Below are 57,671 nucleotides of genomic sequence, written 5' to 3'. Positions count from 1 at the left end.
AAGAAACCGTTTATAGCCTGATTTCCCAACGCAAACCCTGGCATTCACTTCCAGGGGCGCTGTACAACAGTGAGGGCGTCTATCGCCAGGACCTCGAGCAGATCTGGCATCGCGACTGGATTTTCGCCGGTCACACCTTTGAAATCGAAAAACCCGGCCAATACTTCACCCTTCAAGTAGGCGATTATCCGGTCGCCGTCGTACGCGGCAAGGATGGCCAGGTACGCGCTTTCCATAACGCTTGCCGCCACCGTGGCGCCAAGGTCTGCGAGGCCGATCACGGCAAAGTCGCCAAGATGGTTTGCCCCTACCACAAATGGACCTATGAACTGGATGGCAACCTGCTGTTTGCCGGCAACATGGGCCAGGATTTCGACAAGACCCAATACAACCTCAAAACCGTGCACTGCGAGATCGTCCACACCTACATCTACGTGTGTGTGGCGACCAAGGCACCGGACTTCGAACCCTTCCGCACCGCCGTCGCCCCCTTCATTGCCCCGCATAATCTGGATGACTGCAAAGTGGCCTTCGAGTCGAGCATCATCGAGCGTGGCAACTGGAAGCTGGTGTTCGAAAACAACCGCGAGTGCTACCACTGCGACGGTTCGCACCCGGAACTGCTGCAATCGTTCGTGGACAACCTTTCGGTCGGCGGCGTCAGCGGCGACGACGATCCGGAACTGTCCGCCTACTGGAACAAGTGCGAAAGGGCCGGCCTGCCAAGCCGCCTGGTGATGGACATCAATGGCCAATACCGCATGACCCGCATTCCGCTGTCCAAAGGCGCGGTGAGCTACACCATGGACGGAAAACCCGCGGTCACCAGCCGCCTGGACAAGACCGGCGAAGCCGATATCGGCGCCCTCCTCTACTTCAACTACCCATCGACCTGGAACCACTTCCTCGGCGACCACGCCCTGAGCTTCCGGGTCCTGCCGATCAGCGCCACGGAAACCATGGTCACCACCAAATGGCTGGTGCACAAAGATGCGGTAGAGGGTGTCGACTACGATATCGATCGGCTGACCAAAGTGTGGATCGCCACCAACGATCAGGACCGCACACTGGTCGAGGGCACGCAACGTGGCGTGACATCGCCGTCCTATGAACCAGGCCCTTACTCCGAAACGGCCGAGACCGGTGTATGCCAGTTCGACGACTGGTACTGCGCGACCATGCTCGATCGCCTGAAAGGGCCGATTCCGTTGAAGTCGGTCGGCTGATACCCCTCAGATCCTGAATGCTGGCTGGGCTTGGGAATGCCCACCTCCCCTCCTGTAGGAGCGAGCATGCTCGCGATGGACGACAACGTTAACGCGTATTGTCTGAATGAACGCGTTGTCTGGTCGTTTTTTTCGCGAGCATGCCGCAAGCGGGCACCGCAAGCAGGCACCGCAAGCGGGCGCCGCAAGCGGGCACCCGCTCCTACAGACAGCAGCCTCATCCATCGTCGCTTCTACCAACGTTGATTAACGCCTGCCGTTGAGCATTCAGCTATCGTTGCCTCAAATCCTCGCAGGAAATCGAACATGCTGTATTTCCAGGAAATGCTGGGCATCGCCATATTTTCAATTACCGGTGTACTGGCGATTAAAAAGCCCGGTGTCGATTTGTTTGGCGCGGTAGTACTCGGCATCATCACGGCGATTGGCGGTGGCACCATCAGGGACTTGCTACTTGATCGTCCAATATTCTGGATCGCCGACTTCAACTACATATGGGCCGCCTTGTTTGCGGCATTGCTGGCGTTCTTTCTGACTAAAAGGCTGCAACAGCGTTATCAACTGTTGCTGTATCTGGATGGTCTGGCGGCCGCGCTGTTCGGCCTGGCGGCTACCGAGAAGGTTCTGGCGCTGCACCTCGCAGCGCCATTGGCGGTGATGATGGGCGTACTGACCAGCATTGGTGGCGGTATCGCCCGGGATGTCCTGGCAGGGCGAGCCTCGTTGCTGATGTCGCGCGAGATCTACGCGACGCCCATTTTGCTGGGCTGCACGCTCTATGTGTTGTTGCGCGATCTGTTTCCGTCAGTCTGGATCGCCGGCAGCATTGCCTCGACTTTCACCTTTGGGCTGAGGTCTCTCGCGATTTACAAACAACTTCAAATGCCGGCGATTTTTTCTACCCAACAAGGGTGATGGCCATTGGGATCTTCCAGCCCGATCCAGGACAGGCAACCGTTATGGGTCTATATCACGGGCATTCGCACGAGTAGCACCCGGAAAAAAACAAGGCCGCAGATGCGGCCTTGTTCTCCAAACTCACTTTTTACGCAACAGCACCCTCGTTACACGACGTTCTTCGACCTCGACCACAGTCATGCTCCACTCCTGCCAATCGAGCCTGTCTCCAATGACCGGCAGACGATCCAACAAACTCATGACCATCCCTGCAAGCGTCTGATAGCAATCAGTCGCTCTCGCCTGAAAACCTGTGTGCTCGCGGATCTGACTGAGGTTCAACGCACCGCTGACCAGGAAACCTCCGTCCTCGGCAACGATGTTCGGGCCTTCAATCTCACTGGCATCCGGCAACTCCCCTGCGATGGATTCGAGAATGTCGGTCATGCTAAGAATACCGATGAAGTCACCAAACTCGTTAACCACGAAAGCGATGTGAGTCGACTCTTTACGCATCTGTTCCAGCGCGTTGAGAATCGTAAAGTTGTCCAGCAGATTGATTGCCTTGCGGGCCATGGTTTCCAGGTTGGGTTGGTTACCTGCCAACAGCTCTTTCAACAACTCCTTCTTGTGGACGAACCCCAATGGCTCATCAACTCGCCCCTCTCGGATCAACGGCAACCTGGAGTACGACGAGTGCATCAGCATAGTGCGGATTTCTTCTGGAGAGTCGGCCAAGTCAATGTGGTCGATTTCTGCACGAGGGGTCATGACACCGCGTATCGGGCGTTCCGCCAACTGCAGCACGCCACTGATCATGACGCGCTCACGCCGGTGGAAAACCTGACTGGCATCATCGCCTGACAGCATGTCAGCGATTTCCTCACCGACTTCATCTGCCCCCAACTTGTGGCCTCCCAGCAACCGCATGACTGCATGCGCGGTACGTTCACGCATCGGGCGATGACCCTGCAAGCTCTTCTTGCGACGCGAGCGAGCCACCTGGTTGAACAGTTCGATCAGGATGGAAAAACCAATCGCTGCGTAGAGATAGCCTTTCGGGATGTGGAACCCCAGGCCCTCGGCCGTCAGGCTGAGACCAATCATCATCAAGAAGCCCAGGCAGAGCATGATGACGGTTGGGTGCCCGTTGACGAAATTAGTCAGTGGTTTACTGGCGATCATCATCAGTCCGATCGAGAACATCACAGCAATCATCATGACCGACAGGTGTTCCACCATACCCACAGCCGTAATCACCGCGTCCAGCGAAAAGACCGCATCCAGAACTACAATCTGCGCCACGATAGGCCAGAACATCGCATAGGCCGCATTACCTGAACGCTCGGTCACATGCCCTTCGAGTCGCTCATGCAATTCCATGGTTGCCTTGAACAACAGGAACACACCACCGAACAGCAGGATCAAGTCTCGACCCGAGAACGTTTTGTCGAATACCTCGAACAAAGGCTCGGTCAGCGTCACCATCCAAGAGATGCTGGCAAGCAGGCCGAGGCGCATTAACAACGCAAGGGAGAGGCCAATGACACGGGCACGATCTCGCTGCTCGGGCGGCAGCTTGTCAGCAAGGATGGCAATGAACACAAGGTTATCGATGCCAAGCACTAGCTCCAGCACGATCAGGGTCAGCAGGCCAAGCCATGCCGTAGGATCAGCAATCCATTCCATAGGGATTATTCAATCTCTCGAAAAGTCAGGGTGCAAGGGCGAACTGGAGGAACACACGCCCCCCTGTTCGAAGGAGCGGCTTTGATGTTCAGGGTGAAAGGCACGCGCGAGCAAATTTCCCCTGAGCGTCTGCAAGGAGAGGATGCTTTTGAAGCGCTGGTATTTGTCTTGGGTAGGGTGGTCGCGAGCAAACCCGAAGACCGAAGTTCGAGGCTGCGCAGCGTTGAAGCAAGCGACCCACGCTCAATAGCGTAGAGCGAACTGCTACTGGGATGTGATTGAAAAGATCTACTGGGAGGCTCCAGGAGGGTACTCATACGGACCTGTAATAAATTGGGGATAAAATCCTACAATGATTCAGAACAGCCCATATGAGGCAAATTATTACAAGATCTGACTGAGAGACAGGGCGCCGTCCCCGCCTGGCTACCCTGGTGATGTACCCTATTTGACCAGCAAGACTCATGGAGACATGACCGGCAGAGAACGACCAGAATCGGTCATTCGCGTGACACATGCCCCGATACTGGCCATAGACACTTCGCAAATGGCCCCGTAACCTCTGACAAACCATAAGCACAAGCTCATTCCATGAAGCCAATACCCTTGCTGAAACAGCCTCGAATTCGTTAGCGACCGCAACTTTAAAACGTTGTTTATTGATTTCTCACTTGCTCGAGGCTGCATATGAATAACAAACACTGGTCAAAATTCCAGCTACTTCACGAAGTCGTCAATAATCCGAACATTTCCATCAAGGGAGAAAACAGTTACTACAGTGACTGCTGGAATGTCGGATTTGAAGAGTCGGTAGTTCGTTACCTCCAAGGGGATAAAGTCAGTCAGGAATGGGAGCCTCTATGGCAGGTAGACAAGCTTTTTGTCGGTGACTACGTGTGCATTGCTGCCGAGGTGGTAATTTTGATGGGAGGGAATCATACGCACAGAGCGGATTGGTTTTCTTTATACCCCTTCATGGACTTCATTGAAGAAGCCTATGTCGGAAAAGGAGATACCCATATAGGCGATGGCTCATGGTTAGGCATGAGATCAATGATAATGCCAGGAGTCAGAATTGGAGAGGGAGCGATAGTTGCAGCGAACAGCGTTGTCACTTGCGATGTCGAACCTTACAGCGTAGTGGCGGGCTCACCTGCAAAACATATTAAGTATCGCTTCGAAAAGACAGTCATGGAAGAGTTGCTGTCGTTAAGAATCTACGATTGGCCTAGAGAAAAATTTGATGCTCTAAAAAGATATTTATGTTCTTCAGATATGGCTGCATTGAAGCAAGCAGTTCGAACGTACGATGCTCTAGCTGGTGAGGTCTGACCCATCCATCGAACGGCCAATCGCGGGTACTTAGAACAGAAAAACTATTTTCCCTACTATCCGTAACGACCCAGGAACGGAAATACTGCGCTGTCGCGTGAGTTCTACTGCAAGATCCTGGAGGACAAAAGACCTCGTCCTCCAGGCTGGATTTACTTGGTTTCTGACACTAACGATCAAACGCCCGTATAAAACTTCATCCTAATAGCGCGTATCCTGGCCACCCTTGATATTTGCATTGCAACTGTCGGCAAAGGCCGGGTTCAGCGGCGAGGCAAACAGAATCGAAGCCAGCATAACAACCTTGAGTCTCATAAAAGCTCCGCTCGAAAGAACTTAACATCTCAATGTCTCTAACTTTTTGATCCAGTCTGGGAACAGGAACGCTCTGCTTACCCGAACGAGCCAACAAGAGTGGCAGAATGCCACTATTTGTACGGACTGAGCGCCTCACACTAAGTTTCCGCTTTGAAAACGTATTTTTTATCAGGTGCAACCGGATCGCTGGTTTGTCTACATCCATGTCGAGGACGCTGCCGGGGCATCAAGGATCAAGTCAGGGAGGTCGGTGCCCTTGATCTCACATTTTGTTACCGCATGCCCCAACCGGGTGTAAAAAACCCGCTTTGGTAACAGCTTCGCAAGCTTCCCCCCTCTACCCTCACCTGCCTGCCGAGCCCACCCCAGAGCGCTGTACGCGCTTTCTCAAGCGCCCAATACGCGAATTGGCCGGGTGATTGCATATGCTTGTCTGTACAAGTATCTGCGTGTGCATAAGACATTTTGCCAAGCAGTACGCGTGCTCTTGCGTCACAAGCGCTTTCGATGGTTCCAGGGATTAAAATAATGAAAAAAACATTTCTCACCCTTTCTGCATTGGCTTTGTGTGTGACTGCCGGTTCTGCGCTGGCCAAGGAGTACAAGGAGTTGCGCTTTGGCGTCGACCCCTCTTATGCGCCGTTCGAATCCAAGGCCGCCGATGGCAGCCTGGTGGGCTTCGACATCGATCTGGGGAACGCGATCTGCGCCGAACTGAAGGTCAAGTGCAAATGGGTCGAAAGCGACTTCGATGGCATGATTCCTGGCCTCAAAGCCAATAAATTCGACGGTGTGATCTCGTCGATGACCGTTACCGAAGCCCGTGAAAAAGTCATCGACTTCTCCAGCGAGCTGTTCTCCGGCCCAACCGCCTACGTGTCCAGGAAAGGTTCAGGCGTGACTGAAGATGTCGCCTCGCTCAAGGGCAAGACCGTCGGTTACGAACAAGGCACCATTCAGGAAGCCTATGCCAAAGCCGTTCTGGACAAGGCTGGGGTGAAAACCCAGGCCTACGCCAACCAGGACCAGGTCTATGCCGACTTGACTTCCGGTCGTCTCGACGCGGGGATCCAGGACATGCTGCAAGCCGAATTGGGCTTCCTGAAATCGCCACAGGGTGCCGACTACGACGTCAGCAAGCCGGTCGACAACTCTTTGCTGCCCGCCAAGACAGCCATCGGTATCAAGAAAGGTAACGCCGAGCTGAAAGCACTTTTGGATAAAGGTATCAAAGCGTTACACGATGATGGCACCTACGCCACCATTCAGAAGAAACACTTTGGCGATCTGAATCTGTACAGCGGCAAATAATGCCCGGCGCCCATTTGCGGATGGGCACTTTTCTGATTGACGTAGGGCTGCTCAATGCTAGAAAACCTGTTGATGATCCTGGGACTGTCAGGCTTCAGCCTGAAGGGCTTCGGCCCGCTGTTGCTGGAAGGCTCCTGGATGACGGTCAAATTATCCTTTCTGTGCTTGCTGCTGGCGGTGGCCCTGGGCCTGATCGGCGCCAGTGCCAAGCTATCCGGATCGGCGCTGTTGCGCATGCCGGCACAGGCCTACACCACGCTGATCCGCGGGGTGCCGGACCTGGTGCTGATGCTGCTGATCTTCTACAGCCTGCAAACCTGGCTGACCTCGTTCACCGAGTACATGGAATGGGATTACATCGAAATCAACCCGTTCAGCGCCGGGGTCATCACCCTGGGCTTCATCTACGGGGCGTATTTCACCGAAACCTTCCGTGGTGCCATCCTTGCCGTGCCGCGCGGACAGATGGAAGCGGCTACCGCCTACGGCCTGACTCGCGCTCAACGCTTTCGCCTGGTGGTGTTCCCGCAAATGATGCGTTTTGCCCTGCCGGGCATCGGTAACAACTGGATGGTGATCCTCAAGGCCACTGCGCTGGTGTCGATCATTGGCTTGGCCGATCTGGTCAAGGTGGCCCAGGACGCGGGCAAGAGCTCCTACCAGCTGTTCTTCTTCCTGATTCTGGCCGCCTTGATCTATCTGGTGATAACCACCGTTTCGAACTACGTCTTGCGCCGGATGGAAATCTTCTACGCCGCAGGCACCCGGGAGGCCGTGCGATGATCGAACTACTGCAGGAATACTGGAAACCTTTCCTGTTCCAGGACGGCAATCACATCACCGGGCTGGCCATGACCCTCTGGCTGCTCAGTGCCTCGATCTTCTTCGGTTTCGTGATGTCGATCCCGCTGTCGATTGCCCGGGTCTCAAGCAATGTCCTGGTGCGCTGGCCGGTACAGTTCTACACCTATCTGTTTCGGGGTACGCCGCTCTATATTCAGCTGCTGATCTGCTACACCGGCATTTACAGCCTGGCCGCCGTGCGCGCGCAACCGCTGCTCGACAGCTTCTTCCGCGATGCAATGAACTGCACCATCCTGGCCTTCGCCCTGAACACCTGCGCCTACACCACGGAGATCTTCGCCGGTGCCATTCGCAGCATGAACCACGGTGAAGTCGAAGCGGCCAAAGCCTATGGCCTGAGCGGCTGGAAGCTGTACACCTACGTGATCATGCCGTCAGCCCTGCGTCGTTCGCTGCCTTACTACAGCAACGAAGTGATTCTCATGCTGCACTCGACCACCGTGGCCTTCACCGCGACCATCCCGGACATTCTGAAAGTCGCGCGGGACGCCAACTCGGCGACCTTCCTGACCTTCCAGTCGTTCGGCATCGCCGCACTGATCTACCTGGCAGTCACTTTCTCTCTGGTCGGCCTGTTCCGCCTGGCTGAACGTCGCTGGTTGTCTTTCCTCGGCCCGGCTCACTAATTCAGGATGCTCGTTCATGTACAAACTGACAGTTGAAAACCTGCACAAAAGTTACGGTAACCATGAAGTCCTCAAGGGCGTTTCGCTGAACGCCAAGACCGGCGATGTGATCAGCCTGATTGGCGCCAGCGGCTCGGGCAAGAGCACCTTTCTGCGTTGCATCAACTTCCTGGAAACGCCCAACGACGGCGCCATGAGCCTGGACAACCAGCCGATTCGAATGGTCCATGACCGCCATGGCATGCGCGTGGCCGACGCCCATGAACTGCAGCGCCTGCGCACTCGCCTGGCGATGGTGTTCCAGCACTTCAACCTGTGGAGCCACATGACGGTGCTCGACAACATCACCATGGCCCCACGCCGGGTGCTGGGCGTCAGCAAGAAGGATGCAGAGGAACGTGCCCGGCGTTACCTGGACAAAGTGGGCCTGCCGTCGCGGGTGGCCGATCAATACCCCGCGTTCCTCTCCGGTGGCCAGCAACAGCGGGTCGCCATTGCCCGCGCCCTGAGCATGGAGCCGGAGATCATGCTGTTCGACGAACCGACCTCGGCCCTGGACCCGGAGCTGGTGGGCGAAGTGCTCAAGGTGATTCAGGGCCTGGCCGAAGAAGGCCGCACCATGATCATGGTGACCCACGAAATGAGCTTTGCGCGCAAAGTGTCGAACCAGGTGTTGTTCCTGCACCAGGGGCGGGTCGAAGAACAGGGCGCTCCCGAGGACGTATTGGGCAACCCCAAAAGCGAGCGTCTGCAGCAGTTCCTCAGCGGCAACCTGAAGTGACAAGAGCGCGGATCGACTCGCACGAGATGATCCGCGACTTACCTGCGACAACCTCCTTGTTTAACTCGCCGTTGCATTGATTTCGCCTGTTCCGGGTCATGCACCCTACAGGCCACTAGCGATGGTTGCGATAGCGTTCGGTCAAGGACTGCACGAGGGTGACGTAGGATTGCGTCTCGGCGTAGGGAGGCACGCCGTTGTACTCGGCCACGGACGCTTCACCGGCGTTGTAACCTGCCAACGCCAGCACCTGGTTGCCGTTGAAGCGCTTGAGCAGCCAGGCCAGGTAGCGCACGCCGCCACGAATGTTCTGTCGTGCGTCGAACGGATCGTCCACGGCAAAGCGCTCGGCGGTGGCGGGCATCAACTGCATCAGCCCCTGGGCGCCGGCTTCGGAAATGGCGTTGGGGCGAAACGCCGATTCGGCATGTATCACTGCGCGGACCAGTGCCCTGTCGACACCATAAAGGCCCGAAGCGGCTTCGATCTCCCGCTGATAGGACTGGGTGTCCAGGCGCAGTGAGGCGACCTTGAAATCCTTCGACACCATGCACAGATAGCAGCCCTTGATGTAATAGAGCTCAAGGACATCGACCCGCGCGGCGATCCCGACGGGGCGCCGGCTCACATATTGACGATGACCCTTGTAGATGAAGGTGAACACCCGAATCCGCACTGCGCCCGGGTCGTCCTCCCGCACAAGCCGCGGCACGGCCGCCTTGGCGCCGACACCAGCGCCCGCCATGCCATTCACGCGAGTGCAGCGGGCGTCGGTGACTGCTTGGCTGCTGTAGCTGATGGCTCCATCCCTGGCTTGGCACTTGAACATGGCGCTGGCGCACAGTGGAGTGGCCAGCAAGGCCAGTTCGATGCAGCCAAGAAGGCTCTTGCGAGCCCATCGCCATGCCCTGGAACTCATCACATCACTCCGCGCCGCAGGCGCCGATCAGGTTTGGAGCGCCTGGCCCGGGCGCTACCTTTGGAGGACCCATTGCAGGTGACCCGCCATTTGTTCTGGTAGTTATACCCTTTGTATCCGGCCCTGGAAGTTGTGTTGACGTACGGGCTGTCGACGCTTCCAGGTGACGCGCTGGCCGCTCACGTCGCCGTTCAAATCATCGCCGCCCGCCAAAGCATCCCGACCGCAAAGCAGGCCTCACGAAAGCCCTGCCCTCTGCGAAAATTCGGCGCCAGCGCTTACAATCATGCCTTTTAATCGCACATGAAGCAGGCAGTAAGGTATGGCGCTCGACCCTCCCACGATGTTGACCCTCTCGATCGCGCTCGCGGCGGCCGCTGCGCTGTATCTGGCCGTCGAGTGGCGCAGCATTCGGGAAACCTCACTGCTGTTCTGGAGCGCGGGCTTTGCCACGATCACTCTGGGCTCGACGCTTGCCTTGCTGCGCAGCAGCGGCCTGTTGCTGATCGGCATCTGGTTCGCCAATGGCCTGCTGGTATTGGCCCATTGGTTTTTCCTGCTGGGCGTGGCGCGCTTCACCCAGGCGCGCCTGTCACGGGCCTGGTACCTGATTTTCGTCGCCTGGCTTGCCCTGCTGTTATTGCCCGACGAGCCGTCATGGTCGAAGCTCATGTTCCTGGCCAACTCGCTGCTGGTGGCGGTGTTGTCGCTCAGGGCCAGCTTCCTGCTGAGGCCCCATGGCAAATCGTTGAGCGTGGGGACGGTGCAGCTGCGTTATGTGCTGTTGCTCCACGGGATGTTCTATCTCGCCAAATCGATAACGGCCGTCGTTCCGGGAACCCTGATCGACCTTGCAGCCTTTCGTGGCGAGATCATCCAGATCTCCCTGGTAGAGGGCGTGATGGCGATCATGCTGATTGCCCTGTCGATGACCGGCACCGAACGCTATCGCCGGGAAAAACGCATCGAACGCCTGGCCGCACGTGATCCCCTGACCGCCCTGTACAACCGTCGCGCCCTCGATGTGCGTGCACCGCGCCTGCTCGAGGAAGTCTCAAGCGCTCGACCGGGCGCACTGCTGCTGATCGATATCGACAACTTCAAACTGGTCAACGATCAGTACGGGCACACCGCAGGCGACCGGCTGCTCGTCGCGTTGAGCGAGATGATTCGCTCGCTCCTGCCTGACGGCGCGCTGGCAGCCCGGCTGGGCGGTGACGAGTTCGTGATTCTGCTCAGCCAGGCCTCGGGTGAACGCATCGAGGCGCTGGGCAGCGCCCTGCGCGAACGGTTTCACCAGCTGACCTCGCAAACCTTCGCCACCCCCGTCGCGGTGACCCTGAGCATCGGCGCCAACCTGTTCGACCAACCACCGGCCAGCCTGGCGGCTTTGATCGAGCAAAGCGACGCCGCGCTGTACGAGTCCAAGCGTGGCGGGCGCGACAGTATCCGCCTGGTCGATCGGACCCTGGCGAGCGACACATGAACACCTGGAAACGGCTGTGATTGGGTTCATTCGGGTACAGTAATCCGCCGATCAGTCGATAATCGATCTACCACTCAAGCCCCAATGGATCAGATTCTTTCCCTTCTCTCCGATACCCTTCCAAAAGCCCAAACCCTGGAACAACTTACCCGTCCCTTGCTGGCCCTGCTCAGCAAGGTCACCGGCATGGAGTCGACCTACCTGACGACCATTGATACCGATGAGGGCGTCCAGCGTGTCGAGTTCGCACGCAACAGCGGTGACATGGTGATTCCCGAAGGGTTGGTCGTGCCCTGGACAGATACGCTGTGCAAGCAGGCACTGGATGAGAATCGCCTGTACTCGGATAACGTTGCCGAACGTCAACGGTTGTAGTAAAGCCGAAGATCGATTTTGGGGTGAGTGCGGCCCTTCGCTACAGGCAGAAAACGACTGGAAGCTGCCCATCGATTTCGTCCTGGAGAACCTAAGTGCCAAACGCATGCAGATGCACTACAACAATACATAGAACCCTGAGGTCCTGACAGGAAGCGAGCGAATGTGGATGAAACACAAACTCTGCGTTGCCAGGCTGGCTCGATTCGCATCCGCTTCGCTCATCATGGTAGCCCACAGTGCAGTCGCAGAAGATCTCGAGCCCAGGTCCTATGCCAATACGCCGGTCGGTATCAATTTCCTGCTCATGGGCTACAGCGATCTCCATGGTAACGTGACCGCGAACCCCTCGGTCCCTCTCGAGAATGCCAAGCTCAACATCAAGACTGTGGTGTTTGCCTTTGCCAGGTCCCTGGACGTCTGGGGTCGCTCCGGGAAGTTCGATATCGTCGTGCCTGAAGCCAGATTGACGGGCTCGGCCCTGTTCGCCGGTGAACCCAAGGAGCGAAATGTTACCGGGTTGATAGATCCAAGATTCCGCTTCTCGGTCAACTTGTATGGCGCCCCGGCGATGTCCCTGGCTGAGTTCCCCAGCTATCAACAGGATGTGATTATCGGCGCCAGCCTGGCAATTACAGCGCCACTTGGCCAATACGACTCCAGCAAGCTGGTAAATCTCGGCAACAATCGCTGGTCATTCAAGCCCGAACTCGGGATTTCCAAGCGCCTGGGACCCGTGACCCTGGAATTATCCGGAGCGGGAACCTTTTACACCGACAATGACCAGTACCTTGCCGACCGTACATTTTCCCAGAACCCTATTTACCAGGCACAGGTGCATCTTATCTATGCCTTCAGTAACGGTGTCTGGGCCTCGCTGGATGGTACCTACTTCGCTGGCGGGAGTACCTCGGTCGATGGGATCGGTAACCACGACTTTCAGGAAAATACACGCTATGGGGGCACCCTCTCGCTGCCGTTGAACCGAAATAACTCGCTGAAGCTGTTTGCGAGTAATGGTGCACATACCCGTACCGGCAGTGAATACGATGCTATTGGCATAGTCTGGCAGTATCGCTTCGGCGGAGGGCTTTGAAATTCAGGACTTACGCTACATTCCATTTATGCGTTCGGGAGACATCGGTCTGATGCAAGTTTTCAGCTGCCATTTGTGAAAGACGGGTATCGGCCGATTCTGTTGAAAAAGTCGGCCAGGGTTTGCACATCAGAAAAGAACGCGTCCGAGATTGAAATCTTTACTTTCGGCACAGGCCTCCAACAGCGCCCTCTCTCTCAGTCGCACTCCGAGAGGCCATTTCTACGTAGCGATTGGTTTCTCCATCCTGATCGAACGGTTCAACCAGGTTGCTCGCTCGCGTCGCAAGAAGAGCTTGCAGGGATGGTCATGAGTTTGCTGGATCGTCTGCCGGTCATTGGAGACAAGCTCAATTGGCAGGAATGGAGCATGACCGTGGTCGAGGTCGAAGAACGTCATGTAACGAGGGTGTTGTTGCGTAAAAAGTGGGTTTGGAGAACAAGGCTGCATCTGCGGCCTTGTTTTTTTCAGGGAATGACTCGAGCTTGCGCCAAAGTCGACTGTGGTGACTCGCCCTTGATCTTTTCTTCGGTTCACCGAGCAAATTCGTGGATCACGAACTGCCCCGTGTGCGGATCAAACACACGCACAATGTGAACATGCCTGAAGACGAAGGGCTCATTGCTGAAACTGCGCCCTCTGATCACCTCGAAGTTGTTTACCCGGTGAAACTGTACGAAACCCTGTTTGTGCATGGGTACGAAATGCGGGTGACCCATAGGGATGAAATGCCGGTGACCCATGTGAACGAAATGCGGGTTACCCATGGATATGAAGCGCCGGTTGCCCATCTGACTGAAATGCCGGTTGCCCCCATGGAACGCCCCCCTGTGGGAGTTCTGGAAATGCCCGCATTGCTGTGGCTGCCTGCTGTCCAAAACGGCAGTGTGGAGATTTTGAATGGGGTCGCCACTGCTGACTGCTTCCAGGGAAAGGCTGTTTGCGAGAAGGACCGCGAACAGGAGCAGGAGCTGCTTGAAGATATACATAGCGCCACCTCCGAAGATCCCCCCTGAATAAATTATAGTGCGTCGGGGGCCCCGGTCAGGTCTTGGCGCTCAGCGGATGAACAGCCTGAATCATGACCGCAGCTACAAGCATTGCGCACAACAAGCCGACCTTGCTTCTGTATCCGGGTCGCGACCACAGTAGATGCGCCACCTGTTGGCTCTATAACCCAAAAAGAATGATCACGACATTCAATTGCAACTGTCAGACAGAAGTCTTGGCCCGCCATCGAGTTATCCATTGACGAGTCAATGGCCGTTTCCGAGCCTCCATCTTTTCCACGTGAGTACTAGATGAGCAAATGCACAGAGCAAGAAAAATACAAATACGTGACGACGAGTTTTGCTGCTTTCCCTAGACTCATAAAACTCTTCACACTCACCTCCCGAAGAACATTGAGCAGAGCAAAGCTTCACGCCGTCGACACTGCAATCCAGCAAACTGCCATTTATGAAAGACAACTCAATCTCTTTACCTTTTGCTTTCCTGAACAATTCAGGTGCCTGCGTTAGTCGAAAATCAAGCTGCTTGTATCGACCTGACTCCGAATCTCTAACTGTGATTACGGACACTTTACCACCGATGAAATGAACTGCCCTGCCACGAATGAACTCAATGTCGGCTCCACGATAGCCATAGGAATCGACAAAAATGAGCAGAATCAACGCGAACGCTCCAAGGGCGCCGAAGGTTAACCTGAGCTGCTCAATTTCCCCTTTCGGCCATTGCATTTCAATTCCTCATAATGTGGCGGCTATTGCGCTAGCCAACAAAACTGCGCGCATGGCTTGGGCGATGCTGCGCAACGGCACTGATTACCAACCGGATCGGACAGCAGCCTGACCCATTTATCCAAGGAGAAGCACCTCTACACCACGATTGCGAAGCAACCCGAACAATAGCAAACTGGTCGAACCGGCGTCGGAAAAACCCTCTAATGACCAGGTGCGTAAAGCACGTAAAAGCAATTGGGAGCCGACGCGCTAATAGCCCATCATGGCCCTGCATCAAATCGATGCTGAAAACAGAGGCCGAATATACGTGTGCAGTCGGCACGGGCGCCAAAGCGAAGGGGGCTTGCAACGAGTTGGAGTCCATATACAGTCATACGACACTACACTGGCCGCGCTACCAACCCCACCTCGAAAAGGGCTGTAGCTCAACGCAACTGACGCTCCTGATACCGATTTTGCAGTTAAATTTTCATATTTAATTACGATGTCTATATCTCCATCAGCACTAGCAGATGCAGCTGATCGGCTGACGCCCCCTGTAATATGTTTCGCTACCGCTTCAGCCAATAGCCTAACCGACTTTTAGTAGTGCCGTTTTCTTTTTATTAGATAAGCCACAAAGCATATAACAACCAATACAAGCATCGTGCAGACCATTTTTCCTAAAGCGGAAACGTCGGCACGATATATGTTCATCCTGCACTCGTACTCACTAACACAACTCGAGACACAGAATTCAACCCCATCAATCCTGCATGAAACAACTAGCCGACCATAATGCTGCAAAACAATGTTTCGCCCAACACTTGAAGTAAATCCACTCTGAATTTTTGTAGCACCCGGGATAACATTAAACTTCATCAATTTTTCATCGCTGTGCTTTTTCACAACAAATACGATCCCTCTCTGTGAACTTGCAGCGATTGCCAAAAACTCACCTTCCGTGCTTAACAACTCTGCTCCGACACTACCAGGCTTATCGACAACAGCATAAATATAGAACCCCAAAAAGAAACAAAAAAATAAAAAGCAGAAAACAGTCGCACCCAACAAATTTTTTGATTCAAATAAATACCCCTTAAACTTAAACATGCCAGTGCAATCCTCCAAAAAATCATCATTCGCCATCCATGTGTTCACCTCTCAGCTCTGCCCCTGATCAAGAGGTACTGCTGCGAGCGTAGACTGGGATTTTATGGGTGAGCTATAAAACTCTTAGGTCAAAATGCTATATAACCAAGTGCCGCCCCCATAGGTGAATTGCAACTACATGCAACAGACCGCTTTGGGTCGCTTTCAGCCCAACGCAACAGGCGACAATCGGCCAGAAGCAGTCCGTCGTGGCGCCTGAAAAACTGGCGTGATTCGAGTTTCCTCAACCAGGGTATTCAAAGTCTCGCCGTGCTCAAGCCACCTGCCACAGCAGTGGCCACTAAATGGCACAACCACCGGGATGAAACTACGCTGATGAAACACTTATTCCCCTGCTGTGGAACCGGATAATGAAAAGGATTTCTGCTGCCACTATCGTGCTCACAGCGCTCGTCGCGTATTCAAATGCAGTGCCTGCTGAAACACCCTCTCATAAGGATGCTCGCACATTCGTTGCCCAGGCACAGATAGGCAGTAACCTCTCTACCCTTGCACTTTTGGCAGCGAAAAGAACGAACACCTACGCGATGATCGCGACAAAGCTGGGAAGTGCAGATGCTAACAGTGCCGTGTCCGGTGAAATCAATGCATTGCTGCCGCAGTATCAGCCCAGGTGGGATGAAAACCTTGCAGCAGCCTATGAGAAGTCATTCTCTCAAGAAGAGTTGTCATCACTCGTATCTGAAGGCCGCGCATCAAAATACGCGGGAAAAGTGAAAGAACAGCAATCCGAAATTGGTAGAGACATGCAGTCGAGTTCCGAGCCAATTCTGATTGCGCTTGTCACCGAGGCGCTTAAGGCAACCCTGTCCAAATACATCCCAAAATAGACTGTAAACAGGGCGTCCGGCATCGCGGCCTCGAACGAATACACCCACAAGACACAGGAGTCGTACACCAAAGTGGCAGAAGAGCGCATCGTCGCTTACTGCAGCCTGAACGGTTCGCTGATGACAGAGACACAGTACACGGCCGTGGACCCTCGCCGGCTCGATGGTGAACAGGGATCCACCGATATTCTGCGTCGGCCGAGCGAGCGCCCTGTTCAAGCTAACGACGACGCGTTACTTGGCGCCGTAGACATCAAAATCGAAGTACTTGTTGTTGATCCGCGCGTAAGTACCGTTGGCAAGAATGGTTGCCAAGGCTTTGTTCAAGTCTTCGCGCAATGCGACATCGTCCTTGCGCAGACCAAGTCCATCACCGACGCCGAAGAAGCCCGGATCATCCAGTGTGTCACCGGCAAACTCATAGTCCTCGCCCGCAGCTGTTTTCAAGAAGCCATAACTGGCTTGAATGGAGCCCTGCAAGGAGGCATCAAGTCGCCCGACTACCAGGTCGGCGTACACCTGATCCTGATTTTGATAAGAAAGAACGTCCACGCCTTTGGAACCCCAAACCGCTTTGGCATAGGCCTCCTGGGTCGAGCCCTGCTCCACACCTATGCGCTTGCCCTTGAGCGATTCGAGGTTCGGCTGTAATCCAGATCCACGTTTGGCCACTAGCCGTGCCGGTGCATTGGACACCTTGTCGGTAAACGCAATCATCTCCTGCCGTTTGGGCGTGATGGTCATCGAAGACGCCACCGCATCGAACTTTCGCGCCAGTAGTCCCGGGATCATCCCGTCCCAACTGCTTTCCACCCATACGCATCGGGCTTTCAGTTCGGCGCACAACGCCTCGGCGATGTCGACCCCGAAGCCGGTCAGCGTGCCATCCTGGTTCTTGTTTTCCAGCGGTGGATACGTCGGGTCCACCCCCAGCTTTAACACTTTGCCAGACCAGTCGGCCGCACCCGCCAGGTTCGAGGCAGTCAGGAACATCAGGGAAACGGCTGCAATCATCTTGTTCATTTTTATTCCTCTTCAGGGCGCAGATTTTTTACCGGCACAACGGGCGAAAATGCACCGTCTCAACATAGAAAACGTTCGACCAACTTGACCCAATAGCTCGCCCCCACCGGCAGGCAGCCGTCGTTAAAGTCATAGCCGGGGTTGTGCAACAGGCAGCCACCTTCTCCCTCGCCATTCCCGATCACCAGATAGCTGCCGGGGCATTTTTCCAGGACAAAAGCAAAGTCCTCACTGGCCGTGAATGGCCGCAAGCCATCGATCAGGTGCTCCTCTCCCAACCAGTCGCGGGCGACTTCATGAGCAAATGCTGTCTGTTCGGGATCGTTGATCAACACTGGATGGCAATGCTGGTAATCGATGTCGACCCGGGCGCCAAAACTCTCGGCCTGGCCCTTGACCAATTCAGTGATTCTGACCTCCAGCAAGTGGCGAATCTCGGGGGTCAGGGCGCGTACGCTCAAGCTCAGGTCAGCGCTGGACGGGATGACATTCGAGGCGCTCCCGGCCTGCAGGGAGCCCACCGTGATGATCGCCATCTCCTGGGGATTAACGTTGCGCGAGACGATGCTTTGCAGGGCCATCACGATCGAGGCACCGACCACCACCGGGTCGACGGCTTTGTGCGGCACCGCGCCATGGCCACCATTGCCGATGATTTTGATGTTCACCGTGTCGGCAGACGCCATGAACGGCCCGCTGTAAAAACCCAAATGCCCGACGGGATAACCCGGCACGTTATGCATGGCGAAGATCGCGTCGCACGGAAACCGTTCGAGCAGCCCGTCCTCCAGCATTTTCCTGGCACCGCCCAGCCCTTCTTCCGCCGGTTGGAAAATCAGGTGCACGGTGCCGTTGAATGCCCGCGTCCGGGCCAGATACTGACCGGCTGCCAGCAGGATCGTTGTATGACCGTCGTGACCGCACGCATGCATGACACCGTCGATCCGGCTGACGTAAGGCAGATCCGAGATTTCCTGTATCGGTAGCGCATCCATGTCAGCCCGCAAGCCAATGGACCGGCCCTCGCCATTTTTCAGGGTGGCAACGACCCCGGTCCTGCCCACCCCGGTACTGACCTCAAAGCCCCACTGAGTCAGACACGCTGCCACCAACTCACTGGTGGCGAATTCTTCAAAACCCAGCTCAGGGTGTGCGTGAATGCTGTGACGTATCGCGATCATTTCATCTTGCATTGCAGCAATACCAGGCAGAACCAGGCCGGCATTCATGGGTGTTCTCCTTCGACAGGGTTGCAGCAGCGAATGCGCTGTTGTGGTCGATCTTAGGGAACGAACGCTGGGCTGGGGAGCCGCAGTTTGGTTATGATGACAACCATTGGTTGTCAGTATGGTGAGCAGATGAAACTGCATCAATTACAGGCGCTGATTGCCAGCGCCGAAACCGGCAGTATCCGCGCAGCCGCTCGTTCGCTGGAGATTTCCCAGGCCGCAGTGACCAAAGCGCTGCGCGAATTGGAAACCAGCCAGCAACTACCGCTGTTTACCCGAAATGCCAGCGGCTTGAACTTCACCGAGTACGGCAAAGTGCTGCTGACTCACGCCCGGCTGGTGATCAAGCAACTGGAGCAAGCACAGGCCGAGCTTGATCACCTGCGTGGCAAGGCTCAAGGCCGGCTCTGCGTCGGGATCACCCCATGGATCGCCCTGACCTTCCTGCCCGAAGTCGTGCTGGCTTTTCGCGAACGCATGCCACAAATCAAGCTGGAACTGTTCGAAAGCCTGATGGCTGTTGCCCAACCGCTATTGCGTGACGGCAGCATGGACTTCGCGATTGGCCAACTCCATCCCGCACAATCGACCCAGGAATTCGCCAGCGAAGCCTTGCTCGATTACCAGACCTCGGTGTTGGTCCGCGAGGGTCACGCCCGACAGCACGCGCGATCGATCCACGAGCTACTGGAAGAAAACTGGACCCTGAACTACGCGCCGGACGGGCACGATGGGCTGATGCAGGAACTGTTCTGGAAACACGGCGCGCAGATTGATGAGAATCGAATAGTGCGTGCTCATTCACTGGCCATTTTGCAGATGATGGTCGAGCGGGCCGACATGTGTACCTGGGGGCCGTCCATCGTGAGCACAGCCCCACCCTTTCTGGGGCGAGTGGTATCCCTGGGGCTGACCGAGCAGTTCGAGCCCCGACAACTGAGCATCGTGACGCGCCGCAATGGCGCACTGAGCAATCCGGCGGTCTGCTTCACCGAATGCCTGTTGCAGGTCATTCGGCGCCATGCGCGATCGGCCAAAAAGGAAGACCGCGCGCTGTTCGAAACCTTACGGCTGCGGCAGTAAGGTGCCCCTACGGTTTCATGTCTGATACGTCAGAACGTCTTTGGATCGAATCTGGCCGTAGGTACCGGCGACAAGCGTTCTCTTCTGGTTGATTTCTGCTCGTGGCGAGAGGCGGCTCCCAGTCTAATGCAGACGTTCGCCAATGGCTCCTTACAACTCAGAGGCGGTATGCCGCCGAGAATCAACCTTATCCTTACTTAATGAATCAGCCCATGTATCGGCGAATCTGTACAGAGGCAAGAACGAGTCCGAAAGCTCCCTACCCAATGGGGTGAGCCCGTAACCGCCATCGTCTGACTTGATGAAACCTGCCCCCCGGAGCTCATTGACTCTACTTTGCAGGACAGTGGGCGAGATATCGCCACACACACTTCGTAGTGCACGGGAACTGAGAGAACCGTTTTGAAGCTCCCAAAGGATCCTCAACGTCCATTTCTGTCCGAGCACATCCAACAGCGCCATGATTGGGCGACGCTCATTCAGCATTTGCAAAACCAAGCTTTGATCATCATTCATATATATGGGCCTTGCTTGCTACGGATAGTGTAGCAAATACTCTTGCTACATATTTGATAGCGGAGGATACGTCATGGCTCGAATCAAAGCACTCGACAAACCATACACGGAAGAACTTCAGGCGACGTTTGACAGAATAATGGGAGAAGGTGTCCCGCCACTGTTGCTGTTCACGACCATCGCCAGCAGCGAAAGGGCGTGGCGCAAGTTCAGGGGTGGTTCACTGCTGGATGGAAACCTGCTGACGCTTCGTCAGCGGGAGTTGATCATCAATAGGGTCTGCGCACTTACCAAATGCGAATATGAGTGGGGGGTGCACGTTATGGCTTTCGCAGAGGGGGCCGGACTGACGAGAGCTGATATCGCTCACACCTTGGACTATCCGCTCCGGGCAGAGCACTGGAAGGAGGAAGAGGCGGTGCTGCTGGCTACGATTGATGCCCTGCACGATCGCGCTACCTTGACTGAAGCGGAATTTCAGGCTGTCCGACAATACCTTGATGACGATCAAATCCTTGAAGTTCTGATGCTGGCGGGCTTCTATCGAACGGTATCGTATATCGCCAATAGCCTGGCCCTTACCCCTGAGCCGAACGCCCGGAGATTCCATCATTTCCGGCGCGTAACGGCGCAATCGTCTTAGGCTGACGACGCGCTTCTAGCCGCGAGCTGCCCTCCGCGAAGGGCAGCTATGGGTTGAGCAGACGTTCCCGCCTATATGTCTTGTGTTAGAGAGGCCTCTATTAAACCGAGGCCAATTAATAGGTAATAGGCATCCAATCGGTAATGTTAGTTCTGTGCCGTAACTCGTTCTAGCCGGTCAGGCAATCAGATCGGTATTGTTAACCGTGCTCACTCCCAGCAACTGAATTTCGAATTCGGCGGCCGAGTCGGCGTCGGTGCTGCCGTATAGCACGCCGCTGGCGAACCGTAGTTGCCCTGCTGCGTTACTGCCAAACGCGCTCGAACCAATAAAGATGAAGGCCTCATTGGTCGCAGTAGCGGTGTTGGCGTCCAAGGTCGACAGATCGATCTTGTCGCCCTCGCTGGTCTTGAAATCGCCCAGCACGTCGCGCAACGCTCCCAGGCCCATTTCGCTCAAGGCATTGAAGTCGAAGAGATCGGCCCCGCTGCCGCCGTTCAAGCGGTCGACGCCGGTGCCACCGAGCAGTAGGTCGTTGCCAGCGCCGCCATTGAGCGTGTCGTTGCCGGCGCCGCCGCTGAGGGTATTGGCGGTGGTGCTACCTGTGAGCACGTCGTTGAAGTTGCCGCCGGTGAGATTCTCGATGTTCAGCAGAGTATCGGAGCCCGAGCCGCCAGTGACTTGCGCGTTCGTGCTCGCCAGGCTGGCGGTCACGGCGCTGCCTGAATAAGCGTAGGACACGGCATCAATACCGGCGGCCCCATCCAGAATGTTGTTGCCGGCCCCGGCATAGATCAGGTTGTTGATGCTGTTGCCGGTGCCGTTAGCGGTGCCGGTAGCCAGAAGGCGCAAGTTCTCGACGTTGCTGCCGAGGGTGTAGGCGGTGAGGTAACTATAGACAGTATCTTCGCCACCGGTACCAACCAAGGTATTGGTTTCGTTGACGCTATCGCCAACGTTATCGACGAAGTAGATATCCGAGCCATCACCGCCGCTCAACCTATCGGCGCCTGTGCCGCCATTGAGCACATTAGCCAGTTGATTGCCGATCAGGGTGTCGTTGTAGTTGCTACCCGTGAGATTTTCGAAATTCAACAGAGTGTCGAAGCCTGAGCCACCAGTAGCTTGTGCAGCATTAGAGGTCAGGCTTGCGCCAATGGCGCTACCCGCATAGGCGTAGGACGCTGTATCGATGCCGGTATTGCCGTCCAGGATGTTGTTGCCTGTTCCGGCATAGATCACGTTATTGAGACTGTTGCCGGTAGCGTTGGCGGTGCCGGTTGCCAGTAGGCGCAGATTTTCGAGATTGGCGCCCAGGGTCCAAGTCACCGAGGACTGCACCGTATCGATTTCGCTGACCAGCGTACTGGTTTCGCTAATGACATCGAGGGCATTGTCGACCACATAGTTGTCGTTACCGAGGCCTCCGACCAATGTGTCTGCACCGGCGCCACCATTCAGGGTGTTCGCCGTCGCGTTGCCGGTGAGGGTGTTGTTCAACGCATTGCCGGTGCCATTGATAGTGGCGGCACCGGTCAGTATCAGCTTCTCGAGGTTGGCACCAAGGGTCCAGGTTGCCGAGGACTGCACCGTATCGATTTCGCTGACCAGCGCACTGGTTTCGCTCACGACATCGAGGGCATTGTCGACCACATAGGTGTCGTTGCCGAGGCCTCCGGCCAATGTGTCTGCGCCGGCGCCACCATTCAGGGTGTTCGCCATCGCGTTGCCGGTGAGGGTGTTGTTCAACGCATTGCCGGTGCCATTGATGGTAGCGGCACCGATCAGTACCAGCTTCTCGAGGTTGGCACCGAGGGTCCAGGTTGCCGAGGACTGTACCGTATCAATTTCGCTGAGCAGCGCACTGGTTTCGCTCACGACATCGAGGGCATTGTCGACCACATAGGTGTCGTTGCCGAGGCCTCCGGCCAATGTGTCTGCGCCGGCGCCACCATTCAGGGTGTTCGCCATCGCGTTGCCGGTGAGGGTGTTGTTCAACGCATTGCCGGTGCCATTGATGGTGGCGGCGCCGGTCAGTACCAGCTTCTCGAGGTTGGCACCGAGGGTCCAGGTTGCCGAGGACTGTACCGTATCAATTTCGCTGAGCAGCGCACTGGTTTCGCTCACGACATCGAGGGCATTGTCGACCACATAGGTGTCGTTGCCGAGGCCTCCGGCCAATGTGTCTGCGCCGGCGCCACCATTCAGGGTGTTCGCCATCGCGTTGCCGGTGAGGGTGTTGTTCAACGCATTGCCGGTGCCATTGATGGTGGCGGCGCCGGTCAGTACCAGCTTCTCGAGGTTGGCACCGAGGGTCCAGGTTGCCGAGGACTGCACCGTATCAATTTCGCTGATCAGCGCACTGGTTTCGCTCACGACATCGAGGGCATTGTCGACCACATAGGTGTCGTTGCCGAGGCCTCCGGCCAATGTGTCTGCACCGGCGCCACCATTGAGGGTGTTCGCTATCGCGTTGCCGGTGAGGGTGTTGTTCAACGCATTGCCGGTGCCTACAACCGCTCCACTTCCCAGGATGAGGTTTTCGACGTCGCTTGCCAGAACGTAGTCGATAGTGGCGACAACCTTATCCGCTCCTTCGTTGGCAACCTCGTTCACCTGGTCACCCAGGTTGTCGACGTAGTAGGTGTCGTTACCGGTACCGCCGGTCATTGAGTCATCGCCCCAGTTACCATCAAGGACATCATTGCCAGCGCGACCGTTGAGGGTGTCAACGCCGAGGCCGCCTTCGAGGATGTCTGCATCTGCCGTGCCTTCAATGTTCAAGGGCTTGAAATTATGGGCATTGATGGCGGTAGCCATGACGTTTTTCAGAGTAATAGCGGTATGCCAGGTGTAGGTCGTGCCAGCCGCACCGTCTTCGTCGTACTGCAACAAGGTGTCAGCACCGCTTTGCAGCAAGCGCAGGTAACCCTGCTCGGCCCTCATCGGGTTGCCACCTTCGTAACCCCGGCCATCGGCCGCGCTGTAGTCCAGTAGCTTGGAGACGTCGAGGCGGTCGCCACCTGCACCCGCAATGAAGTCAGTAACGCTGTAATTGGCGGTATACCCACCGGCAAGGAAGGCATAGGTATCGACGCCCGCACCTCCCGTTGCGGTCAGGGTACGATTGCCACCGCTGTACATGAACGTCTGGATCAGGTCATCACCGGCACCACCATCGATCAGCACCGTTTCGGTCGTGCCGCTGGAGCTCCATACAGTAAAACAGTCATTGCCATCGCCGCCCCGCAGGGTATCGCTGCCTTCGCCACTATTACTGCTCAGAAAGTCGTCACCGGCACCGCCGTCCAGACTGTCGTTGCCGGTATTGCCATCCAGGTAATCGATGCCGGCGCCACCCAGAATGGTGTCATTGCCCGAGCCGCCTTGAATCCGATCTCCGCCCCACTGATCCAGCTCATCGCCACCAACGATATAGTCTGCACCCCCGCTGCCGTTGATCTGGTCAGAACCGGCGCCACCCAGAATTGTGTCGGCGAACTGACTGCCCTGCAGCGTGTCATTGTTGACCGTGCCAGTCAGTTGCAGCCCCGGTACTTCGGAACCATCAGGCGAAATGGCGCCAACAAAATTGGCGGCCGTAAGAGTGCTGGCGAGCACGTTTTTCAGGGTAACAGCGGTGTGCCAGGTGTAGGTCGTGCCGGCGGTACCGTCTTCGTCGTACTGCAACAAGGTGTCAGCACCGCTTTGCAGCAAGCGCAGGTAGCCTTGCTCGGCCCTCATCGGGTTGCCATCTTCGTAACCCCGGCCATCGGCCGCGCTGTAGCTCAGTAGCGTGGAGACGTCGAAGCGGTCGCCACCTGCACCCGCAATGAAGTCAGTAATGCTGTAATTGGCGGTATACCCACCGGAAAGGAAGGCATAGGTATCGACGCCCGCGCCCCCCGTTACGGTCAGGTTACGATTGCCACCGCTGTACATGAACGTCTGGATCAGATCATCACCGGCACCACCATCGATCAGCACCGTTTCGGCCGTGCCGCTGGAACTCCATACAGTAAAATGGTCATTGCCATCACCGCCCCGCAGGGTATCGCTGCCTTCGCCACTGATACTGTACAGAAAGTCGTCACCGGCACCGCCGTCCAGACTGTCGTTGCCGGTATTACCATCCAGGTAATCGATGCCGGCGCCACCCAGAATGGTGTCATTGCCCGGGCCGCCTTGAATCCGATCCCCGCCCCACGGATCCAGCTCATCGCCACCAACGATATAGTCTGCACCACCGCTGCCGCTGATCTGGTCAGAGCCCGCACCGCCCTGGATGGTGTCGGCGAAGTGACTGCCCAGCAGCGTGTCATCGTTGACCGTGCCAGTCAGTTGCAGCCCCGGTACATCGGAACCATCAGGCGCAATGGCGCCAATAAAGTTGGCGGCCGTAAGAGTGCTGGCGAGCACGTTTTTCAGAGTAACAGCAGTGTGCCAGGTGTAGGTCGTGCCGGCGGTACCGTCTTCGTCGTACTGCAACAAGGTGTCAGCACCGCTTTGCAGCAAGCGCAGGTAGCCCTGCTCGGCCCGCATCGGGTTGCCACCTTCGTAACCCCGGCCATTGGCGGCGCTGTAGTCCAGTAGCGTGGAGACGTCGAAGCGGTCGCCACCTGCACCCGCAATGAAGTCAGTAATGCTGTAATTGGCGGTATACCCACCGGAAAGGAAGGCATAGGTATCGACGCCCGCACCTCCCGTTGCGGTCAGGGTACGATTGCCACCGCTGTACATGAACGTCTGGATCAGATCATCACCGGCACCACCATCGATCAGTACCGTTTCGGCCGTGCCGCTGGAACTCCATACAGTAAAACGGTCATTGCCATCACCGCCCCGCAGGGTATCGCTGCCTTCGCCACTGATACTGTACAGAAAGTCGTCACCGGCACCGCCGTCCAGACTGTCGTTGCCGGTATTACCATCCAGGTAATCGATGCCGGCGCCACCCAGAATGGTGTCATTGCCCGGGCCGCCTTGAATCCGATCCCCGCCCCACGGATCCAGCTCATCGCCACCAACGATATAGTCTGCACCACCGCTGCCGCTGATCTGGTCAGAACCCGCGCCGCCCAGGATGGTGTCGTTATCGACTGTCCCTTCAAGGGTATCGTTACCGTCCGTGCCATTGAGAACCGCCAAGGTAGTGGCATAAACAGCCACATCAATCGGTGTCGCATCAACTTGCCCGGTGTGGACCTCAAGCACCGCATCACCACCCAGAACTTGCGCCCCGCTGGCATCATCCGATGCTGCAACATCCGCTCCGGTGATTAGCGCCAGGCGCTCGATGAAGGCTTGCCCTTGCTCGCCCTGCGCCACATTGCAGCCGTAGAGCAGGATGTCTCCTGCCGCGGCAAGTGATTGCCCAATGGACTGCAACTGACTCTGATAAGCGCTGAGACTGCTCGAATCCAGCACTGTCGAGCCGAGGTAAAGCGCCCCCACACTGCCGTGCGAAATGATCTGGATCGAACTCAGACCGCTATAACTCGCGAGCACTGCCTGCATCTGCGAAAGGCCATCTTCATTCGCATCGAGCCGCACCCATTCCGCATCGCTGCCAAGCTGCGCAATCAGCGCTTCGTAATTCACCACACGGCTATCAATAAAGAAAAGATTCTTGGTCATACTTGCATCCCTGCCGTATTGAGTGCCGACGAACCCATGGACTCGACGAACAAGCATTTCGATGATTATTTGGGGAGAGCGCCTCCTCGATGGAGGTCAGTTCAGCGCTTGGTACGGTTACCGCATTCCAGCTTGAAGTTGCAATACTCGGCAAACTATAGACTGTTGATCAAAAAAAAATACAGCCTGACAGCACACTTACGGCCGTTTTCTGTCTTTCGCCACCGTCAGCCATAGGTCGCTTTCTGCCTCTCGCGACAGACAGAAAGCTGCCGATTCTGTTGCAAAATTCGGTCTATCCAAACTGCCTGATCATTGACTGGTGAAAACGCTTTTTTTGCACGCGGCTACGTGAAATCCGAGTCCGGAAGTCTCTACTAAAAGTAGAGACTTCAATCTCGGGCGCGTACTTTTCTGATGTGCAAACCATGGTCGACTTTTTCAACAGAATCGGACAAAGGCGGTCTTTCGCCAGGATGCCCCCAAGAGCTTTCCATACCGCAATAGGATCGCAGAATGCTTAATGCCCATTCTCCGAGCAACATTTCTGCGATCCATGACGGCGACAAAGCGGAGAGGAGTACCCCCCCTCTCCCTATCAGAGGATGAAGTCCGAAGCTGCCAGAGTGGTAATCCCGGTGAGCTGAATGGCGAACTCTGCGGTATTGTCCGCATCCGTGTTGCCGTAGAGCACGCCATTCGCAACCTTCAATTGCCCGGCAGCAGTAAAGGCGGTCGTGCTACCGATGATCGCTTGAAAGGCGTCATTGCCGCTCGTGGCGGTGTTGGCATCCAGCGTCGACAAGTCAATCTTGTCGCTACCCCGCGCGAAGTCGCTGATGACATCCCAGGTGGAGCTGATCGTCCCCATTTCCAACAACGAGTTGAAGTCGAAAATGTCGCTGCCAGCGCCGCCTATGAGGGTGTCCTTGCCTAGTCCGCCCGTTAACACGTTGGCTGCCGTATCGCCTTTCAGAGTATCGGCGTAGCTGGATCCGGTGAGATTTTCGATGTAGAGAAGGCGATCGACACCTGCACCGAGTGTATTCTGGGAAGCAGTCGTAATGTTCAGGTCGACCTTGACCGCAGAAGCTGCCCCCTCATAGGTAGCCGTGTCCACGCCGCCGCCCCCATTTATGGTGTCATTGCCAGCCGCACCACGCAGGGTGTCATTACCAAGTCCACCACTGAGCGTATCGTCACCGCTGCCTCCATCGAGGCTGTTGTTATAGGCATTGCCCACCAGGCGATCGTTCGCGTAACCACCAATAACGTTTTCGATATTGAGAATTCGATCATCCTCGTAAAGGGATGCCAGGACACGCTGCTCGCCCGTGAGGTTGAGATTGACGTTGAGCGCCAATCCATCTGCTGCGTAGGACAGGGTATCGATGCCCTCACCGCCGTCCAGGAAGTCGTCGCCAAGACTGCTGATCAGCAAGTCATTACCGGTGCCGCCCGATAACACGTCTGCTCCCAGGCCGCCATTCAGCGTATCGTTGCCGACGCCGCCCTTGAGGATGTCATTGTTGTCGCCACCATCGAGCTTGTCGTCGCCGATGCCGCCCTCCAGTGTGTCCTCACCATTGCCACCGAACAAACTATCGTTACCGCTGCCACCCACCAGCAGGTCGTAACCATCGCCCCCCTCCAGGGTGTCAGCGCCGCCTTCGCCGAACAGGCGGTCGCTGGACGAGGAGCCAACAAGGCGGTTGTTGCCAAGGCCACCGAACAAATCGCTTTTGCCTGTGGCGAACTGATTAAAGTTGGCCGTGCTTGTATTGAGGAGCAGGTTGGTCGTTGTCAGGTCGGCGATCGATACTCCCGTGAGCGCCAGCTCAGCCGAGTAGCCGCCGTTCCAATTTGTGATGACATCGCCACCTTGGTTGTCCACCGCCTCAACCAGGCGCTTGAGGCTTTCGATATCACTGATCCCGAGCGCGCGGACATCGAGCTTGTCCTGCTCCGCGAGACTGAAATCGATGACTCGGGTCGAGTCGTAGTAATTGCTCCCCCGCTGAGCGATGAATACGTCGCTACCAGCCCCGCCGATGAGCTGATCGCTCCCGGTGCCACCGTTCAGGATATCGTTGCCACTACCGCCTTCGAGCACATCTCTATCGGCGCCACCGTTCAGGGTATCGTTGCCGGTACCACCGACCAAAAGGTCGTTCCCATCCATGCCGAAGAGGGTGTCATTGCCGCTTTCGCCAAAAAGGCGGTCGCTGGAATAGGAACCAGTAAGCTTGTCATTACCCAACCCGCCGAACAGATCGCTCCTTGAGGTTGCGGTCAGAATATCGTCTTTGACGGTCGTATTGAGAAGCACATTGGACGCGTCCAACTCCCCGATCCCGGTGGCCCAAAGATTGTTCAGCGTGGTCGTCGAATAATAACCGTTAGTATTGATTGTTAATAAAAGCTTGTCATAGTAATTGACTTCAAACAGACGATTAAGCGTCTCGATGTCGGAGATGCCGACCTGACGAAGATCCAGCCGATCTGCGGATACGTCAAAATCCGTGATGGTTTGCCCTATATAATCGGCTCCACGATTTATGACGAAAGTATCTGCCCCTGCGCCACCTGTAAGGACGTTATTACTGCTGGTGCCCGCGTCCAGGATATCGTTGCCGTTGCCGCCATACAGGTCGTCCGCCCCACTGCCACCATAGATTGTATCGTTACCATCATCGCCATAAATGGTATCGCCACCATTATCGCCATAAATCACTTCGGCGATGTTGCGGCCATAAATTATATCGTAGCCGGTGGTTCCATAGATGGTGGACCCGGTTACCGTCTTTCCATTAACTGTTGCCATTTAGACTCTCCTGTCTTTACTGCTAAAAAGCGGCTTCCGCCACAGGCTAAACTCCAAGCAGTAACTCGAGGCGCAACCCATCCTCGTACATGCCCATGTCAAACTCTTGTTTGGTTTAAAAATCGGTGCGCATACAATTCTCGCCCCTGCTCCACTTGCGTGATTACAATCCAAAGCCGACATTGGTGACTAACCAAGTTTTATCAATAGTCGACTATTAACTATTAAATGTATCTACGAAACCAAGGGGATTCATCACACCCGTTCACTGATGGCTGATTGGAGACATAAGTCGACCCGACGTCCACATTGGTTTTGAAAAAATACCCCGTACGTTGGTGTCGTAGGTTTTTTTGGCACCACTCCACTACGCCTGACCACCTGACCTCATTGTTCAGAATGAATCAGCAGCAATTTTTTCGGCTGTCACTCCTCATGCGGTCCCTATGCCGAGATAGTGTCAAAACGATATCATTGAGAGTATGGACTCTGTCAAGTGGACCCCATATGTAAAGCAAGCTTCCATAGGTAAGCCTTGCTGCTGTCTAGCGATGGACAGACAGTTGCCGGTCAGCTTTTTCGGTGATGGACTGGATCAACTGAAGCTAAACACCTTAAAAAAAGGCTAACAGCAATACTCCATCTTCCGTGTACCAATTCTGTACCACCACCCACCTCAATCTGGCTTTTCGCAATGACTAACTACGCGTCATCAGGCAGATAACGGCCAATAGCAGACCTCGGGCGCGCTGCTAGACTCCACAATGAGGCCAGAGACAATGCCGCCATTCCTACTCGCCTCATTTCGTGTTTCTGGCGCGACACTCGAGCAAAACAGGGAGTTACGCATGAGCAAGGAACGTGATGCGACAGAAACGACAGAAAATACTACGCCACTTCTGCCGTCTACTTATACAACAAGGAAGCCTCATGGAATCTCATAATCCCTACTCCCCACCCGCCGCAGTGGTTCTCGAACTCAACGAACAACCAACTGACGAAATGATAGAAAACCTACCGATTTCTGCAGTTTGGAAAGAGCGCTTCAAGGCAATCGCTCACGCAGGCGGGCCAAAGCTACCCAACCTCAAAAATCTTCCGAAGCCGGAGCGAAGAAAAGCCTACTCTTTTAACATATTGGCGTATCTCTTCGGCCCAATATATTACCTATCCAAAGGAATGTGGAAGAAATCAATCACATACTTAATCTTGTCAGTTGCCATTGTTATAGCCCTAAGCGTTCTTCTAGATGCGCTCGGACACTCCGAATTGTCCAATGCCCTTAAATATGGAGTAAGTGCATTTTATGCACTCCGCGCAAACATAGACTTTTATAAAAAAACCGTCCTACATAGCAACGGATGGTGGTAACAGCTAACAATGCGCTCAACCACCGATTACTTCGGTTGAAACTGGGCGCATATTCATTTCGTCTACTCTAATCGGCCAGTAGCGGATGCTGGTCAGTGCAACAGTTTCTGCGTAACGAACACCAACGACAGTCCACACCTGACATCCCTTTCTGCCCGGATATTGGCATGATCGGAATTAGAGATGGCGTCATGCGCTAGTTCCCGCTTGCCGACCAGTCTTTAACATCTCCTTACCCATTCGTTTGACCGTAAACCAGGAGATGTTATGAAAGCCCAGACTGCATTGATCACCGGAGCCTCGAGCGGCATCGGACTGGAACTGGCGCGCATCCATGCAAGCAAACGTGGCGATGTCGTCCTGGTGGCGCGTTCGCGCGACAAGCTTGAATCCATAAAAAGAGATCTCCAGGCGCAGTTCGGCGTGAACGCTTACGTAATCGCGGAGGATCTGGCCGATCCAGGCGCAGAGGATCGCATCTTTTCCGCCACTGAATCCCTGGGATTGTGCATCGATGTTCTGATCAACAACGCCGGCTTCGGCGGACACGGCAAGTTTGTTGATCGCGAACTCAGCACTGATCAGGCCATGATGCAGGTGAATATGGCGACGCTTACCGCGCTAACCCATCATTATCTGAAGGGAATGGTTTCTCGTCGGCGCGGGCGCATTCTTAATGTCTCGTCGACCGCATCGTTCATGCCGGGCCCACTGCAGGCGGTGTATTACGCAACGAAGGCTTACGTCACCTCCTTCACCCAGGCTATTGCCGAGGAAGTAAAGGAGTACGGCGTAACTGCAACTGTGTTATGTCCGGGTGCGGTAGCGACCGGGTTCGTCGCAGCGGGTGATTTGCAGGGTGTCGATGTCTGGAAGAATGCCAAGACGGCGGAGTCCGTAGCGCTGTGCGGTTACAAGGCGATGGAGCGAGGTAAGCTGGTTGCCTTTAACGAATGCAAGTTGCGGGTCATGCTCGACTGGATCGTTCCTTTGCTGCCTCGCAGTACAGTGCTCAAGGTATCGCGCCAGGCAATGGAAAAGACATCCTGAGAAAGGCTTGGGTATCGCCTGTTCAAACCGTTGCGATGACTTGCCGCGTTATCTTCCGAGTACCAGCAACCTGAATCCCAGGAGACGTCTCGACCATGAAACAAGCCAGGCATTTTGCTGTACACCCAGGTTGGAAAGTGATCATTTCCGATTTGGGGGTAACAGCCGGGGACTTGCTGGCCCTGGCTGAGTTACCCGCCGACTTGTTCAGCCGCAAGGATGCGACGTTATCGCCGCCCGAGTATTTTCGGCTGTTCCTGAGCCTTGAACAGCTGGTCGGCGAATCGCACCTGCCTCTGCGACTTGGTGGCGCTATTTCGGTTGAAGCCTTTGATCCGTCTCTTTTTGCCTGCCTGTGCAGCCCGGACCTCAATGTCGCCCTCACTCGGCTTGCCGAGTACAAGCGCCTTTGCGGCCCTTTGGCGCTGGAAGTCTTTGTCCGCGAAACGCATACGGAGGTTTTCATCGAATGCTACGGTTACGACACCCCATTGCCGCGTAGCCTCTGCGCCATGGAGCTGGTTTTCCTTACCCGCCTGGCGCGCCTTGCCACACGGCGGGAAATTATCCCGTTAGAGATAGAGTTGGCGGCGCTACCGAACCAGACAGGGCCGTGCGAAGAGTTCCTCGGTTGTCGCCTGCAACAAGGCAGCCGCAACCGGATTCGTTTCTTGGCAGAAGATGCTTCTCGTCCATTTCTGACCGAGAACGTCTCCATGTGGAAGTTCTTTGAGCCGGAGTTGCAGATGAGACTTTCGATGCTAGAGTCCGGGGCCAGCACCCGCGAGCGGGTGAAAAGTGCACTGCTCGACATGCTGCCGAGCGGTCGGAGCAACATTCAAGACGTCTCCGACCGTCTGGCGATGAGCAAACGCTCACTGCAACGCCACCTGGCAGATGAGGCCCTGAGCTTCCAGGACGTGCTCAACGACACTCGAGAGGATCTGGCCCGCTATTACCTATCCCGCTCGACCATCTCTCCAGGAGAAATTTCCTTCTTGATTGGGTTCCAGGATGCCAACTCATTTCTGCGCGCGTTTAAGGCCTGGACGGGCATGACGCCAGGCGAATACCGAAGCCAGTACTACCAATGAAATCAGGAAGGCGGGACGGACTATCTATAATGGGCCGATTTCAGCCAGTCGCGACAGGCTGAAATCGGCCAAGAGCGTTCGGTGGACAGACTAGTCGCAAATAAGTAGCTTCGACCTTCTGCGCTGAATCTTTACCGCAGATGAGCTTGGTGTCATCCAGTTCTTCCAGGCCAGATAATGGCTTCCAGGACGACAAGAAACGTTATAGGACACTACCGTTATGTTTGAACACGACAGTGATGTTGCCTGACAGGAATCAGGAGTTGCATGTGTATTACCAAACGAGTGATTTTCTCCGCTCTGGCGAACAAGTTCTGCTCAGCATCATTTCGCATGCGGCCTATCGCAACTAAATCTTACGCACCACAGGGTATCACTATAATTTCTGGTAACTATGCATGGAGAGTCTAGTTCTGTAACACCTTCAAAGGACCTCGTAAGCTGCGAATTTCCAATTAACCTGAAATGAGAAGCGTATACACAGAGGACAGCCATGAAACGACTCGCGTGGATACTTTGCCTTTTTCCGTTGGCAGGTGCCGTAAATGCAGATGTACTCGATATCAAGATTGACCGGAAAGCAAGCTTGCAAGCAGGTGGTTCTCAGGTCGTGGTGTCCGGAACCGTAACTTGCGATGTTTCCTCTGACTCCATTTTCAACAACGTGACGCTCTTCCCTGCGGTTGTGCAGTTCACTCAAGGCAAGAAGATCTTCAATATCTCCGCGCCGACGCAGTTCGATACCTTCCCGTGTTCCGATCCAACGACGCCGTCGCCCTACGTCCTCTTGGTGAGAAGCTCAGGGCTGCCGTTCAAGCCCGGACAGGCGACTGTCTCGATCACCGTGCTCCAGGTGCAATGCAACGAGATTGCATGCCATTTCTCGAATCGGAACCTTAACCAAGAGGTTGTCCTTAATCCGTAGGACAGTCGCAGTAGAAGCTTCCCCCTGCGACTGTTTGTTTCTACAGTCGCAGGCGCAGTTCGAGCCCAGTTGAGGATTGATGCAGTCAACGAACGAAGGCCGGTATCTTACGTAGCTCACGACGGGCAGCAGTCGGCCAGACGCAATCGGCGGGCAGTGGCGAATAGATGGTGTCCAGCTACCCTCCTTCAGGTAGTCGGGCTTGTCGTCACCCCTGTCGGGTTACCCCCCCTGATTGATCTCGCGCTTACCGCAACAAGAAACGCGACATGGCATGCCACCTAATCAGAGAGTGTCAGACATCATCATGAAAGTTCGATGCCCTGATTGTGGATATATCACAGACTGCCTTCCACCAACCCATAGGTGCCCTAATTGCGACAGTTTTTCCCACAAATGGCTGATCTATGACTGGGAAAGCTTTGCTTCAAATAAGCGTCGAATCATTAAATGCAACCTTTTAATCATAGGCATAACCCTAATTAATACACTTGTGGCGATCACCTCTGAATCAACAGACGTGCGTCATTGGTTGTTCAGCTTGTTATTTATTCCGGCAATGATAAGTTTATTTAATTGTCGAAGGCAGCTTGGAAGAAAATCTGAGTATGAAGGGCATAAAGACAGGGGGCCCTGGTTTATCGGTGGTTCCAGTCTCTAAAGCGGCTAAAAACTCGTAGATGAACGCTCCCCCACAAGTGATGAGTAATGCTTTTTCAGCGCTTTCGTCAGTGCGATTGCATTCGTATATCTGACCGGTGCTGAGCTAGCTCGTCCTGGTCACACTGTGGTTCGCACAATGAGAACCAGTCGTTCATGGACTATGGCTGATAGCTGCCAGCAGTGACCGACCGTAAAGGGTCGCTTTCAGTCCACCCCGACAGGCGACAATCGGCTGAACGGAGTCATTCAGAGGTGTCTAGAAAATCCAGGGCGATTCAGTTTTCCCATATCCGTTGGGTCCATCCAGTAGCATTAGATCGCTACCATTGAAGTTGAACGGCCACAAGCGGACGTGCGGTCTTCGAAGCTCCACAACTGCTTGACGACTGTGGACCGCGCTCGTTATCCAACCGATGAAAGCAATGTGATATCATGCGCTGACCCCTGGAGGGGTAATTTTTTGACATCCCACAAGGAATACAATCTGTGAAAGACTTCGTCATCAGCGTCAATAACCTCGTCCTCTACGTATCCCTGGCCGTGATCTGGCTTATCGCTTTTACCGCCATTTTCACCAGCGGATTTTTGCCAGCCTTGGGGATTTTCGTGGTCGGCACCCTGATTTGGTGCATCGTTTCCGGCTTCTGGTTTGTCCAGTCAGCTACCTACGAAGAACTGCGCAAGCTCAACGCAAACAAAAGCTGAAACGCCAGCAAAAAGGGACCGACTTATATTTTTCGCTTGCCTCGGTAAATAAGTCCGTCCCCTTTACCACTTGCCTGTAGGCCTTAAAATAACTTGGTGATTTCATTCAAGATCCGATCCTGGGTTTGAGTACTTGGCCTATGGCGATAAGCAACTGCAAGAAAAGCAACGCCTTCGTAGTCGCAGCGAATCGAAAAAGTCATACCTTCACGATACCCAAAGACTGATCTATCTCCTCCTTCAACAAAATATCTCGCTTTTGCAAGAGCCGCTCTGGCGTGCTCCAGGCAGCCAGTTTGGCTGAGTGAGTGTTGTAGCCAACTGGTAGTGACTCGCACGGACGAAGTCTCGCTGTCATCGATAGGTGGTCGAGCGATTTCTTGAGTAGATGCAGTAATGTTCTCGTCGCTGGTGCAAGCGGTCAGCCCCATTAAGATAACACCAAGTAAAAAACCAAAACGCCCCCTCGAATACTTAAGTGGATTTCGCATGATGGGGCTTACCTGTGACGATCTGCAATGAATGAAGTGGCTATCACTAACGTAATAGCGGATTTCTGATTTTTTGCTCTATATGTTCGGTAATTACGACGAGAGGCAGCAGGATAGACCGTCTACTCATGGGACACGATTTTGGGGTCGAACGTCCGTGGCCGATAGCTACCTGCCGCAACCGGCTGAAATCGACCCGAAGCAGTCTTCGCCAACGATTGAACACAGCCCTGGACAGCCGTTCGGGCAGGTCCGGCGGCATGGTGGGTCAGCCCGTAAATAAGTACTTGCCGTTGATTTTCCGGGGATTGACGAAGACGAAGTCTGGAAAGATTTTTCTTCGGACGTACCAAACAAAAGCCAGGATAACGATACTTATTGCTAATGCGATAATGGTCGTTGTCGGACTCGATGCAAACCCCTGAAGCGACCTTGGGAGTTGGGGAAGCGTAAGGATTATGTAGGCGTTGTAGGCGCCGACGCGATGGTTGTAGAAACCCCATACCAAAAACAAGGGAATCAAAGTCATTGAAACACCCACAACCCATTTGGCCGTTGGCCCCATCCTCGCGCCGATATCCATTCCCCAAAAGAATGCCATCAAAGCCTGGGCGAGCATTATCGTGATGAGAATATTGACCTTGCGATCGTGTTCGTAACAACGAATTGGATCTGCATACGAGGCTATAAAGTAGGCGAGATGACTGTCTTTTACGCCACGCCCGGAGAGTTGTGAAAAAACTTCCGACTTGGCAGTGCCGGCTGCGAGTAGCTCGCGAGCTTTTTCCTGAACTTCTTTCTTGCTGAAAGTTGAATGTGAAATGCTTTCTCTTCGCTTAAGCTTGACAGACTTCTTAGCAGGAAACACCAGGACAGCTATGGCTCCGATAAAGGCTAGCGTGCCCAGGAAAACGCCTAAGAAAAATCCCCCACCTAGTGAGTAAGTACTTGGCCTCACTCTATCCCGCTTTGCAGGGTCGACACGAATTTCGATCACTTTTCCCTCCCGGAGTGTTGCAACTGATCTTTCGACAGACTCCAGGCTGCTCCTACAGGGCCGCTTCGATAATTCGAGCGGATAAGTGTATTGCTGTCCGTTCAACTCGAAGGTCACGTTCACCAGAGGGCAATAGGTCATACCCTTACTGCCCATCTCCTCAGAAAAGGAGACAGTGGCGACAGTGGCATTCAACTTCTGCCAAGTCTTCGACTCGGCCGCCTCGTTGTACGAGGTAAGTGACACGAGAAGGCAGAGCAAGCCAAACAAAAATAAAACAACGAACAGGGCCGTCCTTAGCAAGAAACTCTTCATAGTGCTCCTTGGCCAACGTGAAATGGAGGTCAGTTGGGAAATGACACCTTGGCGGCAAGTCCTCCCCTGCGCTCGCTGTAATGATGCACTGAGGTTAGTCCGTAGATACTCAAATGCAATGCAACTTCCCGCGTTTGCGCGCCTGGCCGGATTCTGCCTGCCTGAAGCTGTCTTTCGTGAAAGACAGCCAACGGCTTAAGCGGGGATTACCGGGCGGACGATCATCCCACGTGTTCCAGAGTGGACGGATGCCTGGGCAGGAACACCTCGGCCAGCATGCAGCGTGCACTGCCGCCACCGATACGCTCGATGGTGTCGATGTTCACCGGCAGCGGCGTGGTGCGGGCTTCGATCAAGCGACGCTGATCGGCGTCCAGCGATTGCCAGGCGGTGCGCGACATTACCAGCAGCGGCTCGCCTGCCGCGTTGTGCACTTCCAGCATGTTGCCGGCGAAGGACTCCAACTGCGCCCAGTTCAAATCGATGAGCTGTTTGCCGCTGGTTTCAAGGCGTTCACGCAGCGCCGCACGTTCGTCCGGCCGGGCCACGGACGCCAGGCAAGCCACCGCCAGGCGGGTGCCGACACTCATCATCACATTGGTGTGATAAATCGCCACGCCCTGGCGGTCCACCGCGTTGAACGCGCACAGTTCATAGCCCAGATGGGCGACCAAGCGATCCAGGGCCTGGGCGTGGGTACGCGTGGAATACCCGGCGTAGCAAATCCGCTGCTGCCGATCCAGCACCATGCTGCCGGTGCCCTCCAGGAAAATCTCTTGCTCTTCGAGGCTGGAAAGGTCCAGCACCTGCTCCACCCGGTACTGCCCCAGCAACCCGTCGAGCACGCCCTTGTCGCGCTCCAGACGCCGGTTGTGGCCTTGCATCGGATAAAGGACCAGGGTGCCGTCCGGGTGGCTGCTCCACCAGTTGTTGGGGAAGATCGAGTCCGGGGTGTGCGGTGCTTCGCGGTCGTTATGCACCAAAACTTCGACGCCGTGCCGACGCAATGCGTCGACGTAGCCATCGAACTCGGCAAGGGCCTTGAGTTGTACATCTTCGGCGACGCTTGCCGGACGCTGGAAACGGTTGTTCGCCGCCGTGTCCTGATTGAAGGAGAAACGTGTTGGGCGAATCATTAAAACCGTATTGGTGGTTTGCATGGGCACAGACTCGATGAGGGTTCAGAGAGGCTCATTGTCTGTTTCGAGGGGGGAAAAACCCGGTTGATAACGGCTTTGGCGCTGATGGAAACGGCTGAAGATTCCTGGTTGCCCAGCCGATTCGGTGTACGACATAAATCAAATGTGGGAGCGGGCTTGCTCCGGGCGGCGTTCCGACGAAGACGATGTGTCAGTCGACATTGATGTTGGATGACACTTCGCCTTCGCGAGCAGGCTCGCTCCCACAGCCTATTCCATGGTGGTCTTGACCATCGCCAGCTCCGGGTGGCTGACCAGTTTGTCGATGTGCAGATCCGGGTCGTCGAACCAGACTTCGGTCAACACCCGGTAATGCTCCATGTCACGGCAGCGCATACGCAGGCTGTAGTCGAACGCGCCGCTGATCAGGCGGCACTCCAGTACCTGCGGACAGGCGCGGACCTTGGCCTCGAAGGCTTTTTGCGCCGCGCGCCCGCTCTGGTTCGACAACGCCACCAGCACCAGCAACGACAGGCCCGGCGTCAGTTTCTTCTCGTCAAGAATCGCACCATAGCCGCGAATGACCCCGAGCTGTTCCAGCTTGCGCACCCGTTCCAGACAAGGTCTGGGGGTCAGGTGTACGCGCTCGGACAGCTTTTGATAGGTGATGCGCCCTTCGTGGCGCAACACTTCAATGATTGCCTGATCGATACGATCAAGCACGATCGACAGATCGCGGATATCGGCCATGTACGCCTTGCCTCACTTCAAACGACCCGATAGAAATTGCTGCAAACGTTCACTGTTTGGTCGGTCGAGTATCGTAGCATCACCCTGTTCCTCGACACGGCCCTGATGCAAGAACAACACCTGGCTCGAGACCTGCCGGGCAAAGCCCATTTCGTGGGTCACCATCAACATGGTCCTGCCCTCTTCGGCCAGCGCCTGAATCACCTTCAGCACTTCACCCACCAGCTCGGGATCGAGCGCCGAGGTGGGCTCGTCGAACAGCAGGATTTCCGGTTCCACCGCCAGGGCACGGGCGATCGCCACCCGTTGCTGCTGCCCGCCCGACAGGAACGCCGGGTACTGATCGGCCACCCGTTGCGGCAGGCCGACCTTGTCCAGATACGCCCGTGCACGCTCTTCGGCGGCCTTGCGGCCCATGCCCAGGACGCGACACGGCGCCAGGACGATGTTCTCCAGCACGGTCAGGTGGCTCCACAGGTTGAAGTGCTGGAACACCATCGCCAGACGTGTGCGCAAGCGCTGTAACTGCTGCGGATTGGCCACACGCATGCCTCCGACGCCCTGACGGGTGAGGACTCGCTCGCCGTCCAGGGCAATGGCCCCTTCGTCGGCCCGCTCCAGAAAGTTGATGCAGCGCAGCATGGTGCTTTTGCCCGAGCCGCTGGCGCCGATCATGCTTACCACGTCCCCTGCCCTTGCATTCAACGAGACGCCCTTGAGCACTTCGTTGTCGCCAAAACGCTAATACAGATTTTCAACGGTGAGTTTGTACATGGGAATGCTCCTGGAGCGGCTCGCTTATCGACGCCGCTCTGGATAAAGGATGGAAGTCAGTGGGCCGGGCCGAGAAAACTCAGCCAGCGCTTCTCCGCCAGGCGGAACGCGCCGACCAGCCCGAACGACAGCGCGAGGTACAACAGACCTGCAATGCCGAAGGCCTGGAATGTCATGAAGGTCGCCGCGTTGGCGTCCCGGGCGATTTTCAGGATGTCCGGAATCGTGGCGGTAAAGGCCACCGAAGTCGCGTGCAGCATCAGGATCACTTCGTTGCTGTAGTACGGCAGCGCGCGACGCAACGCCGAAGGCAGGATCAGTTGCAGGTACAGGCGCCAGCCACTGAGGCCATAGGCATGCGCCGCTTCGATTTCACCGTAGGGAATGCTGCGGATCGCCCCGGCGAAAATTTCCACGGTGTAGGCGCAGGTGTTGAGGGTGAACGCCAGCAGGGTGCAATTCATGGCGTCGCGGAAAAACGCTTCGAGCAGTGGCTGCGAACGGACCAGGGCAACGCCGTAGAGCCCGCTGTAGCAAATCAGCAACTGGATATACAAGGGCGTGCCGCGGAACACGTAGGTGAACAATTGCACAGGCCAACGCAGCAAGCCCCAGCGCGAAACCCGCAGGATTGCCAGGGGCAGTGACAAGGCGAAGCCCATGGCGATGCTCGCCACCAGCAGCCACAGGGTCATGGCCAACCCCGTGAGGGTCTCGCCGTCGCTGAACAGAAAGGGCTTCCAGTATTCGGCAATCAACTCGATCATCGCGCCATCCCCCGTACACCCTGGTTGTAACGCCGCTCCAACACGCGCAAAACGTAGTTCGAAGCACTGGTGATCAACAGGTAAAGCGCGGCCGCCAGCAACAGGAAATCAAGCATGTTGAAGGTGCTTTTGCCGGCCTCTTGCGCGACTTTGACCAGGTCCGACAAACCGATGATCGATACCAGCGCCGTGGCCTTGAGCAGCACCAGCCAGTTGTTGCCAAGGCTCGGCAAGGCAAAACGCATCATTTGCGGGAACACCACGAAACGAAAGCGCTGCCCGCGGTTCAGGCCAAAGCACGCCGCGGCTTCCTGCTGCCCCCGCGGCACACTGAGAATCGCCCCGCGAAAGGTCTCGGTGAAATACGCCCCGTAGATGAAACCAAGGGTGACGATGCCGGCCACGAAGGGGTCGATTTCCATGTAGGGCCAGCCCATGGACTCGGTCAGGGCGCTGAGCCAGCCTTGCAGGCTGTAGAAAATCAGCAGCATCAACACCAGGTCGGGCACGCCACGGATCAGTGTCGTGTAAAAGGTCGCCGGCAGGTTCAACAGCTTCAGCGGCGACAGCTTGGCCGCGGCGCCAAGCAGCCCCAGCGCCATGCTGACCAAAAGCGCGAGCGCCGACAGTTTCAGGGTGACCCAGGTGCCGTGTAGCAACAAAGGGCCATAGCCTTGCAGGGCCGAAAGGTCGAGCCCCGGAATATTCAGGAAGGAATTCACGCCAGTCACCTGTCTTGATGCGTCCCGGTCGCTGCATCACAGCGACCGGGACACGAGGATCAGTTGTTGTAGAGGTCCAGGTCACCGAAGTGTTTCTGCTGGATCTGCGCATAGATGCCCTTGTCGTGCAGGGCCTTGATGGCGGCATTGAGCATGCCTTTGAGCTCCTCGTTGTCCTTGCGCACGCCAATGGCGATTTCCGACGGAACCAACGGATCGCTGATGCCTTCACTGTTCTGGAACTGCGCCCCTTGTGGCGAGGCGAGGAAACTCATCTGCGCTTGCAGCTTGTCCTGGATCGACGCATCGAGACGGCCATAGACCAGGTCGGCATAGACCTGATCCTGACTCTGGTAGGCGCGCAGTTTCACCCCGCCTGGCGCCAGCCTGGCCTTGGCGTAGGTTTCCTGAATCGTGCCTTGCATGTAACCGATGGTTTTGCCCCGCAGCGATTCGGCGGTAGGCAGCAGCCCGGAGTCTTTGCGGGTGACGATGGCGGTCGGTCCGGCGTACAGGCGATCGGTGAAATCGATCTGTTTTTTGCGCGCATCGGTAACAGTCATCGACGATTCGATGGCATCGAACTTGCCGGCCTTGAGCCCCGGAATCAGCCCGTCGAAGTCATTGCTGACCCACACGCAGGTCAGCTTCAACTCGGCACAAATCGCATTGCCCAGATCCACGCCGAAGCCCTGGACACCGCCATCGGCCGTGGTGGATTCAAAGGGTGGGTAGCTTGGGTTGACGCCAAATCGCAACTCCTTCCACTCCTTGGCACTGGCGCCCGTGGTGCAGCACAGCAACGCGATTGCCGGCAAAGTCAGCCATTTGATGTTCATCTTCTTGAGTCCCGGATTATTTGGATTTATCGCGATCCGGCGCCTGCGTCGGACCACACTTTTTTGACAGGGGCAGAGAATCGATGCGGTCTTCACCGCAGCCGTTTTTTTGTTGTTGTTTTCGACTGCAAGCGAGCAGTCGTCGGGGTTGCAATCCATCTCAGGCAGCGAGTGACAAGTGCTTGAAACGGACCGCCAGAATGCCAAGTGTCGGGATGTCGCGGGTGTCGTAAGCCTGGGTTGAAACAGCGCGCCTGTGCTGAACGACGGTCTTTCACAGCCGATTCTGTCGCCTACTGTAGCAGCGAGCATGCTCGCGATGAGGCCGTCAGATCCAACCACTTCGTTGGCTGCTATACCGCCATCGCGAGCGTGCCGCAAGCGGGCACTCGCTCCTACAGTTTCCTGGTGTACGAGCCGTGACCGATTCCGCTGTGACGCTGTGTTTTTCGACTTCTCTGGCTGTATCCAGGATCGGTATCGGCCGAAATTTCCTCGGCATCGCCTCGACAATAGGTCCGTTGCACATACGTGGCCGTCCAGACCGGCACTCCCAACATCGCCAAGGAACCCAATATGACCCGTTACATCGACGTCAATGATCTGAGCCGCCTCGTCCAGGAAAAAGGCTTGCCCCGTTGCCTGATCGAAATGGCCGAATACATCCGTCAAGACTACGTACGCTGGCCGGATTTCGAAAAGTGCGCGCGCCTGGCGAACCACTCACCCGAGGGCGTCATCGAGCTGATGCCCGTGTCCGATGCCGCGCTCTACGCCTTCAAGTATGTCAACGGTCATCCGAAGAACACCCACAACGGCATGCTGACAGTCATGGCCTTTGGTGCACTGGGAGATGTCGATACCGGCGCACCTGTTTTACTCAGTGAAATGACGCTGACCACCGCCATTCGCACCGCCGCCACTTCCGCCCTCGCCGCCCGCTACCTCGCCCGGCCGGACAGCCGCCGGATGGCACTGATCGGCAACGGTTCACAGAGCGAATTCCAGGCCGTGGCCTTTCATACCTTGGCGGGCATCAATGAAATCAGCCTCTACGACATCGACCCGGCCGCGACGGCCAAGCTGGTCGCCAATCTGCGGGCTTACCCGGCGATACAGGTGACGGTTGCCAAGACCGTCGCAGACGCGGTACGGGGCGCCGATATCGTGACCACGGTCACGGCCGACAAGGCCTACGCAACGATCCTGACCCCTGAAATGATCGAACCCGGGATGCACCTCAACGCCGTGGGCGGCGATTGCCCCGGCAAGACCGAATTGCACCGGGACATCGTGGAACGGGCGCGGGTCATGGTGGAGTACGAGCCGCAAAGCCGCATCGAAGGGGAAATTCAGCAGATGCCCGCCGACTCTCCGGTGATCGAATTCTGGAAAGTCATCACGGGTCAGACTCCAGGCCGCCAGCATGCCGGGGAAATCACCTTGTTCGACTCGGTCGGCTTCGCTATCGAGGATTACTCCGCCTTGCGCTACGTGCTGGACGTTGCCAGAACGCTTAACATTGGCAGCGACATCCAACTGGTGCCAGAGCTGCAGGATCCCAAGAACCTGTTTTCGCTACTGCTGCCTTCAGCGACAGTCGAAACAAGGTTGCGGGCTTGATGCCACTGCGACGAAAGCCCACTGCCCCTCGCCGGTTCAGTGGGCTCTGTTGCCTCAGGCTCACTGGCTCATGATGAAGGTCGCCAGGCTTTTCAAGTCGTCCGGGCTCAACTGCGCGAACGGCGGCATGGGCACATCCCCCCACTTTCCGCTGCCGCCGTGCTCGATGCTGGACATGATCCGAGCCAGCGCCTGCGGGTCATTGGCGTATTTGACCGCCACATCGTGATAGGCCGGGCCGACGACCTTATGGTCGACGGCGTGACAGGACAGGCAAGCATTGTCCTTGAGCAAGGCCGAGGCGACTTTCGCTACCGACACCGTGGGCGGCTGGTCCGCCGGCGGGTTGGAGGCTGCCTGAACATCGGCATCGCTTGCCTTGGCACTGCCGTAGGTCACCGCCAGGTAGGCGCCGATGACATTCACCTCCTGGTCGCTGATCGGCGCACCGTACACGTGCTGCATCTTGCCCGCTTCGGCGGTCCACTGCGCCAGGCTCATGCCCGGTGGCTGGAAGCTGATGTAGTCGGCCGAATGGCAGATCGAACACTTCTGCTGGGCCAACGGATAACCCGGCAGCGTACTGGGCTTGAACGCCGCCGTTTCGGGCGGCAACGTGATGGAAAGTGGCGCTGCGCTTGCCAGGCTGACCAGACCAGCCTGGGACGCCCACAACAAGGCGGTCATGCATTTCACAAGTTTCATGCGGCCTCCTCAGGCGACGGTCACGTGGCTGGTTTCGACGACGTGGCGGCGGTAGCCACCGGGGTTCCAGTCGGCTTGCAGCGGCTGCGTCTCGCCCGCACTGTTGCTGGCTCGCACCATCAACTGTGTGGCGCCTTTGCTGGTAAAGGTGATCGGCAGTGTCCACTCACGGAAGGAGAAACGGCCAAGGTCTTGCCCGAGCGTGGTTGCGCGCCAGGTTTTGCCGCCGTCGATCGACACTTCCACCTTGTTGACCCCGGCGCCGCCGTCGAAGGCAATGCCCTTGAGCAGCACGCTCTTGTTCAACGGCAATACCTCGCCGTGTTTGACGCTGGTGATGAAACTGCGTACCGGCAGCTTTGAAATCGGCTGGGTTTTCGCCGCCGTGGTGCCGGGGGCAATGCACAGGCAATCGTTATCCGGCACCCGGTAACCCTTGGCCATGAAGAAACCGTCGTAAGTCGTGTCGATGACTTCGATCTCACTCAGGTGCTTGACCCAGTACGTGCCGAAATAGCCGGGCACCACCAGGCGAATCGGATAACCGTTGAGAAACGGCAAGTCGGTGCCGTTCATGGACCAGGCGATCATCGGCTCGCCGTCCAAGGCATGGCTGATGTCCAGCGCCTTGATGAACTCCGGCGTGCTCGGCAGCACCGGCTTGTCCAGCCCACGGAAGGTCACTTGCACAGCGCTGGCTTTCACGCCGGCCTTTTCCAACACGGCCTTGAGCGGTACCCCCAGCCAACGTGCATTGCCCATGGAACCATTGCCCAACTGAGCACCGAACACGCGAGGCATGGAGAAGCCACGGCTGTTACCCGAACACTGATTGACCGCCACCACTTCCACCGGTTCGGCGAGAGCCTTGAGCTCGGCAAGGGAAAGCGACAGCGGCGTGTCGACCGAGCCCTTGATCGTCAGGCGGTAGGAGTCGGGATCGATGCTGGTGGGGAAATTCGCCAGGTGGTAACGCACGAAAAAGGCGTCATTGGGCGTGATCGGCCCGTCGTTGAACACCGGGAACGGCGTCTCCAGGTGCGGCGGCCGAGTGGTCACCAGGGTCAACGGGCGTTTTTGCGGGTACTGCACCAACGGGCGCGGGCCTGCGGCAAAGGTCACTTCCTCTGCGCTTTCATCGGCTGCACTGGCGAGATTCGCCAAAGGCGAGGCCGCCACGGCCAGCGTCAAGGCATCGCGTAAAACCCGCCGACGGCTCGGCTGGCTGCTGTCCAAAAAACTGAATTTCATTCTGCGCTCTCTCTATGATTTGTTTTATCGAGATGCAACTGCTTGTCCCCATCCGGGCACAACGCTTTCCTGTAGGAGCGAGCACGCTCGCGATGGTCGTCAACGATTACGCGTGCTTGCAGGTGAAACGCAGCGCTCTTGAGTCCATCGCGAGCGTGCTCGCTCCTACAGGTTCCCCCCAAGGCAGTGGGGTATCGTGAGAGAACCAGTATCGACACGAGCCCGCTGCAGGCTTTTCATTTAGCGTCAGTGGCTTGACAATTGATGACAACTGCGCCGAAGAAGCGCGGTATAGAGCCATCGCTCTCGGAAAGGGGCCTTGTCATCGCCCACAAAAAAACCCACTGACCGTCGCCGGTTCAGTGGGCTTTTTCTGACTGGGCTGCTGGTTACAGAGCCATATCACTCGCCGCATTAGCCTTCGGCGCTTTTACAGCCGTATCGACCGTCACCGGCGTCACAGCCGGCGCGATCACCGCGGGTGGCGGAGTCAGCTCCAGCACCTTGGCGGTGTAGGCCCACTCCTCGGCAACCTTCTCCGGACTGGCGTTCAGCTGAGTGCCATAGCTCGGCACGATCTGGTGCAGTTTTGCCTGCCACTCAGGGGTCGCGACCTTGTCCTTGAACACTTTCTGCAGCACGGTCAGCATGATCGGTGCGGCGGTCGAGGCGCCTGGGGAGGCGCCCAGCAGGCCGGCGATGCTGCCGTCTTGCGAGGCGACGATTTCGGTGCCCAGTTTCAGCACGCCACCGGCGGCTTCGTCACGCTTGATGATCTGCACGCGCTGGCCGGCTTGCCACAGGCGCCAGTCTTCGGCCTTGGCGTTCGGGAAGTATTCCTTCAGGGCGTTCATGCGGTCTTCGTCAGACAGCATCAACTGGCCTGCCAGGTACTCGACCAGCGGGTATTCCTTGATGCCGACCTTGGTCATTGGCCACACGTTGTGGGTGGTCGTGGTGGTCAGCAGGTCCAGGTACGAACCTTCCTTGAGGAACTTGGTGCTGAAGGTCGCGAACGGGCCAAACAGGATCACGCGCTTGCCGTCCAGCACGCGGGTGTCCAGGTGCGGAACCGACATCGGCGGTGCGCCCACCGAAGCCTTGCCGTAGGCCTTGGCCAGGTGTTGCTCGGCGATGGTCGGGTTCTCGGTCACCAGGAACGAGCCGCCTACCGGGAAGCCTGCGTATTCCCTGGCTTCAGGAATGCCGGACTTCTGCAGCAGGTGCAGGGCACCGCCGCCGGCACCGATGAACACGAACTTGGCGTCGGTCTCGGACTTGCTGCCGTCCTTGAGGTTCTTGTAGCTGACGTGCCAGCTGCCGTCTGCGTTTTTGCTGATGTCCTGCACTTCGCTGGACAGCTTCAAGTCGAACTTCGGCGTGGTTTGCAGGTGAGCAACGAACTGGCGCGTGATTTCGCCGAAGTTCACGTCGGTGCCGATCGGACTCCAGGTGGCCGCGACTTTCTGGTTCGGGTCACGCCCTTCCATCATCAGCGGCACCCACTGCTTGATCACAGCCGGGTCTTCGGAGTACTGCATGCCGGCGAACAGCGGGCTCGCCTGCAGGGCGTCGTAGCGCTTTTTCAGGAACTTGATGTTGTCATCGCCCCACACGAAGCTCATGTGCGGAGTGGAGTTGATGAACGAACGCGGGTTCTTCAGCACACCTTGCTGAACCTGCCAGGCCCAGAACTGGCGGGAAATCTGGAAGGCTTCGTTGATTTCAACGGCCTTGGGGATCGAGACCTTGCCGTTTTCGTCTTCCGGGGTGTAGTTCAGCTCGGCCAGGGCGGAGTGACCGGTACCGGCGTTGTTCCAGCCGTTGGAGCTTTCCTGGGCGACGCCATCGAGGCGCTCGATCATTTCCATCGACGTGCCAGGTTCCAGCTCATTGAGCCAGACCCCCAGGGTCGCGCTCATGATGCCGCCGCCAATCAGCAGCACATCGACTTTCTTTGCCTCTTGCGCATGGACCGAAGTCATGCCCATCGACAAAGCCAGCCCCAGCAGGGCCGTGTTCACTTTCTTAAACATCTGTAGCACCTATGATAAAACGTCATCCGCCCTTCCATCCTCACGCGCACAGCCCCGTGTTTCGCGGCAGTCACGGGTGCGGCACTCAAGGATCGCAGGGTGGGCACACAAGGCCGACGAACCGCATCGACCCCAGTTGAATGTCCCTTCTGAACTGACTTTTTATCTTTATTGGCTTCAGCTACTTGAGCGACAGTGATTCGGTCGGCACGTCTAGAAGACATGCCAACTGAATAGGTCAAACCAAGTGGGCGCGAAGAATATCACGACAGGGCTTACCCGTGCGTCTGTTCCCGACCGTTTAGTCCGGGCCCGGGCACCCGGCCTTCTATACTCACCCTGTTTTTCTCAATGAGTGTGAGGAACAGCCATGAGCGATAAAGACGATCTGCGCAAGTATTCCTCTCAAGTGATCGACGGCGTAGAGGCCGCACCGGCCCGCGCCATGCTGCGGGCCGTGGGCTTTACCGATGCGGACTTCGACAAGCCGCAGGTCGGCATCGCCTCGACCTGGGCCATGGTCACGCCCTGCAACATGCACATCGACAAGCTGGCGCTCGAAGCCGAAAAAGGCGCGAATGCCGCAGGCGCCAAGGGTGTGATCTTCAACACCATCACCATTTCCGACGGCATCGCCAACGGCACCGAAGGCATGAAGTATTCGCTGGTGTCCCGCGAGGTGATCGCCGACTCCATCGAAGTGGTGGCCGGTTGCGAGGGCTTCGACGGGCTGGTGACCATCGGCGGCTGCGACAAGAACATGCCAGGCTGCCTGATCGGCATGGCACGGCTCAATCGCCCGTCGGTCTTTGTCTATGGCGGCACCATCCAGCCGGGCGCCGGCCATACCGACATCATTTCCGTGTTCGAGGCCGTGGGCCAGCATGCGCGGGGCGATATCAGCAAGATTCAGGTCAAGCAGATCGAGGAAGTGGCGATTCCCGGCCCCGGCTCCTGTGGCGGCATGTACACCGCCAACACCATGGCTTCGGCCATTGAAGCATTGGGCATGAGCCTGCCCGGTTCCAGCTCCCAGGACGCCATCGGTGGCGACAAGGCCTCGGACAGTTTCCGCGCCGGCCAGCAGGTCATGGAGCTACTCAAGCTCGACCTCAAGCCCCGCGACATCATGACCCGCAAAGCCTTCGAGAATGCCATTCGCGTGGTGATCGCCCTCGCCGGCTCGACCAACGCCGTGCTGCATCTGTTGGCCATGGCCAATGCGGTGGATGTCGAACTGACCCTGGATGACTTCGTCGAGCTGGGCAAGATCTCCCCCGTGGTCGCCGACCTGCGCCCCAGCGGCAAGTACATGATGAGCGAACTGGTGGCCATCGGCGGCATTCAACCGCTGATGAAACGCATGCTCGATGCCGGCATGCTGCACGGCGATGTGCTGACTGTCACCGGCCAGACCCTGGCGCAAAACCTCGCCGGCGTGCCCGACTACCCGGCCGGCCAGGACGTGATCCGGCCGTTCGACCAGCCGATCAAAAAGGACTCCCACCTGGTCGTTCTGCGCGGCAACCTCTCGCCCACTGGCGCCGTGGCCAAGATCACCGGCAAGGAAGGCTTGCGCTTCGAAGGCACGGCCCGGGTCTATCACGGCGAGGAAGGTGCGCTGGCCGGCATTCTCAACGGCGAGGTGCAGCCCGGCGAAGTGATCGTGATCCGTTACGAAGGGCCCAAGGGCGGGCCAGGCATGCGCGAAATGCTGTCGCCGACGTCAGCGGTCATGGGCAAGGGCCTGGGCAAGGACGTGGCGCTGATCACGGATGGCCGCTTTTCCGGCGGCTCCCACGGTTTCGTGGTCGGCCATATCACACCGGAGGCCTTCGAGGGTGGGCCGATTGCGCTGATCGAGAATGGCGACAGGATCATCATCGATGCCGAATCCCGGCAGATTACCGTCGATGTCTCCGATGCCGTGCTGGCCGAACGCAAGTCGCGCTGGGTGCGTCCGGAGTCGAAATACAAGCGCGGGGTGCTGGCCAAGTATGCGAAGACGGTGTCCAGTGCTTCGGAGGGGGCGGTGACGGATAAATATCTTTAGGACAGGCGGTGTCTGGTCTGACGCCTTCGCGAGCAGGCTCGCTCCCACAGGGGATCTCCTTGTGCCGAAGATCCTTTGTGGGAGCGAGCCTGCTCGCGAAGGCGTCAGGTCAGGCAACCTCGACCTCAAAGCCGAAACCGATCCACCGACTGCGACAACTGCCCCGCCAGGCTCGACAACTCATCGGTCGTCGAAGCCGTCTGCCCGATCACCTTGCTGTTGCCTTCCGACATGCCGGCAATCATCTCCACCTGATGGGCGATTTCGTTGCTGGCCAGGCTTTGTTCGCCGATGGTGCGGCTGATGTCATTGACCAGTTGCGTGGTATGCAACGTGGCCTCGAGGATCTCGCGAATGGCGCGCTCGACATCGGCCGTCACCGCCATGCCTTTGTCGACCTGGGCCACGCCCTCTTCCATGCTGATCACCGCCTCGCGGGTGCTTTGCTGGATGCGCGCGACCATGCTGGCGATTTCCTGGGTGGAGGCGCTGGTGCGCCCCGCCAGACTGCGAACCTCATCGGCCACCACGGCAAAACCACGACCCTGCTCGCCGGCGCGGGCGGCTTCGATGGCGGCGTTGAGTGCCAGCAGGTTGGTCTGGTCGGCGATGCCCTTGATCACCTGGATGATGTTGAAAATCCCTTCCGACTCTTTGTCCAGTGTGCGAATCACCTGCGCCGACTGCTGCGCCGAACGCGCGATGCCGTCCATGTCGCTGACCACCTGATGGATCACCCGGCCGCCGTCCTTGGCCAGGGACTCGGCCTGATTGGCCATGTCCAGCGCCCGCTCGGCATGCCGGGTGATTTCCTCGATGCTCGCGGTCATTTCGCTGGCGGCCGCGGCCATGGTGCTGGCCGCCGCGCTTTGCTGCTGGCTGCTGCCCGCGACCTCATGGCAACCGTTGCTCAGTTGCGCGCTCATGCCGCTGACGCCGTGGGCGTTGCTGCGCACGACCTCTATCATGCCGCGCAAATCCCGTTGCATGGTCGCCAGGCTACGGATCAATGCGCTGGCTTCATCATTATGGGTGGGCTCGGCAATCGGTTCGCTGAGGTTGCCATGGGCGATGCTCTCGGCGATGCGGCTGGCGGTTTGCAACGGGCCCATGATGCTCAGGATCGCCGTACGCCCCAGCGCCAGTAGCAGCAACAGGCTGGCGATCAGCACACCGGCCAGGGTCAGGTTGGCGTTGCTGATGGCGTGAGCCGTACCTTGGCTGGTCTGTTGCGTGTCGCTTTCGATCAACTCGCTGAGGGCGGTCATCTGGTCTTCCAGCTGGCTGAAGGCGCTGTTGAACGCGCCCACGTCCTGTTGCGCGGCTTCAGGGTTCTCCAGCGCCAGCCCGGCGATGCGTTCGGCGGTGCCGATGTAGGTGTCGAGACTGGGCTTGATCCTGTTCAGGCCGGCCTTGATGGTGTCGTTGACCGGCAGCTTGAGGTTTTCCCCGAGCACTTCGCGAAAGCGCTGGGTGTGCTCTTCGATGGAACTGCGCACCTCGGCCTTGCTGCTGGTGCTTTTGTTCAAGCCCACCAGCATGGCCGACAGCACATCGGCGCGCAGCGCGTCGTGCATCATGTCGGCTTCGAGGTGATTGCGCAGCGCGACCATGCTGACGTTGTTGTCTTCCACGGCCCCGGCCATCCGGGTGTTTCCCAGGTAACTGACCAGGCTCATGATCAACGCAGCGAGCAATTCGGTGCCGATCAGCAATGTTAAGCGCAGTTTTATGGACACTCTGTGGTTCCTCTCTGGCACGTATGACGGCAGGGTTTGCCCCGCGCGGATGGCTTCAAGAGGTTATCGACGGGATCGGACGGTCATTGAGGGCTATCCCCACAAATTGTCTTTTTTGCGACATACGGTCGTCAGCGGTTGTTTGCGCGCCATGCCGCGCAGGGACACCAGCACCAGGGTGGTACAGGCGCCGAGCACCGCGATGGCCATGTCCTTTTGCGAGTCCCACGGATCGTTTTGCGCGCCGACAAAGGCGTTCGCCGTGTCATTGCCCAGGAAGGCCCCGCCGATCCACTCCACCAGTTCGTACAGGGCGGACGTCGACAGCATGATGTTCAGGGTCACGAAAAACAGCCAGAACCCGCGCAGGGGCGTCAGGCGCCACAGGACTTCACGCACCGGGTAAGCCAGCAACAGCCCGTAGCTCAGATGCACCAGTCGGTCGTAGTGATTGCGGTGAACACCGGACAGCCGCTCGAAACTGAAGCCCAGCCACGCCGAAGACCAGTGTTCGTAAGGCACCAGGGAATAGGTGTAGTGGGCGCCCAATTCATGAACGCACAGAAACGCAAACACCAGCCTGATCGACCTCGCCGACAGACGGAACCGGCGAGCGACCGCCACCAGCGTCCCCACCAGCAACAGCACCAGCAGGTTTTCCAGCGCCCAGTCCACCCGGCTGCGGGGTGAAAAGCCCGACGCCACGACTATCACCACAAACACCATGAGCAACGTCAGGTCGTGCCGTATGTTTTGGTTCGGCTGCATGGCTGGAATACCTCGAAGTCAGGCCATCGCCCTTTTAACTTCGAGGCAAGGCCGTCAGGCAAGTTCGCTTTTTTCCTCCAGGCCATGCTGCACAAAGACATTGCGGAACCTGTAGGAGCGAGCCTGCTCGCGATAGCGTCAGGTCAGTCGACATTGATGTTGAATGGACTACCGCTATCGCAAGCAGGCTCGCTCCTACAGGGGGATAGCGTTGATCAACTACCCTTCCACTCCCGAGGGCTCAGCCCGGTCTTGCGCCGAAACGCCCGGGCCAGCGCCGAGGGGCTTTCGTAGCCGACTTCCTCGGCGATCAACGCAATCGGCCGGCCCTCGCGCAAGCGTTTCTGCGCCAGGCTGATGCGCCAACTCACCAGGTAATCCACCGGCGTCTGCCCGACCACCCGGCGAAAGTGCTCGGCGAAGCTGGCCCGCGACATGTTGGCGGCGGCCGAGAGTTCGGCCACGCTCCAGGCCTTGGCCGGGGCTTGATGCATCAGGCTCAGGGGCCGCGCCAGGCGCCCATCGGCGAGACCGGCCATCATGCCCGGTTGCTGGCCAGTGGTGCTCAGGATGTGCCGCAACAACAGAATCACCAGCAACTCGAACAGGCGATCCATCACTGCTTCGCGCCCGCAAGTACCGTCGAATGCTTCGTTGAACAGCCATTCCAGGGTCCCGGCCAGGCTCGGGATCTCATCGAGCTTGAGCACCAGGTAATCCGGCAGCGCCGCCGCCAGGGCATTGCCCGCACCGCCGTCGAAATCCAGGGTCGCGCACACCAGTTGTGTACCGGATTCTTCAGACGCGACCAGGCGATGTCGATAGGGTCGGGGGAAAAAGATCAGGCTCGGTTCGGTCAGTTGCAGGTCCGCCTGGTCGCCCAGCTTGAGCAACAATTCACCGGCCTGCAGCAAGTGCATGTGGCCGCTGGCCTGCTGGCCGTCGTAGGCGGAGGTGCCACAAAACGTGCCGCTGTGAAAGGTGCCGGCATTGACGCCGAAGTGAGTGAGCAGCGTCGACAAGCGATCCATGACAGGCTCCCGGAAACAGTTCTGGACGATCTGTCGCATATCCTCGACGATTTGCACCCAACAAGCCAGACGCTGTCCCTAACATCTGCTCCGTACCCAGCGCATACCGCGCTGTAAAAAACGGAGTTCGACCATGAGCCGCATCCCTGCAATCAACCTGGAACACGCTACCGACGTCACTCGCCCGCTGCTGGAAGGCGTGCAGAAGAAAATCGGCTTTCTGCCCAACCTCTTCAAAGTATTGGCCCACGCCCCGGCGGTGCTGGCTTCGTACCTGCAAAACTCGGCGGCATTGGGCAAGACGTCCCTGAGCGCCACGGAAAAGGAAGCAGTGTTCCTCGCCACGTCCCAGGTCAACGGCTGCGACTACTGCCTGGCGGCCCATACGGTGTTCGCCGGCAAGGCCGGGCTGTCGCGCCAGGACATCCTCAGCGCGCGTCAAGGTGAACTCAACGCTTATGCCGTCCTCGCCCGCCAGGTCACCGAAAGCCGTGGGCACCTGACGGTCGACCAGATCGCCGCGGCCCGTGCCGCCGGCATCGATGACGGCAAGATCATCGAAGTGATCGCCCACGTAGCGTCGCAGACACTGACCAACTACCTGAACAACGCCGCGCTGACCGACATCGACTTCCCGGCCATCGACGCCTGAGCCCGTAGCTGTACGCAGTATTTGCGAGCTACCGACATACCTGTAGGAGCGAGCATGCTCGCGATGGCGCAGTTTCAGTCGACATCATTGGTGTCGGACACACCGCTATCGCGAGCATGCTCGCTCCTACAGGTGTTGCGCATTCGCAGGACTCAATCATCCTCATGCAGCTTGATGCCGCGTTTATGCAGCACATGGGGTACCACCAACACTACCAATGTCAGGGCGAGGAAGAACGCCGAGATCGGTTGCGTGAGGAACACCGTCCAGTCGCCCTGACTGATGGACAAGGCGTTACGCAGTTGTTTCTCGGCCATCGGCCCCAGCAGCATGCCGACGATCACCGGGGCGACGGGGAAATCGAAGCGCCGCATCAGCACCCCGCCCCAGCCAATCGCCAACATCAGGATCAGGTCGAAGGATGAGTGACGCATGCCGTACACGCCGATGGTGGCGAAGACCAGGATGCCGGCGTTCAGGTAGGGCCGGGGGATTTGCAGCAGTTTGACCCACAGGCCCACCAGCGGCAGGTTCAACACCAGCAGAATCACGTTGCCGATGTACAGCGAGGCCACCAGCGTCCAGACCAGGTCGGCGGAGGTTTCGAACAGCATCGGCCCCGGTTGCAGGTTGTAGTTCTGGAACGCGGCCAAAAGGATTGCAGCGGTAGCGGACGTCGGGATGCCCAGGGTCAGCAACGGCACCAGCGACCCGGTCGCGCTGGCATTATTCGCCGCTTCCGGGCCGGCGACACCTTCAATGGCGCCCTCGCCCTTGTTGGCGGAAAACTCCTTGGGGTGCTTGCTGAGCTTGCGTTCGGTGGAATAGGACAGAAAGGTCGGAATCTCGGCGCCACCGGCCGGAATCGAACCGAACGGAAAACCGATCAGCGTGCCCCGAAGCCACGCAGGCACCGAGCGTTTCCAGTCGGCCCGGGTCATCCACAACGAGGTCAGGCGATGCCGCCCCTCCTTTGTTTCAGCTTGATAGAGCAAGCTGTACAAGGCCTCGCCCACCGCGAACAGACCGACCGCCACCAGCACCACCTCGATGCCGTCCACCAACTCGGGCACGCCGAGGGTGTAGCGGGCAATGCCCGAGGTCGAGTCCAGACCGATCAAACCGATGGTCAAGCCAACGCCCAGCGAGGCGAACCCGCGCAGCATCGAAGCGCCGAGCACCGCCGACACGGTGGTGAATGACAGCACCAGGATCGCGAAGTATTCCGTCGGGCCGAAATTCAGTGCCAGCCTGGCCACGATGGGCGCGAACAGCGTCAGCAAAATCGTGGCGATGGTGCCGGCGATGAAAGAGCCTATCGCCGCCGTTGCCAGCGCCGGCCCGGCCCGGCCGTTGCGCGCCATCAGGTTGCCTTCCAGGGCCGTGACCATCGACGACGATTCGCCGGGGGTGTTGAGCAAAATCGAGGTCGTGGAGCCACCGAACTGCGCGCCGTAGTAGATACCGGCGAACATGATCAAGGCCCCTGTGGGGTCGACCTTGGCGGTGATCGGCAACAACAGCGCCACTGTCAGCGCCGGACCGATCCCCGGCAATACGCCGATGGCGGTGCCGAGCAGGCAGCCGATGAACCCCCACATCAGATTGATCGGCGTCAGCGCCGCGGCAAAACCCATCGCCAGGCTTGAAAGAATGTCCACGATGTCGCCCTCCTTTCAAAGCCAGATGTTGATCAGCGACGGCAGGGAAACCCCCAGCCCGGCGTTGAACAGCCAGTAGATCGGCAGGGTCAAGGCAATGCCGATGGCCAGGTCCCGCAGCGGATGACGGCTGCCAAAGCCCCGGGCCGAACAGGCAAACAGCAACCCGGCGGCCAGTACAAAACCGATGAGATTGATCAGCACCGCCACCCCGACCAGCCCTGCGGTCACCCAGGCCGCACCGGCTTTTCCATCGGGCACCGTACCCGTATCGTCGTTACCCAGTTCGCGAAAACCGCCGGTGAGCGCCTGCCAGCTCAACAACACGCCCACACCGCCGAGAAACGCCGCCACGACATAGGGGTAAACGTAGGCTGGAAGGATGACGAAGCCCATTTCGGGCGGAAAACGGTAGGCCCCCATTGCCAACATAACGCTGATGGCGATCAGGCCGATACCGACTGCCAATTGCGTCGGCACCACCGCGCGCAGTGGTGCCATTTCAAAGCAGCCCGACCTTGACCAGCATGGCGCGCAACCGTACGTGTTCTTCCTCGACGAATTTGCCGAATTCGTCGCCGGTCAGCACGCTGGAGGTCCAGGCGTTGGTCTGGATATTGTCCTGCCAGACCTTGCTGTTGGTGGCGGCCACGACAGCATCGATCACTTCCTTGCGCTGCTGCGGCGTAAGGCCCGATGCACCGTAAACGCCGCGCCAGTTGCCGATGATCACGTCATAGCCGCTCTCCTTGAGGGTTGGCGCATCGATGCCGGGCACGCGCTCCGGCGCGCCGATGGCCAGCACACGAAACTGACCGGCCTTGATGTATTGGCCCAGCTCGGCGTAACCGCCGGTGATCACCTTGAGCTGGCCGCCCAGCGCCTGGGCAACCACTTCGCCGCCTCCACCAAAGGCCACGTAGTTGACCTTGTTGACTGGAACATCCAGCTTGCCGGCAAGCTCGGCGATGCCGATGTGGTCGACCGAGCCCTTGGAGCCGCCGCCCCAGGTGATGCTGGTCGGATTGGCCTTGAAGGCCTTGATCAGGTCATCGAGGGTCTTGAATTCGGATTCCTTGCGCACGGCGATCACGTTGTACTCGGTGAACAGTCGGGCAATGGGCGTTACATCCTTGAGGCTGATCTGCGGTTTGTTCTGTTCGATACCCGCGACCATGATCGCGCCGACCACCAGCAATGCGTTCGGGTCGCCCTTGGTGCTGTTGGCGAATTGCGCCAGCCCCAGGGTCCCGCCCGCCCCGCCCTTGTTCTCGAAGGTCACGGCCTTGGCCGTATTGGCTTCGACCATGGCCTTGCCCAGTACCCGGGCGGTCTGGTCGTAACCACCGCCCACCGAGCCTGGGGCCATGAATTTCACGGTATCCAGCGCAAAGGCGGGTGCGACAAGCACGGCAGCGGTCAAACCGGCTGCCATGCAGCGACTGAATCGACGGATCAAGGCGGACATGGGCATCTCCTGATTGCATTGTTTTTATGGGTGCCGGTTGTCCATCGAGGTGTTCGATGAACAGGGGCCTGCGAACAAGCTTAGGCCATGGATCCGTGGGGTGATCTGTTTTGCTCAAACACCTGCCAATGACACCGCCCCCCCTATAAATCTGTAGGAGCGAGCATGCTCGCGATGACGTCGGCACATCCAACATCCACGTCGCCTGATACACCGCTATCGCGAGCATGCTCGCTCCTACAGGATCGCCTCGCTGACCTGAGCCCACTTAAACCGCCCCGGGCACTTTCGACAAAACAATGCTCCAGTACGCGTGTGATGACCTAACCTCATTGGCTAAGTGACCAACAACCCGTCGAGCACGCCGATGTTCAATGTATGCAAGTCAATGATCTGTGTCGCCTTCGCGCTTCTGGCGGCAAGCCCGGGATGGCTGCTGGCGGCGCCCACGGCCGACACCCTTGCCCCCGCCCCCACCCCCCC

At 57.3% G+C, this 57,671-nt stretch carries 48 protein-coding genes and 2 pseudogenes (1 of these 50 running past the window's edge); 23 read left to right on the top strand and 27 right to left on the bottom strand.

The features are described from left to right. Both CAG47_RS12255 and CAG47_RS12250 read left to right on the top strand, forming a co-directional pair. Positions 1–1,226 carry the 3' portion of an aromatic ring-hydroxylating dioxygenase subunit alpha gene (locus tag CAG47_RS12255; protein WP_085725116.1) on the top strand. Its footprint begins 10 nt before the window's first position, so the window shows 1,226 of its 1,236 coding nt (coding positions 11–1,236); its start codon lies off the left edge, out of view; it ends in the stop codon at positions 1,224–1,226. A 306-nt stretch (positions 1,227–1,532) separates the two neighbouring features. Then, complete coding sequence (locus CAG47_RS12250; RefSeq protein WP_085725115.1) at positions 1,533–2,141, top strand: trimeric intracellular cation channel family protein; 609 nt, start codon at positions 1,533–1,535, stop codon at positions 2,139–2,141. 123 nt (positions 2,142–2,264) lie between these two features. On the opposite strand, the gene CAG47_RS12245 is transcribed toward CAG47_RS12250, so the two are convergent. Further along, entirely contained in the window at positions 2,265–3,812 is a 1,548-nt protein-coding gene (locus CAG47_RS12245; RefSeq protein WP_085725114.1) for a TerC family protein, read from the bottom strand. A gap of 687 nt (positions 3,813–4,499) precedes the next feature. Between CAG47_RS12245 and CAG47_RS29245 the strand changes: the two genes are divergently transcribed. The 5 genes from CAG47_RS29245 to CAG47_RS12220 all read left to right on the top strand — a co-directional run bounded on the left by CAG47_RS29245 (position 4,500) and on the right by CAG47_RS12220 (position 9,044). Continuing rightward, positions 4,500–5,144 carry a CatB-related O-acetyltransferase gene (locus CAG47_RS29245; RefSeq protein WP_085725113.1) on the top strand — a complete coding sequence of 215 codons (645 nt, stop codon included), beginning with the start codon at positions 4,500–4,502 and terminating at the stop codon, positions 5,142–5,144. A gap of 846 nt (positions 5,145–5,990) precedes the next feature. Continuing rightward, on the top strand, positions 5,991–6,773 hold the full coding sequence (locus CAG47_RS12235; protein WP_085725112.1) for a transporter substrate-binding domain-containing protein: 783 nt from the start codon (positions 5,991–5,993) through the stop codon (positions 6,771–6,773). Positions 6,774–6,827: 54 nt separating this feature from the next. Further along, positions 6,828–7,556, top strand: a complete 729-nt coding sequence (locus tag CAG47_RS12230) for an ABC transporter permease (RefSeq protein WP_085725111.1) — start codon at positions 6,828–6,830, stop codon at positions 7,554–7,556. Continuing rightward, entirely contained in the window at positions 7,553–8,263 is a 711-nt protein-coding gene (locus tag CAG47_RS12225; RefSeq protein WP_085725110.1) for an ABC transporter permease, read from the top strand. The genes CAG47_RS12230 and CAG47_RS12225 overlap by 4 nt, the downstream gene beginning before the upstream one ends. 16 nt (positions 8,264–8,279) lie before the next feature. Further along, entirely contained in the window at positions 8,280–9,044 is a 765-nt protein-coding gene (locus CAG47_RS12220) for an ABC transporter ATP-binding protein (protein WP_085725109.1), read from the top strand. Between the two features lie 115 nt (positions 9,045–9,159). Here CAG47_RS12220 and CAG47_RS12215 read toward each other — a convergent pair whose 3' ends face one another. After that, on the bottom strand, positions 9,160–9,963 hold the full coding sequence (locus CAG47_RS12215) for a lytic transglycosylase domain-containing protein (RefSeq protein WP_085725108.1): 804 nt from the start codon (positions 9,961–9,963) through the stop codon (positions 9,160–9,162). Between the two features lie 322 nt (positions 9,964–10,285). Between CAG47_RS12215 and CAG47_RS12210 the strand changes: the two genes are divergently transcribed. From CAG47_RS12210 to CAG47_RS28570, 5 genes and pseudogenes are all read left to right on the top strand, one after another. After that, positions 10,286–11,449: a GGDEF domain-containing protein gene (locus CAG47_RS12210; protein WP_085725107.1), complete on the top strand. Its 1,164-nt coding sequence runs from the start codon at positions 10,286–10,288 to the stop codon at positions 11,447–11,449. A gap of 84 nt (positions 11,450–11,533) precedes the next feature. After that, complete coding sequence (locus CAG47_RS12205; RefSeq protein ID WP_256577408.1) at positions 11,534–11,824, top strand: hypothetical protein; 291 nt, start codon at positions 11,534–11,536, stop codon at positions 11,822–11,824. Between the two features lie 163 nt (positions 11,825–11,987). Beyond that, the gene (locus CAG47_RS12200; RefSeq protein WP_085725106.1) at positions 11,988–12,920 is read left to right on the top strand and encodes a transporter; all 933 of its coding nucleotides are present in this window, start codon (positions 11,988–11,990) and stop codon (positions 12,918–12,920) included. Positions 12,921–13,208: 288 nt separating this feature from the next. Continuing rightward, positions 13,209–13,343: pseudogene (locus CAG47_RS28975) on the top strand (transporter associated domain-containing protein); the annotation flags it as partial. 125 nt (positions 13,344–13,468) lie between these two features. After that, complete coding sequence (locus tag CAG47_RS28570; RefSeq protein WP_177408974.1) at positions 13,469–13,936, top strand: hypothetical protein; 468 nt, start codon at positions 13,469–13,471, stop codon at positions 13,934–13,936. Positions 13,937–14,176: 240 nt separating this feature from the next. On the opposite strand, the gene CAG47_RS28695 is transcribed toward CAG47_RS28570, so the two are convergent. Both CAG47_RS28695 and CAG47_RS12180 read right to left on the bottom strand, forming a co-directional pair. Beyond that, the gene (locus tag CAG47_RS28695; protein ID WP_177408976.1) at positions 14,177–14,659 is read right to left on the bottom strand and encodes a hypothetical protein; all 483 of its coding nucleotides are present in this window, start codon (positions 14,657–14,659) and stop codon (positions 14,177–14,179) included. Between the two features lie 585 nt (positions 14,660–15,244). Beyond that, on the bottom strand, positions 15,245–15,754 hold the full coding sequence (locus CAG47_RS12180; RefSeq protein ID WP_085725320.1) for a hypothetical protein: 510 nt from the start codon (positions 15,752–15,754) through the stop codon (positions 15,245–15,247). 410 nt (positions 15,755–16,164) lie between these two features. Between CAG47_RS12180 and CAG47_RS12175 the strand changes: the two genes are divergently transcribed. Next, positions 16,165–16,644, top strand: a complete 480-nt coding sequence (locus CAG47_RS12175) for a hypothetical protein (RefSeq protein ID WP_085725103.1) — start codon at positions 16,165–16,167, stop codon at positions 16,642–16,644. A 234-nt stretch (positions 16,645–16,878) separates the two neighbouring features. Here the strand turns inward: CAG47_RS12175 and CAG47_RS12170 are convergent, their stop codons facing one another. Continuing rightward, the gene (locus tag CAG47_RS12170; RefSeq protein WP_085725102.1) at positions 16,879–17,667 is read right to left on the bottom strand and encodes an ABC transporter substrate-binding protein; all 789 of its coding nucleotides are present in this window, start codon (positions 17,665–17,667) and stop codon (positions 16,879–16,881) included. Positions 17,668–17,726: 59 nt separating this feature from the next. Next, positions 17,727–18,896, bottom strand: a complete 1,170-nt coding sequence (locus CAG47_RS12165; RefSeq protein WP_085725101.1) for a M20 aminoacylase family protein — start codon at positions 18,894–18,896, stop codon at positions 17,727–17,729. Between the two features lie 129 nt (positions 18,897–19,025). Between CAG47_RS12165 and CAG47_RS12160 the strand changes: the two genes are divergently transcribed. Next, a complete protein-coding gene (locus tag CAG47_RS12160; protein WP_085725100.1) occupies positions 19,026–19,979 on the top strand; it encodes a LysR substrate-binding domain-containing protein in 954 nt (317 codons plus the stop codon). A gap of 150 nt (positions 19,980–20,129) precedes the next feature. Here CAG47_RS12160 and CAG47_RS12155 read toward each other — a convergent pair whose 3' ends face one another. Beyond that, positions 20,130–20,441: a helix-turn-helix domain-containing protein gene (locus CAG47_RS12155; protein ID WP_256577421.1), complete on the bottom strand. Its 312-nt coding sequence runs from the start codon at positions 20,439–20,441 to the stop codon at positions 20,130–20,132. A 127-nt stretch (positions 20,442–20,568) separates the two neighbouring features. Between CAG47_RS12155 and CAG47_RS12150 the strand changes: the two genes are divergently transcribed. Beyond that, positions 20,569–21,138, top strand: a complete 570-nt coding sequence (locus CAG47_RS12150; protein ID WP_085725098.1) for a carboxymuconolactone decarboxylase family protein — start codon at positions 20,569–20,571, stop codon at positions 21,136–21,138. A gap of 177 nt (positions 21,139–21,315) precedes the next feature. Here CAG47_RS12150 and CAG47_RS28965 read toward each other — a convergent pair whose 3' ends face one another. Continuing rightward, a complete protein-coding gene (locus CAG47_RS28965; protein ID WP_305881838.1) occupies positions 21,316–26,775 on the bottom strand; it encodes a DUF4347 domain-containing protein in 5,460 nt (1,819 codons plus the stop codon). A gap of 598 nt (positions 26,776–27,373) precedes the next feature. After that, entirely contained in the window at positions 27,374–29,599 is a 2,226-nt protein-coding gene (locus CAG47_RS29240; protein ID WP_085725096.1) for a calcium-binding protein, read from the bottom strand. A 930-nt stretch (positions 29,600–30,529) separates the two neighbouring features. Here CAG47_RS29240 and CAG47_RS12135 point away from each other — a divergent pair. From CAG47_RS12135 to CAG47_RS12110, 5 genes are all read left to right on the top strand, one after another. Then, a complete protein-coding gene (locus CAG47_RS12135) occupies positions 30,530–30,970 on the top strand; it encodes a DUF2628 domain-containing protein (protein WP_085725095.1) in 441 nt (146 codons plus the stop codon). Between the two features lie 267 nt (positions 30,971–31,237). Then, on the top strand, positions 31,238–32,020 hold the full coding sequence (locus tag CAG47_RS12130) for an SDR family oxidoreductase (RefSeq protein WP_085725094.1): 783 nt from the start codon (positions 31,238–31,240) through the stop codon (positions 32,018–32,020). 95 nt (positions 32,021–32,115) lie between these two features. After that, entirely contained in the window at positions 32,116–33,114 is a 999-nt protein-coding gene (locus tag CAG47_RS12125; RefSeq protein ID WP_085725093.1) for an AraC family transcriptional regulator, read from the top strand. A 493-nt stretch (positions 33,115–33,607) separates the two neighbouring features. Further along, the gene (locus tag CAG47_RS12120) at positions 33,608–34,039 is read left to right on the top strand and encodes a hypothetical protein (protein WP_085725092.1); all 432 of its coding nucleotides are present in this window, start codon (positions 33,608–33,610) and stop codon (positions 34,037–34,039) included. Positions 34,040–35,188: 1,149 nt separating this feature from the next. Next, positions 35,189–35,407 (top strand): hypothetical protein, encoded by a 219-nt coding sequence (locus tag CAG47_RS12110; protein WP_085725091.1) that lies wholly within the window; start codon positions 35,189–35,191, stop codon positions 35,405–35,407. Positions 35,408–35,490: 83 nt separating this feature from the next. On the opposite strand, the gene CAG47_RS27870 is transcribed toward CAG47_RS12110, so the two are convergent. The 8 genes from CAG47_RS27870 to CAG47_RS12075 form a co-directional block, all read right to left on the bottom strand. Further along, positions 35,491–35,898, bottom strand: coding sequence for a hypothetical protein (locus tag CAG47_RS27870; protein ID WP_143515837.1), 408 nt, complete (start codon positions 35,896–35,898; stop codon positions 35,491–35,493). Positions 35,899–36,166: 268 nt separating this feature from the next. Continuing rightward, entirely contained in the window at positions 36,167–37,210 is a 1,044-nt protein-coding gene (locus CAG47_RS12105) for a DUF3592 domain-containing protein (protein WP_085725090.1), read from the bottom strand. 221 nt (positions 37,211–37,431) lie between these two features. Continuing rightward, a complete protein-coding gene (ctlX, locus tag CAG47_RS12100) occupies positions 37,432–38,370 on the bottom strand; it encodes a citrulline utilization hydrolase CtlX (RefSeq protein ID WP_085725089.1) in 939 nt (312 codons plus the stop codon). A 249-nt stretch (positions 38,371–38,619) separates the two neighbouring features. Then, positions 38,620–39,099: an Lrp/AsnC family transcriptional regulator gene (locus CAG47_RS12095; RefSeq protein WP_007974731.1), complete on the bottom strand. Its 480-nt coding sequence runs from the start codon at positions 39,097–39,099 to the stop codon at positions 38,620–38,622. 12 nt (positions 39,100–39,111) lie between these two features. Further along, positions 39,112–39,822: an ABC transporter ATP-binding protein gene (locus tag CAG47_RS12090; protein ID WP_256577406.1), complete on the bottom strand. Its 711-nt coding sequence runs from the start codon at positions 39,820–39,822 to the stop codon at positions 39,112–39,114. Positions 39,823–39,929: 107 nt separating this feature from the next. Further along, positions 39,930–40,640: an ABC transporter permease gene (locus CAG47_RS12085; RefSeq protein WP_085725088.1), complete on the bottom strand. Its 711-nt coding sequence runs from the start codon at positions 40,638–40,640 to the stop codon at positions 39,930–39,932. Beyond that, on the bottom strand, positions 40,637–41,362 hold the full coding sequence (locus CAG47_RS12080) for an ABC transporter permease (RefSeq protein ID WP_085725087.1): 726 nt from the start codon (positions 41,360–41,362) through the stop codon (positions 40,637–40,639). Before CAG47_RS12080 ends, CAG47_RS12085 begins: the two co-directional genes overlap by 4 nt. A 59-nt stretch (positions 41,363–41,421) precedes the next feature. Beyond that, positions 41,422–42,201 (bottom strand): transporter substrate-binding domain-containing protein, encoded by a 780-nt coding sequence (locus CAG47_RS12075; protein WP_085725086.1) that lies wholly within the window; start codon positions 42,199–42,201, stop codon positions 41,422–41,424. A 576-nt stretch (positions 42,202–42,777) separates the two neighbouring features. Here CAG47_RS12075 and CAG47_RS12070 point away from each other — a divergent pair. Continuing rightward, positions 42,778–43,824, top strand: a complete 1,047-nt coding sequence (locus CAG47_RS12070; RefSeq protein WP_085725085.1) for an ornithine cyclodeaminase — start codon at positions 42,778–42,780, stop codon at positions 43,822–43,824. A 60-nt stretch (positions 43,825–43,884) separates the two neighbouring features. On the opposite strand, the gene CAG47_RS12065 is transcribed toward CAG47_RS12070, so the two are convergent. From CAG47_RS12065 to mqo, 3 genes are all read right to left on the bottom strand, one after another. Next, on the bottom strand, positions 43,885–44,529 hold the full coding sequence (locus CAG47_RS12065) for a c-type cytochrome (protein ID WP_085725084.1): 645 nt from the start codon (positions 44,527–44,529) through the stop codon (positions 43,885–43,887). A gap of 9 nt (positions 44,530–44,538) precedes the next feature. After that, positions 44,539–45,780 (bottom strand): molybdopterin-dependent oxidoreductase, encoded by a 1,242-nt coding sequence (locus CAG47_RS12060; protein WP_085725083.1) that lies wholly within the window; start codon positions 45,778–45,780, stop codon positions 44,539–44,541. A 389-nt stretch (positions 45,781–46,169) separates the two neighbouring features. Then, positions 46,170–47,816 (bottom strand): malate dehydrogenase (quinone), encoded by a 1,647-nt coding sequence (mqo, locus tag CAG47_RS12050; RefSeq protein ID WP_085725081.1) that lies wholly within the window; start codon positions 47,814–47,816, stop codon positions 46,170–46,172. A 370-nt stretch (positions 47,817–48,186) separates the two neighbouring features. Between mqo and ilvD the strand changes: the two genes are divergently transcribed. Beyond that, positions 48,187–49,869: a dihydroxy-acid dehydratase gene (gene ilvD, locus CAG47_RS12045; RefSeq protein WP_085725080.1), complete on the top strand. Its 1,683-nt coding sequence runs from the start codon at positions 48,187–48,189 to the stop codon at positions 49,867–49,869. A gap of 125 nt (positions 49,870–49,994) precedes the next feature. Here ilvD and CAG47_RS29335 read toward each other — a convergent pair whose 3' ends face one another. From CAG47_RS29335 to CAG47_RS12030, 4 genes and pseudogenes are all read right to left on the bottom strand, one after another. Beyond that, positions 49,995–50,720, bottom strand: coding sequence for a methyl-accepting chemotaxis protein (locus CAG47_RS29335; RefSeq protein ID WP_371917204.1), 726 nt, complete (start codon positions 50,718–50,720; stop codon positions 49,995–49,997). Between the two features lie 132 nt (positions 50,721–50,852). Continuing rightward, a pseudogene (locus CAG47_RS29330) lies at positions 50,853–50,981 on the bottom strand (HAMP domain-containing protein); the annotation flags it as partial. 720 nt (positions 50,982–51,701) lie between these two features. Further along, positions 51,702–52,376 (bottom strand): DUF2238 domain-containing protein, encoded by a 675-nt coding sequence (locus tag CAG47_RS12035; protein WP_085725078.1) that lies wholly within the window; start codon positions 52,374–52,376, stop codon positions 51,702–51,704. Between the two features lie 215 nt (positions 52,377–52,591). Continuing rightward, entirely contained in the window at positions 52,592–53,407 is an 816-nt protein-coding gene (locus tag CAG47_RS12030; RefSeq protein WP_085725077.1) for an AraC family transcriptional regulator, read from the bottom strand. A gap of 133 nt (positions 53,408–53,540) precedes the next feature. On the opposite strand from CAG47_RS12030, the gene CAG47_RS12025 reads away from it, so the two are divergent. Then, entirely contained in the window at positions 53,541–54,059 is a 519-nt protein-coding gene (locus tag CAG47_RS12025) for a carboxymuconolactone decarboxylase family protein (RefSeq protein WP_085725076.1), read from the top strand. Positions 54,060–54,211: 152 nt separating this feature from the next. Here CAG47_RS12025 and CAG47_RS12020 read toward each other — a convergent pair whose 3' ends face one another. From CAG47_RS12020 to CAG47_RS12010, 3 genes are read right to left on the bottom strand one after another with little or no spacing between them, the layout of a single operon-like run. Then, the gene (locus tag CAG47_RS12020) at positions 54,212–55,720 is read right to left on the bottom strand and encodes a tripartite tricarboxylate transporter permease (protein ID WP_085725075.1); all 1,509 of its coding nucleotides are present in this window, start codon (positions 55,718–55,720) and stop codon (positions 54,212–54,214) included. 15 nt (positions 55,721–55,735) lie between these two features. After that, complete coding sequence (locus CAG47_RS12015) at positions 55,736–56,221, bottom strand: tripartite tricarboxylate transporter TctB family protein (RefSeq protein ID WP_085725074.1); 486 nt, start codon at positions 56,219–56,221, stop codon at positions 55,736–55,738. 1 nt (position 56,222) lies between these two features. Further along, positions 56,223–57,188: a tripartite tricarboxylate transporter substrate binding protein gene (locus CAG47_RS12010; protein WP_085725073.1), complete on the bottom strand. Its 966-nt coding sequence runs from the start codon at positions 57,186–57,188 to the stop codon at positions 56,223–56,225. Positions 57,189–57,671: the final 483 nt, after the last annotated feature.

The organism is Pseudomonas sp. R37(2017), assembly GCF_002113375.1.
Taxonomy (GTDB): domain Bacteria; phylum Pseudomonadota; class Gammaproteobacteria; order Pseudomonadales; family Pseudomonadaceae; genus Aquipseudomonas.
Note: the sequence above shows the minus strand (reverse complement) of the source record. Positions and strands in the feature narration are given on the sequence as shown.

Excerpts from the sequence above, each read along its gene's own strand:
- CAG47_RS12250 (WP_085725115.1), top strand. The coding sequence starts at position 1,533 with ATGCTGTATTTCCAGGAAATGCTGGGCATCGCCATATTTTCAATTACC.
- CAG47_RS12245 (WP_085725114.1), bottom strand. The coding sequence starts at position 3,812 with ATGGAATGGATTGCTGATCCTACGGCATGGCTTGGCCTGCTGACCCTG.
- CAG47_RS29245 (WP_085725113.1), top strand. The coding sequence starts at position 4,500 with ATGAATAACAAACACTGGTCAAAATTCCAGCTACTTCACGAAGTCGTC.
- CAG47_RS12235 (WP_085725112.1), top strand. The coding sequence starts at position 5,991 with ATGAAAAAAACATTTCTCACCCTTTCTGCATTGGCTTTGTGTGTGACT.
- CAG47_RS12230 (WP_085725111.1), top strand. The coding sequence starts at position 6,828 with ATGCTAGAAAACCTGTTGATGATCCTGGGACTGTCAGGCTTCAGCCTG.
- CAG47_RS12225 (WP_085725110.1), top strand. The coding sequence starts at position 7,553 with ATGATCGAACTACTGCAGGAATACTGGAAACCTTTCCTGTTCCAGGAC.
- CAG47_RS12220 (WP_085725109.1), top strand. The coding sequence starts at position 8,280 with ATGTACAAACTGACAGTTGAAAACCTGCACAAAAGTTACGGTAACCAT.
- CAG47_RS12215 (WP_085725108.1), bottom strand. The coding sequence starts at position 9,963 with ATGAGTTCCAGGGCATGGCGATGGGCTCGCAAGAGCCTTCTTGGCTGC.
- CAG47_RS12210 (WP_085725107.1), top strand. The coding sequence starts at position 10,286 with ATGGCGCTCGACCCTCCCACGATGTTGACCCTCTCGATCGCGCTCGCG.
- CAG47_RS12205 (WP_256577408.1), top strand. The coding sequence starts at position 11,534 with ATGGATCAGATTCTTTCCCTTCTCTCCGATACCCTTCCAAAAGCCCAA.
- CAG47_RS12200 (WP_085725106.1), top strand. The coding sequence starts at position 11,988 with ATGTGGATGAAACACAAACTCTGCGTTGCCAGGCTGGCTCGATTCGCA.
- CAG47_RS28695 (WP_177408976.1), bottom strand. The coding sequence starts at position 14,659 with ATGCAATGGCCGAAAGGGGAAATTGAGCAGCTCAGGTTAACCTTCGGC.
- CAG47_RS12180 (WP_085725320.1), bottom strand. The coding sequence starts at position 15,754 with ATGTTTAAGTTTAAGGGGTATTTATTTGAATCAAAAAATTTGTTGGGT.
- CAG47_RS12175 (WP_085725103.1), top strand. The coding sequence starts at position 16,165 with ATGAAAAGGATTTCTGCTGCCACTATCGTGCTCACAGCGCTCGTCGCG.
- CAG47_RS12170 (WP_085725102.1), bottom strand. The coding sequence starts at position 17,667 with ATGAACAAGATGATTGCAGCCGTTTCCCTGATGTTCCTGACTGCCTCG.
- CAG47_RS12165 (WP_085725101.1), bottom strand. The coding sequence starts at position 18,896 with ATGAATGCCGGCCTGGTTCTGCCTGGTATTGCTGCAATGCAAGATGAA.
- CAG47_RS12160 (WP_085725100.1), top strand. The coding sequence starts at position 19,026 with ATGAAACTGCATCAATTACAGGCGCTGATTGCCAGCGCCGAAACCGGC.
- CAG47_RS12155 (WP_256577421.1), bottom strand. The coding sequence starts at position 20,441 with ATGGCGCTGTTGGATGTGCTCGGACAGAAATGGACGTTGAGGATCCTT.
- CAG47_RS12150 (WP_085725098.1), top strand. The coding sequence starts at position 20,569 with ATGGCTCGAATCAAAGCACTCGACAAACCATACACGGAAGAACTTCAG.
- CAG47_RS28965 (WP_305881838.1), bottom strand. The coding sequence starts at position 26,775 with ATGACCAAGAATCTTTTCTTTATTGATAGCCGTGTGGTGAATTACGAA.
- CAG47_RS29240 (WP_085725096.1), bottom strand. The coding sequence starts at position 29,599 with ATGGCAACAGTTAATGGAAAGACGGTAACCGGGTCCACCATCTATGGA.
- CAG47_RS12135 (WP_085725095.1), top strand. The coding sequence starts at position 30,530 with ATGGAATCTCATAATCCCTACTCCCCACCCGCCGCAGTGGTTCTCGAA.
- CAG47_RS12130 (WP_085725094.1), top strand. The coding sequence starts at position 31,238 with ATGAAAGCCCAGACTGCATTGATCACCGGAGCCTCGAGCGGCATCGGA.
- CAG47_RS12125 (WP_085725093.1), top strand. The coding sequence starts at position 32,116 with ATGAAACAAGCCAGGCATTTTGCTGTACACCCAGGTTGGAAAGTGATC.
- CAG47_RS12120 (WP_085725092.1), top strand. The coding sequence starts at position 33,608 with ATGAAACGACTCGCGTGGATACTTTGCCTTTTTCCGTTGGCAGGTGCC.
- CAG47_RS27870 (WP_143515837.1), bottom strand. The coding sequence starts at position 35,898 with ATGCGAAATCCACTTAAGTATTCGAGGGGGCGTTTTGGTTTTTTACTT.
- CAG47_RS12105 (WP_085725090.1), bottom strand. The coding sequence starts at position 37,210 with ATGAAGAGTTTCTTGCTAAGGACGGCCCTGTTCGTTGTTTTATTTTTG.
- ctlX (WP_085725089.1), bottom strand. The coding sequence starts at position 38,370 with ATGCAAACCACCAATACGGTTTTAATGATTCGCCCAACACGTTTCTCC.
- CAG47_RS12095 (WP_007974731.1), bottom strand. The coding sequence starts at position 39,099 with ATGGCCGATATCCGCGATCTGTCGATCGTGCTTGATCGTATCGATCAG.
- CAG47_RS12085 (WP_085725088.1), bottom strand. The coding sequence starts at position 40,640 with ATGATCGAGTTGATTGCCGAATACTGGAAGCCCTTTCTGTTCAGCGAC.
- CAG47_RS12075 (WP_085725086.1), bottom strand. The coding sequence starts at position 42,201 with ATGAACATCAAATGGCTGACTTTGCCGGCAATCGCGTTGCTGTGCTGC.
- CAG47_RS12070 (WP_085725085.1), top strand. The coding sequence starts at position 42,778 with ATGACCCGTTACATCGACGTCAATGATCTGAGCCGCCTCGTCCAGGAA.
- CAG47_RS12065 (WP_085725084.1), bottom strand. The coding sequence starts at position 44,529 with ATGAAACTTGTGAAATGCATGACCGCCTTGTTGTGGGCGTCCCAGGCT.
- CAG47_RS12060 (WP_085725083.1), bottom strand. The coding sequence starts at position 45,780 with ATGAAATTCAGTTTTTTGGACAGCAGCCAGCCGAGCCGTCGGCGGGTT.
- mqo (WP_085725081.1), bottom strand. The coding sequence starts at position 47,816 with ATGTTTAAGAAAGTGAACACGGCCCTGCTGGGGCTGGCTTTGTCGATG.
- ilvD (WP_085725080.1), top strand. The coding sequence starts at position 48,187 with ATGAGCGATAAAGACGATCTGCGCAAGTATTCCTCTCAAGTGATCGAC.
- CAG47_RS29335 (WP_371917204.1), bottom strand. The coding sequence starts at position 50,720 with ATGGCCGCGGCCGCCAGCGAAATGACCGCGAGCATCGAGGAAATCACC.
- CAG47_RS12035 (WP_085725078.1), bottom strand. The coding sequence starts at position 52,376 with ATGCAGCCGAACCAAAACATACGGCACGACCTGACGTTGCTCATGGTG.
- CAG47_RS12030 (WP_085725077.1), bottom strand. The coding sequence starts at position 53,407 with ATGGATCGCTTGTCGACGCTGCTCACTCACTTCGGCGTCAATGCCGGC.
- CAG47_RS12025 (WP_085725076.1), top strand. The coding sequence starts at position 53,541 with ATGAGCCGCATCCCTGCAATCAACCTGGAACACGCTACCGACGTCACT.
- CAG47_RS12015 (WP_085725074.1), bottom strand. The coding sequence starts at position 56,221 with ATGGCACCACTGCGCGCGGTGGTGCCGACGCAATTGGCAGTCGGTATC.
- CAG47_RS12010 (WP_085725073.1), bottom strand. The coding sequence starts at position 57,188 with ATGTCCGCCTTGATCCGTCGATTCAGTCGCTGCATGGCAGCCGGTTTG.